We start from the raw sequence: 57,671 nt of genomic DNA on the forward strand, positions 1-57,671 counted from the left end.
TTGAATGAGGATATTTTGCAATTACAGCATTGTAAAATGCCTTTGCATGTGCCTTGTCTCCTGTTTTATCCATCGCAATCGCAGTATGTAACAACAGTTTTGGCATATACGAAGCTTTGTCATACAAAGAAGCACTTTTTTTAAAATATGAAATTGCCTGTGCATAATTTTTTCTTTTAAAGTTCATCTCGCCTATCATATAATGTGCATAGGCCGGCTTGTATTTTCTTTTGATGAGTTCTTTATAGTTTTGAATCGCTTTTGTATAGTATCTTTTGTCAAAATTTGCTTTTGCCTGGTTGTATAACTGTGCACTGCTTATTTTTCTCGGTTTCACACTTTTTTTTCTAGACTGCATCTCTTTTGCAATCAATGTTTTAAAATCATTGATATCTTTTACAAGAGTATTGAATGCCTCTTTGCTTACATACTGAGCATTCATTTTATCTACGACTTTTGAAAGCGCAAAGATCATGGTTTGCAGTTTTGCTATCTCATCTTGATTCTTCTGTACTTTTTCAGCCAGTCTGGTTTGAAACTCATGAATATTGTCAAGATTTACTCTGTTTTCTTCTTTGAATTTTTGTAATTCCAGCTTATTTTCATGAGAGCGTACACTCAGATTTTCTACAACACTTTGTATGCCGTCCACTCTTTCACGCAATGAATCAAGTTTACTGGCTTGTGATTTTGTATTTATGGCAACTTTTTTCAAAGTATCTTTTGTTTGCAAAATAACTTTTTCACTTTGAGTAAGTCCGTAGGGTGTCGGTGCAGTCAAGTCGCCTGCTCCGAACGCAGAAGGTTCAGAAGCAAACGATAAAGAAGAGACAAAAGTAAGAAGTAATAAAGTGCGTATATTACTTTTCATCACATAAAACTTATGGTAAAAGTTTAAAATTTACGCGACGGTTTTTAGCCCAGCATTCTCTTGTGTGTTCGGTACATACAGGGTTACTCTCTCCGTAACTGACCATAGAGATACGAGAAGCATCAACACCCTCAGCAACCAAAGCTTTTTTTACACTGTTTGCACGCTTGAGTCCAAGTGCGAAGTTGTACTCATCACTTCCCCACTCATCACAGTTACCTTCAAGTTTTATATTAAAAGACTTTGCAGTAGTTTTTCCAAGTTCTGCTGCAGTATCTACTTTTTCCTGCATATCAGGTCTGATGTTATACTTGTCAAAATCAAAATAGACTGTAGGAAATTTTGATTCAATTGCACCAGTACTGAACTGATTGCTGTTGAGGCTGTTTGTAGATGAACTGATTTCCGCATTTTCACCTGTTACAGTTTCAGTCATCACTTCTTCAACTTCTTGTGCTACCGGTGCCGTGACTTCTTCAGTCTTTGTGTCGACTGCCGGTTCTTTTGTACTACAACCACTGAAAACTAAAAGTGCTACTACAACACTTGAAAGAACTATACTTTTCATTATTTATTTCCTTGCTTTTAAAATTGATATATTATACCAAAAAAATGTAATAAGTGATGAACACTTACAACCTTACCAGTCCATAGATTGTATTTTTCCTGATTTTAGAGGAAAAAGATAGTTTTTATTGTGCATCAGCCGAATAATGCCAATGGCACTTTGCGATTTATAGTTTTTTATAAATATAATTGCATCACCGTCTTTGGAAAACCTTGGAAACTCATTCACTCCTGTCGCAGTGAGCCTGCGAATAAAATCAGTTTCTGTTGAGATAAGATGCAGATTAAATGTATTTGCACTAAAAGCATTTGAACTTTCACGGGCCTCATAGACTACATAATGTCCTTGCGCACTGCATGAAGAGTTTGCTTTTCCATAATAAACCAGCTGCTCTACAAGTCCGTTGTCCAATCTCTTGGAAAAGACATTGGGATAGCCTAAACGGGATGAAATAAAAATAATTTTATCATCTCCCATAAACTGTCCGTTTACATCTATTCCGCTGTATGAGGTAATTCTTTTATATTTTTTTGTCTCTGTATTGTAAAGATAAATATCCGGCTGACCGTCTCTTGCCATTGTCAGCAGCAGCTTTTTTCCGTCTTCGCTGACATCTGAACATACCATCATCCCGTCAGAAGATATGATGTTTTTCACTTTTGCAGTTTTAATATCAACATGCTTCAAAGTAGGTTCAAAAGAATCCAGTGATGTATAATAAAATGCAGTTTGTGCTTTGTTTGCCCATTTTGGAAAGATATTCAATCCGCCTGAGATGATTACATGCTGGTAGGAGAGTGTATAGTCCGCAATAATAATTTCACTTTTTTTAGGTGCAACTATACGGGAAAATATAACTTTTCTCTTCATCCATCCAACAGAAGGCTCACCCATAAACTCATTGATATCATAAGCCATGGCATGAGAGATAAACATATAAATATTTTTGTTGTTTACTCTGTATCGCTTTGAAAAGACTACTTCATTTTGGTGAAACAGAATCATTTCGATATTTAAAGCTTTGTTGTCATCCTCAAACAGTTTATAGCGCAAAACATAATTCATATCTTTATTGGCGACAAGTACATTTGTATCATCAAAATCGGCAAACCTGTGATGCCTGTCAACATTAAATAGAGAAATAACATTTAAATCTGCTACAAGAGACTTAAAAAAACGCAGCTTAAATGTGTCATTATAGCTGAGCGACGCATCTTCAACTGCCAAGGAAGGCAAAGAGTCTGCTTTTTTCACTACTTCTATAGTTGCATCACCTGCAAAAGCCAGGCTGATTAAAATGAACAAAGAAAAAAATATTTTCAAAATCTACTCCTTAGAAATTAATATAACAATCGTTCTGCTCGGTCTGTTTTTCGGGTTGACAGGAAAGACAACATTTTTCAATCGTTCTTTAATCCTGTCTGCTTCTTCATTGAGTGCTTCATTGTTAGAATAACTCAGTATTCTAAAATCAATAAGTTTGCCAAAAGGGTCAAGTTCGATTACTGTTTTTACACTGTTGCCCTCACTGTTTTGCGGCACATTAAAATGTTGATAAACAATATCCTGAATTTTAGCCAAATATTCATTAACTTCATTCGCAGCAGATGTTGCTTCATTTTTTGACGGATCATGGCTTGCCTGAAGTGTACTGATCTTTTGTGTTACAGACTCTCTCTCTTCTTCTTTTGTGGGCCTGATTTTTCTTGTAATCTGTTCTATCCGTCTTTTATTATCGGTTTTTTTAACTTTTTTTACACTGTTGTCTATTTTCTTTGTCCATACATCACTGAATAGATTATTGATATCTATGTTTTTTACAGCTTTTTTAGTTGCGGGAACTGTTTTGGAACTTTTCTTTTTCAGCGGGTGCTTTGTATTTGTAACATTGATTGAAACAGAGATATAATTTTCTTTTTTATAGCCATATGCTTTTGTTTTGGAAGCATTAAACATCATATAAAGAAATGAGAATAAAAAAAATGCAAAAAGAGAGAGTGACAAAAAGCCACTTATATAAAAATAACGGCTGTTGTTATCCATTTGTAGCTAAAGATACCTCAGTGAAACCGGCTTGTTTAACCGCAGCAAGCACTGACATAACTATACCATAGTCCAAACGTTTATCTGCACTGATTAATACAGTTGCTTTTTTATTTAACTTTCTTGCATACAATGAAAAATTATCCATAAAAGCATTTAAGAGATAGATATCTTTATTGACTTTTATATTTCTTTCTTTGTCTATTGTTATATGTACAGGAGGAATCTTCGAGAGTTGCTCGGTTGTTGAGCCCTGTGGCAGTTTTATATTCTCTTCATAAATGATATTTGGAGCAATAACCATCAAAACAACGAGCAGTACAAGCATTACGTCAACAAGGGGAGTAATGTTGAGCTCTGGTTTTTCTTCCCAATCATACAGCACTGTTTTACGCCTTACGTGCTAAAATCGCATCACTTTGCATTTGTATATAACTGATAAGTTCATAAGAGTTTCTTTTCAAAACCTGATGATATGTATACGCAAATATTGCCACAAATATACCCGATGCAGTAGCGACGAGTGCATCCGAAACGCCGCTGGCAATAATTGACATACCCCCGCTGTTTTGTCCGATATGTGAAAAAGTATCCAGTATAGAGACCACTGTACCAAAAAGTCCGATAAAAGGAGAAGTAGAAGCAAAAACAGAGAGTACGGAAAGTCCTTTTGTTGCTTCTTTTGTCGCAGCAAGCATTCCGAGTCCTAAAACTTCTTTTGAAACAACATTACTGGTTTTTATAAAATTATTTAAAAAAGAGTTTTCATTTACAGTAGTAGCTCCAAGTAAAAGTGATTCAAGAGAAGCACTTTCACGAGAAAGCCAGTTATTAAGAGAAAAATAGCGGTAAAAAAACACCCAGTTCAATACTATAAAGTATAAAGAGAGCAGTAGCAATACTCCGAGAGTCACAGGGTGGCTTTTTAGATAAAAATCTATTAAATTATTAATCATACGGTTACTATATTAACTTTTGTGCGGCAGATTCAATTTTTGCTGATACTGATGCAATAGCAGTGCTTGAATCTGCAATTTCATTAATAAGTTTTTTCGCTGCATCAAGTGCCTGCGCAATCTCAGATTCAGTTTCACCGCGAATTGCAGCAGCACCTTCAACCAAAATAACAACTTTTTCTTCATCAACTTGAACAACGCCCCAATTAACAACAATAGACTCGACTGATTTATCTTCTTTTTCGATATCTACCACGCCAGCTTCTAACAATGTAGTTAGAGATGCATGACCTGCCAGAACACCAAACTCTCCCTCTTTTCCAGGAAGAACAACACTGACAGCTTTACCATTATAGATTTCACCGTCAGGCGTTAGGATTTCAAGTTTAAATGTATCCATTACAGTCCTTTGTCTTAAGCGATATGCTTATTTATTTTTCTCATTCTTAGCAATAGCTTCATCCATATTTCCGACCATATAGAATGCACTTTCAGACATGTGGTCATAGTCACCGTTTAAGATGCCTTTGAAACCTGCAATTGTGTCTTCAAGTTTAACATATTTTCCTGGAGCACCAGTGAAAACTTCTGCAACAAAGAACGGCTGAGAAAGAAACTTCTCAATTTTACGGGCACGTTCAACAACATTTTTGTCATCTTCACTAAGTTCATCCATACCAAGAATTGCAATAATATCCTGCAAATCTTTATATTTTTGAAGTGTTTGCTGTACACCGCGAGCTACATTGTAGTGCTCTTCACCCAAAATTTGTGGATCAAGCAGTCTTGAAGTTGAATCCAATGGATCAACCGCAGGATAGATACCTTTTTCCGCAATTTTACGGTTAAGAACCGTTGTTGCATCCAAGTGGGCAAAAACTGAAGCCGGAGCCGGGTCAGTCAAGTCATCTGCAGGTACATATACTGCCTGAACAGAAGTAATTGAACCGTTTTTCGTTGATGTAATACGATCCTGCAGTGCACCCATTTCACGAGCCAATGTCGGTTGGTATCCAACAGCTGACGGAATACGTCCAAGAAGTGCTGACATTTCAGAACCTGACTGTGCAAAACGGAAGATATTATCGATAAACATCAATACATCAAGTTTCTTTTCGTCACGGAAATACTCAGCCATTGTAAGACCTGTAAGCGCAATACGGTTACGTGCTCCTGGAGGCTCAGACATTTGACCGTAGCACAGTGCAACTTTGTCAAGTACGTTCGATTCTTTCATTTCATAATAAAGGTCATTTCCTTCACGAGTTCTTTCACCAACACCCGCAAATACAGAAAGACCGTCATGTCCGTGTGCAACATTGTGGATAAGCTCCATGATGATAACTGTTTTACCAACACCTGCCCCTCCGAAGAGTCCGACTTTACCACCTTTTGCATACGGAGCGAGCAAGTCAACAACTTTGATACCTGTTTCAAACATCTCTGTAGTTGTTGACTGATCAACCAATGGTGGAGGATCACGGTGAATCGACCATGTTGGAGCGTCAGTAACCTGCTCGCCGCCATCAATTGTTTCACCAATTACATTAAAGATACGACCGAGTACTTTTTCACCAACCGGAACACTGATCGGTGCACCTGTAGCTTTTGCGTCCATACCACGAACCAAACCTTCACTCATATCCATTGCAATCGTTCTAACACGACCGTCACCTAAGTGTGCTGCAACTTCTAATACCAAACGATGTTCACTACCTTCTAAATTAACATTCACTTCAATTGCTTCGTTAATTACTGGAAGATAACCATCAAAATCAACATCAACAACAGGACCCATTACCTGGCTAATTTTTCCAATCATATTTTTCTCCATTATTTCATAGACTCCACACCACTGATAATTTCTATCAGCTCTGTAGTAATAGCGGCTTGACGCGCTTTATTGTATTGTACATTTAAACTTTTTACCATCTCTTTTGCATTGTTCGTTGCTGTATCCATAGCCTGCATACGCGCAGAGTGTTCTGCAGCAACTGAATCAATCAAAGAGTAGTACATATTGTAATTTACATATTTTTCAATTAAAGACTCAAGCATTTTATCTTCATCTTCTGCTTCAATTTCCATCATTGATTTTGATTCTACTTCTTTACAATCAAAATCATTTGCATCAATAGGCAAAACATTGTTTACATGTAACTCTTGCGTTATCATGTTTTTATAGCCGTTATAAATAATATGAACAGCATCCGTTTTGCCCTCTTTGTAATCTTCGATAGAAGTTTTTATAAATTCATCAGATCTCGTTTTATTCGGCTTAGAACTTAAGTTTGTGACAGTATCAAACATTTCAACTTCATTATACTTATAGTATTCTATCCCTTTTTTACCGATTCCGCGTAAACGCACTTTTACTTTTTTCTCTTTGTACTCTTTTAGAAGTTTATTTACAGCTTTAATTGTTTGAATATTAAAACCGCCACATAAACCTTTATCTGCAGTTACAAAAATAATGTCAACCATTTTTGGATTTTCAATTGCTGTAAAAAAGCGATTTTCCAACCCTCCAACTCTGTTACATTCTATGCGTCCAGCTATTTCGGCAATGACCTGATTCATTTTTTGAGCATAAAGACGAGAACGTTTTGCAAGTTCTTCTGCACGGCGAAGCTTGGCAGTCGATACAAGCTTCATCGCACGAGTCGTCTTTTGAGTGTTTGAAACACTCTTAATCTGTCTTTGAATATCTTTCAAGTTTGCCATAAGTTATTCCTTAGTTAGCTACAAAGCTGGCTTTGAACTCTTCTAGTGCTTTCATCAATAGTGTTTTTGTTTCATCATCTACTTTTTTAGTACTTCTGATATTTTCAAAGATCTGAGGATATGATGCTTCTATAAACGGATAAAGTTCTGCTTCAAAACGAACAACATTTGATACATCCATATCATCCAAGAAACCTTCATTTCCGGCAAATATAATAACAACCTGTTTTTCAGCAGGAAGTGGTGAGAAAGGCCCCTGTTTTAGGATTTCAACCATTCTTTGTCCACGCTCTAACTGCTTACGTGAAACTTCATCAAGATCAGATGCGAACTGGGCAAATGCCTGCAATTCTCTAAAAGATGCAAGATCGAGTCTTAATGTACCTGCCACCTGTTTTGTAGCTTTAATTTGCGCAGCACCACCAACACGAGATACTGAAAGACCGACATTGATCGCAGGACGAACACCTGAATTAAACAAGTCAGTTTCCAAGAAAATCTGACCATCAGTAATAGAGATAACATTTGTCGGAATATATGCCGCAACATCTCCGGCCTGTGTTTCAATAATAGGAAGAGCAGTTAAAGAACCGGCTCCGTTTTCATCAGACATTTTTGCAGCACGTTCAAGTAAACGAGAATGCACATAAAAAACATCACCAGGATAAGCTTCACGACCCGGAGGACGACGAAGAATCAGTGACATTTCACGATATGCAACCGCATGTTTTGACAAATCATCATAAACAATCAAACCATGTCTTGCATTGTCACGGAAATACTCACCCATAGTAACACCAGTATATGGTGCTAAAAACTGAAGTGCAGCAGCTTCAGCGGCAGTTGCTGAAACAATAATTGTATATTCCATTGCTCCGTGATCTTCTAAACGACGAACGATTTGTGCAACAGTTGACTCTTTTTGACCGATGGCAACATATATACATACAACACCGTTGCCTTTTTGGTTGATGATTGCATCTAGCGCAACTGTAGTTTTACCTGTTTGTCTGTCACCGATGATAAGTTCACGTTGCCCGCGACCAATCGGAACCAGTGCATCAATTGCTTTGATACCCGTTGCAAGTGGTTCATGTACAGATTTTCTGTCCATAATTCCAGGTGCTTTTTCTTCTACAAAACGAACTTCTGTAGTATCAATCGGACCTTTACCGTCAATCGGTTCACCAAGTGCATTCACAACACGACCAAGAAGGGCATCCCCTACAGGAACTTTTAAAAGTGTTCCCAAACGCTTCACGCTCATTCCTTCACGAAGCTCAGGACCAGAACCGAGAATAACAACACCAACGCTGCTCTCTTCCAGGTTTAGAACCAAACCTTTTGTTCCCTCTTCAAATTCTACCATTTCTCCTGCCATAACATTGCTCAGTCCGTAAACCTTCGCAACACCATCGGCATAAGAAACAATTTTACCTGTTTCATTGATATCAACACTTAGTTCAAAGTTGTCGATACGCTCTTTAATTATTGAGCTGATTTCATCAGCTTGAATTTTTGCTACCACTATTGTTCTCCTCTCATTGAAAGTTAAATTGCTTTTATTATATGTTCTATAATTTGTCTGTCTATTCTGTCTTTGGAAAAATTAATTTCTATACCAAGACCTTCTACTTCTACTTTTATGCCGTTAAAGTCATTTTTAACAAATGTCAGGCTGATAGTTACATCATACTTTTTACCTAAACCGGCACTCAATTCTTCTATTACTTTTGAATCGATATCTGTATCACTGTAAATAACACCTTCATAGGTTTTAGCAGCTTTTGCCAAATCACTTTTCAATTCCTGTGCAATTACCGGAATAATATTGATACGTTTGTTCTCTACCAACAGTTTGATAAAGTTATTGATTTTATCAGAGTTGGCACTTTTTACCGCCTCTAACAAAATATTTGATTTTTCTTGAGCTTTTATGCTTGGGTTAGCAATAATACTGACAAACTTGTCATTTTTAAATGACTCTGCCAAGGCAGAAAATACTGTTGTCATATTTTGCATAGATGCTAAGTCAGAACCCATACCTAAAGCTTTTATATATCGTTTTGCAATCAGTTCTTCCATTTAGGCAACCTTTTTCAAAATGATATTAGCCATAGTTTCTCTGTCAAAACTATCACTGCTTTGTTTCAATGTCTCTTTTATGACATCTTCAACAACACTGCGAATCATTTTCTTTTCTTCAAATTCTTTTTTGAGAGCAAATTTTTTCACCATAGCTTCAATATCACTTTCTGCCTGTGCAATAATTGTGTCATTCAAAATTTTGTTCTCTTTTTTAGAAACAATCGCCAACTCTTCAGCAAACTTTTCAGCCTCAGAAATTTTTGCCAATGCCTCTTTTTTAAGAGCGATTGATTCATTCAGCTTTTCCTGAACCTTTTTCAGTTCGTCAGCTATTGCCTGACTTCTTGATGCAAAGAAATTCTTTACAGGTTCCCCAACTAGATACCAAACAAGCCCGGCAAACAGCAAAAAGTTCACAGTTCTTTGAACTATGTCTGTTCCTGCATGCTCGTGCCCAGATGCCAATGCATAAGTTGATATCATTAGCATTAATACTAAAATTCTACTCACATTACACCTTTATATCTGACTAAATTTAGCTTTTACAGCTTCTTTAAATACCGGAACTTGTGACATTAAGTCAGAAGTCAACTCATCTTTAGATTTTGCAAGTGATTGCTCAAACTCTAAATACTCTGCCGCGAGTTCAGCACGTTTTGATTCTAACTTACTGTCAGCTAATTCCTTAGCATCCGCGATAACTTTTTCTCTTAGGGCCGCAGCTTCCAGCTTGGCATTCATAATTATTGACTCTGCTTTTGCTTTGAGCTCATTGATTTCATTGTCATTTGATCCTACTTTTTCAAGATCTTTTTTAATGTCATCATCACGCTTTTGCATAAAAGAAAGTAATGGGTTATAAAGCCAACTGTTCAGAACGGCTATAAGGGAAACAAATACAACAAATGTAGCCAAAAGTAGTATTGGATTTATATCTAACATAGCACCTCCTAAAAGTTGCGTGATTATACTATTATAAAATTGAAACGATAGTTAAATGGAGGTATAAATTTGTTATTTGAGTGATTAGTTTCTAAAATGTGTCAAAAATTCATCAATTTCATCTTGTGATACAAAACTGACGGTTATTTTATTTTTAGAAGCTTTTACATGTAATCCGAGTGCACTGAATTTTTCTTTTAGCTGTGCAAAATCATAATTTGCATCACTCTTTTTTACAGAATCAGTTGGTGCAGGCTCTACATTTTTCATGCTTTTTATCATAGCTTCAACTTCGCGTACACTCAGTTTCTGCCCTATAATCGAATTGAGTATCAGTTGCTGGTCTTTTTCATTTAAGCCAACCATTACTTTTGCATGCCCTGCCGAAATCTTTTTTTCAACCAGTGCTTTTTGTGTTTTTGGAGCAAGCTGCAGCAGACGCAGGGTATTTGTAATATGGGTTCTGCTTTTGTGAATAATATTGGCAAGTTCGTCATGTGTTACATCATGCAGCTTTATAAGTTCTGTATAGGCCTCTGCCAGTTCTACAGCATTTAACTCTTCTCTTTGAATATTTTCAATCAAAGCGAACTGGCGCATTTTTTGTTCATCAGAGTTGAGAACTACTGCCCGTATCTCTTTGAGTTTTGCAAGCTTTGAAGCACGAAGTCGTCGCTCTCCCGCAATTAGGATATAGCCGTCAATATCTTCTGTTACAACGATGGGCTGAATCAGTCCGTCATTTTTTATAGATTCGGCAAGTTCCAAAAGTGCAGTTTCGTCAAATGATTTTCTTGGTTGAAAAGGATTCGGCCGGATATCTTTGAGCGGAATCTCCAATACAGCATCATATTGGCTTCCTTCATTTTCATATGCCTCGTCTATTTCTCCAAGAAGAGCGTCCAGCCCTCTGCCTAATTTTTGTGACTTCATTATCGTATAATCGCCTGTGCTAAATTTTGGTATGCAATGGAACCGCTTGATTTTACATCATACAAAATTGCAGGTTTTCCGAATGACGGAGATTCTGCAAGTCTTACATTACGCGGTACCACTATATATTTATCTGCTGCATCTTTAAACAGTTTGCCTTTAAAATGCTGACGCAAATCGGCAAATACCTGTTTGGACAAATTGTTTTGTGATGAAAACATCGTTGGCAGAAAGCCTCTTACAGCAAGTTTCGGATTAATTGATTTTCTTACCAATTTGACAGTATTGAGAAGCTGTGCTAACCCTTCAAGTGCAAAAAATTCACACTGTATAGGAATAATGACCGAGTTTGCCGCTGAAAGCGCATTGATAGTCATCGGACCAAGCGCTGGCGGAGAATCTATAATAATATAATCATACTCTTTTTGTACATTTGCAATTGCTTTTTTCAAAACAAGTTCACGCCCTTTTGCTTTGTCTGCATCATAATACTCTTTTTCTATTCCCACAAGGCCTATGTTTGAAGGTGCCAAATGCAGTGTAGGCAAGTCTGATTTCAAAATAATCTCTTTGAGCTTTTTTGTGCCTATAAGTACATGATAAATATTAAACTCATAATCATTTCTGTGAAAGCCCAATGATGTCGTGGCATTTGCCTGCGGATCTGAGTCAATCAAAAGCACTTTTTTTTCTGCTACAGCAAGTGACGCTGCCAAGTTTACAGCGGTAGTCGTTTTGCCTACTCCGCCCTTTTGATTTGCAATTACTATTACTTCACTCATCGCCTGCTGTATATCCTCTCACCATTTATATTCAAACTGCCATCACTCTCGAGTACACAAGACTCAAGTGATATTTTCTTACCATCACTATGGGTAAAAAACTCCTTGTTGTTTTCAAATTCTAACTTATATTTGCTAAAAACTTGCTTCCATAAAACCTTTTTTTCTACTTTTTTTAAATATGCTGTAATTAATGTTTTTCTGTTGAGCATAATATCCAATGATACAAAGCCCTGTGGTGCCGTTACAAGGTTTATTCCCACACCGCAGATAAGTGTATCGTCCACCCTGTTTGTAATCATTCCGCCTGTTTTTTTTGTACCGATATAAAAATCATTCGGCCACTTTAAAAAAACTTTTGAACCAAATTCAGATAAAGTTTCTTTGAGTAGATAAGAAAAATACAGTGATACAGATTCTAATTTTAAATCATGAGGCAATTGTTCTGTATTGAGGGCAAAGGACAAAAAAAGATTTCCTTTTTGGGAACTCCATTCGTTATTTCGACTGCCGATTCCTTTTGTCTGAATATCTGCAACCACAGCTACAGGAGCAGTTAGCTTCTTGTTTTTCAACTCTTCTTTTAAAAAAAGCTGCGTTGATGGCAGTGTATTATAGTAATGTATCTTCAAGTCCGAGTCTTTTCCCGTTAATATAAGAGATAACATCCATCTCTTTTTTTGACTGTGGCTGTACCTTATAAATGCGAAGAGCCCCCTGCTTACATGTAACAACAATACTTTTTTTGTCTATTGCAGTTATTTTGCCGGCATCAGCATGTTCTTCATCTTTTTTTTCAAGTTCTATCTCTTTTAATTTCAGTCCGCTTGCAAGATAAATTCCCGGCCACGGGGTAAAGGCACGGTATTTGTTATAAATCTCCTGTGCATTGTCAAAAACAACAGCACCGTCTGCTTTTGTTATTTTTTTACAATGTGAAGCCTGTGCATCATCCTGTTTTTTGGGCGTATATGTATGAAAATTACGCAGCACATCTATCGTCAGATCAGCAGCAGTCTGGGTAAGCTTTTCAAACAACTCTTCAACCATCATCTTCTCATCGACAGAGACTTTCTCAATTTTTAAAATGTCACCCGTATCAAGCCCCTCTTCCATAAGCATGGCAGTTACACCGGTTACATTGTCGCCGTTTAGCAAGGTTTGCTGTATCGGGCTTGCTCCGCGATATTGCGGTAAAATCGAAGCGTGAAGATTGATACAGGGTGCATGATCTAAAATTTCTCGTGGCAAAATCTGTCCGTATGCAGCCACCACTATAAAATCACAGGGAATTTCCAGAATCTCTTTTACAGTTTCCTCATCCTGAAGTTTTTTTGGCTGGTAGAGTGGAATGTTATACTCTTGCGCAGTAAGCTTCACAGGGGGAGGCGTCAGTACTTTTTTACGCCCGACCGGTTTGTCAGGCTGTGTATAGACGGCAACAACATTTATATCTTCTGTTGCTATCACTTTTTGAAGAATTTTCTGGGCATACTCAGGTGTCCCCATAAATATTATATTTTTCATTGCTAACCTTTACATGTAAAGAGAGTACCGCCCTTGTGGGAGCCTTCAAGCATAAAACTTTTCACATCACTTAAATCAAAACCACTGGCAAGAAATGTATCTATGTTTGCCTGCAGGAGATATTCTGCAGCTTTGAGTTTCGTAACGATACCGCCTGTTGCAAAAACATTGTTTGGAGTAACTTCTTTGTGCAGCTCTTCTTCACTGATTTTGTTTACTGTTTTGAATGCTTTTGCCTCGGGGTTTTTTCTTGGATCGCTGTCATAGTAGGCATCAATATCTGAAAGAATAACAAGCATATCGGCTTGCATGTCTTTTGCTATGTATGCTGAGAGTTGGTCATTGTCACCAAGCTCAAGTTCATCTGTTGCCGTTGCATCATTTTCATTGACAATAGGAAGCACACTGTTTTTCAAAAGCGTTTCAACAGTTGCGCGCACACGCTTAATATCGGAGGGAGTATTCAGATTTGCAGCAGTCACTAACACCTGTGCTGTCAGTATTTCGTATTTTGCAAACTTGTTCGCATATTTATTCATTAAAATAGGCTGACCTATTGCGGCTAAAGCCTGTTTGTTCGCGATGTTGTTTCTATCGAGTTTTAGCTCGGTATATCCGCCCGCAACTGCACCTGAAGAGACCAAAATCACTTCATGCTCTTGTTTTAACTCGCTTAGAAATTCTACGAGAGAACGCATACGATCAAGTGCTATATTGCCATCCTGGGTCAAGACGGCACTGCCTACTTTGACTACAACACGCATGAAATTACTGCCTTGTCTGCTGTACTAAATTAAAGAGTGCGTACTTTAAGGGTTCAATATTTTTGTTGATTGCGGAAGAAATAGGAACGATAAAATAAGGCTTTTCAATATCATACCCTAATGTTTCATCTGCACTTTCTTGAATGAAGTACGGCAAATCTTTGTCAAAGTCAAATTCACTGCCCTTGCTTGGTTTAAGATCAAGCATTTTAATAAACTCTGCAACTTTTTCATTTACCTCTTCTTGAGGTACAATATCTGTTCGGGTAAGTGCTATTGCATAACGAGAAGCTCCCAATTTTTCAGAAAAAGAGACTACTTCATTCTTTAATGTTTCTATCTGCTCTTTGAGGTCCCGGTATGAAGCTAAATCAATCATAAACAGCAATATTTTCGTTCGCTCAATATGACGTAAAAATTCTATACCCAAGCCTTTGCCTTCATGCGCTCCACCTATTATTCCAGGAATATCCGCCATAACAAATGATTCATAATCCCCGATATTTACCTGACCGAGTTTCGGTGTTAATGTTGTAAATTCATAATTTGCAATTTCCGGTCTTGCGTTTGACACAGTAGAAATAAGCGTAGATTTTCCGACATTTGGAAAACCGACCAGTCCGATATCTGCAATAAGTTTCAAATCAAGCTTGATATTTCTTGTTTCACCTTTTTCTCCGGGCTGTGCGTATGTCGGTCTTTGGTTTGTCGGTGACTTAAAGTGTGTATTGCCGAGTCCGCCTTTTCCGCCTTGCAGAAATTTCACTTCCTGTCCGTCTTCAAGCATATCAAAAAGAACTTCTCCGCTTTCCTGGTCAATAATCTGTGTTCCAGGTGGTACAATGATTACTTTTTTTGCACCTGATTTCCCGGTACAGTTCGAACCTTCGCCAGGTTTGCCGTTTTCAGCCTTTATATGCATTTTTCTTTGGAAGTGTGAAAGTGTATGTGTATTGTTGTCACATTTGAACCATACATCACCGCCTTTTCCACCGTCTCCACCGTTTGGACCACCATTGAGTACAAACTTTTCACGACGGAAAGCCACACATCCCTGTCCGCCTTTTCCAGAACTAACTGTTAATTCTACACTATCTGTAAACATTTGTGAAATCCTTTTTTATGACTCTGTGCCATGTTAAATACTTAAGAAAATACTATGAATTATAAAGTAATTTATTAAATATTTTGAAATTTTCTTTGTGGAATATGTTTCCATCGGATATGATGGAAACAAGAGGTTTTATACTGTAGAAATTACGCAGCAGGTATAATGGAAACTTGTTGGCGTTTTTTGTCTTTTCTCTCAAACGCAACAACACCGTCAACCAAAGCAAATATAGTATGATCTTTTCCCATACCTACATTTTTACCCGGATGAACTTTTGTTCCTCTTTGACGAATAATGATGTTACCGGCTATAACAGCCTCTCCACCAAATTTTTTTACACCAAGTCTTCTACCAGCCGAATCACGATTATTCTGTGTACTACCCTGACCTTTCTTATGTGCCATTACTTATCTCCTTAAATTTAGTTCCTAAATTGAAGGAACCTTTTCATTGATTATAGTACGCAGAAGGAACAAAGTCCCTTCTGCTACGCTAACGCTGAGTTTTCCTCAGCGGAAAGCTCACGCAACTAATTGCTCTATGTTGTGTTGATTACGCTGCTATTTTCGTGATTTTAACACGAGTATAGTCTCTTCTGAAACCACGTTTAACTTTAGAATCTTTACGACGACGCTTTTTGAAAATTACAACTTTCTTGTCACGTCCTTCTGCAATAACTTCAGCAGTTACAACTGCACCCTCTACAAAAGGAGTTCCGATCTTAAGCTCTCCGGCATTTACAGCCAGAACCTCTTTAATCTCTACCGTAGCACCAGTGTCAAGAGATAATTTATCTAAGGATAAAACATCACCTTCTTGAACTTTATACTGCTTACCACCATTTTTAATAATTGCGTACATCTATGGTCCTTACATATATTTAGCTTGTATTTCTACAAAAGTCCGGAATTATACCCATTCAAGCTTTAAGTCTTGATTAAACAAAAAGGAATATAACTTAAAAATAGGTAAATCCCACGAAAAATAAAACAAATCTTAATCAGCATAGTTTGATTCAATCAATTGAACACTAAAATCATCACGATAAAGAGCATTTCTTTTAATATCTGCCATTGTAGTTTTACCGGTTAGGAGTACCTTTTTATCTTTGTTCTCATTTAAAAACAACTGATAAAGATTAACAGTAAAACTTCTAAGAATAGCTATAGAGAAAGGCTCTTTATATGCTATATGGTCATCTTCTTCAGTAAGCATATCTAAGTGATAGTGATATGTTTCCACTCTCCAATGTTGCAGTATCTTTTGAAGAAACTCTTTTGCAGTTGTTTTAAAGTTAGCCATTAAATATTGAGTTGAAATTGTAACTTCACCAGTCTGTGCATTTGTTAATGTTTTCGTCACTTTAATGAGTGATTGAATATTTTGAAAGTTCTCATGATACATAACTAAATCAGCACTTTTATTTTGAAAAACTTCTACTTTTCGAGAGACTCTTTTGTTGTTTTCAGTTAAATAGCTATCTTCATCATCAACTCTATCTGTAGGCTGATTAAACTCTTCTATGGTCTTTATAGCTTTCTCTTTGAGGTGTTTCTGGTTATCTTTGAGTTTTGCTATATATCTGTTACCTTGCTCATCAATAGTGTTGAGAATCTCTGATTGAGTAAGCAGTGCATCAAAGGAAAATATCTGTCCTTCATTGCTAAAAATATTATCGTTTAAAACCTCTTTGAGTGCAGTAATTTCGCTACTCTTATTTTTATCTAAAAACTTGTGAGCAAACACTATTTTTATATCTTTATCCAAGATATTTAGTATTGCTTTATGTCTTTCCTGTGTGTATTGACCATTCACGTCGCTACCTCTCAGCCACTTCCCGTCAATAGCAATATTTTCTTGTGCAATGAATGGAAAAAAGAACTCTCTAAATACTTTTTCCAAAGCATTATTATCTGTGTTTATCAATAAACGATGATATGTTGATTTGGAAGGAATCGTTATCTCTTCTTTATCAAAAATCTCTTTGAGTATTGCATTGTCTTTGTTATATATCATCCATGAAAATATATCCTTAAAAGTTGTATTTCCTTTGATAAGTGCAAAAAGTGTCATGAAAAGAACTTCGTGCAATGGATATTCTATCTTCCCTGTATCTACTCTATAGTCTGGGATACTTTTTAGCGATTGAAGTAAGGCTTTTGTGCGTATTAATTTGATGGTAAACTCCTTGTTTTAGGAGTCTAAGCAATATTTCTTCCAGTTTTTTTGAATCTATTGATTAAGATTTGTTTTATTTTTCGTGGGATTTACCTAACTTAAAAAGAGTAGTCTGTCACTAATGCCACGGCATCTATTTCAACCAAAGCATTCTTAGGCAGTGTTTTTACCGCTACTGTTGCACGCGCTGGCTTATGTTCACCGAATGCTTTTTCATAGATTGCATTGACTGTGGCAAAATCATTCATATCTGCCAGAAAAATTGTTGTTTTTACAACATCATTTAAAGAACTTCCCGCTTCTTCTAAAACCGCCTGAAGATTTTTTAAAACTGCAACAGCCTGTACCCCTACATCTTCTTTTAACAGTTCATCTCCACCCTCAGGTGTTAATGCAATCTGTCCTGATGTATATACCATTCCGTTTGTTACTATAGCTTGTGAGTAAGGGCCAATAGCCGAAGGTGCTTTATTTGTCTGTACTTGTTTCATAGTTTTCATCCTTTAATATTTCATAATGTTCCTGGGCATTGTCCATAAATGCATTGAACATCTCTTCGTCTCTGTATCCTAAAGATGCATACAGTATTTTTCCTGTTTCATCCAAAAAATAGTGTCTTGGAACAGGAGATGTTTTCAAAAATTTTGGTATTGCATGTCTGTCTCTTGAGAGTAAAACAGTAACAAATTCTTTATTAACTCTCTCTTTAATCTTTGTATTTTGCAAAGTTGTCTTTTCAAATTTTTTGCACCACCCGCATGTGTCAGAAACGATTAGCACATAGATGAGTTTATGCTCTTTTTTTGCCTCTGACAATGCTTTAAAATAGTCATGACTCCACTGAAGCGGTGCGCAAAAAAGACTCACACTGAAAAAAAGCAGTATAAAAAGAGATTTCACTGCCTGTTCCACTCGCTGATAAGAGTTTTAAAAACGCTATAGAGATCTTGCACCTCTTTTTTTGTTGTTCTCTCGTTTATCGAGTGAATGGTATCATTTTTCACACCAAACTCCACTACATCTATACCAAGTGGTGCAATGAATCTTGCATCGCTTGTTCCGCCTGCTGTAGAGTGTTTTGGCACTTTACATGTAACCATTTCTATAGCTGTGTCGATTTTTTTGACAAGTTTCGTATCCGTATCTGTTTTAAAAGGATAGGAACCCTGTGTCAGACGCAGTTCATAGTCCAGGCCCTGCAAATGTCTGGCAACAAATTCTTCTACCTCTTTTTGTGTGGTTTTTGTATTGTTGCGAACATTAAACATCATTTTCAGCTCATTGGGTGTAACATTTGTCACCTGCATACCAGAACGGATATCGGTAATGACAAACTTTGAAGGCGCAAAAAACTCATCTCCCTCATCCAAATCAACACCTGCCATATCACCCAAAACGTTTGCTATTTGGTGTATAGGGTTTACCGCTTTTTCAGGATAAGCCGCATGCCCCTGTTTTCCTTTAAGGGTCAGATATCCGTTAATGGAACCGCGTCGCCCTACTTTTATGGCATCGCCAAACTCATTTTCACATGTCGGTTCTGCTACCACACAGGCATCGGGAAGCAGTTTATGCTCTTGCAAATACTCCAACACTTTGACAGTGCCGTTTGTTGCTTCTCCCTCTTCATCCGAAGTTAAAAGCAAAGAGAGCGTGCCTTTAAAGTTTTTCGTATCTTTTACGGCCTGAATAAAAGCGGCGAGTCCGCTTTTCATATCCTGTGCACCCCGTCCGTATATATAGTCCTCTTTTTCTACAGCTTCGTACGGATTTGTATTCCACCCTTTTCCTGCCGGAACAACATCAACATGCCCGGCAAAACAAAGATGTTCACCCTCGGAAAATTTTTTATAGATAAAAAGATTTTTGACATCTTCTATATCAATTCTTATCGCTTCAAAACCTTCAAGGTAATCCTCAACAAAATTCAAAATACCGCCATCATCCGGTGTTTCACTTTTTGAGTTGATTAAATATTTAAACAGTTGAATCACATCCATCATTTAGTTCTTTGGATTTTCATAAAACACATAGGGTGTTGAAAAATTACTGATTTCAAAGTAGACTTTTTTCTCCCCTTTATCAACAACAAGATTTCTGTTGGTATCTATATAACCATACCCGTAACGATAATTTCTCGGTGTATTTCCGTCCGTACTTGTAGCTGTTGTCAGTTTATCAATTTTTATAAATCTTTGAACAAGCTGTCCACCCATATAAATATCAAGTACACCGTTTGTTCCTGTCCAGTTTTGGATAGAGCGTCCTATTTTATTTTGTGCTTCTTGCGTACATCCGTTCAAAAAGAACATTGTTACTGCAAAAAGCAGAATAATAATTTTATTTTTTTTCATAATTTTCTCCGAATTTCAGTTTTTTTAATGCCAACTCTTCATCTTCTTGGCGCATTAATGATTCACCGACCAAAAATGCGTCTACTCCTGCTTTGCTTAAATCTTCAAGCTGTCCATGCTCATATATGCCACTCTCGGCCACAATAATTTTTCCGTTTGGTATCAAAGGAATCAATTCATAGCAAAGGTTCATATTCATCTCAAAAGTCTGCAGATTTCTGTGATTTATCCCGATAATGTCCGCTCCGGCGTAAATGGCTTTTACCAAATCTTTTTTGTCATGCACCTCAACCAAAATTTCCAATCCCAAGTGCCTTGCATAACCCAGTAAATCTTTGAGCTCTTTCTTGCTTAAAGCTGCCGCAATAAGCAAAATAAAATCAGCTCCGAAAACCAGGGCTTCAAGTACCTGATATTTTGAAATAATAAAATCTTTTCTTAAAAGAGGAACAGAAACATATCTGCGAATACCGGCAAGATAATCAAGAGAACCTTGAAAAAAGTGCGGTTCAGTTAAAACAGAAATAGCACTTGCCCCTCCGCGTTCATACGCCTGAGCAATGGCAAGCGGATCAAAATCTTCACGAATAACACCCTTTGAAGGTGAAGCTTTTTTCACCTCGGCAATAATTCTGTAGGGGTCTTCCTCTGTAGCTTTTAAAAACGGAATCACATCACGCGGCTGTCTAGCATTAAAAGCCAGTGAGCGTCCCAACCAGTCCAGCGAAAACTCTTTCTCTCTTTGTACCAGATCTTCTTTTGTTTTTTTAATAATGTCATCTAAAATCATCTTTTCTTCTTCCCTTTATTGTGTTCTAAGCTCTTTTTGTAGCATGCATCTATCTTCTTTACATGTAAGAGTACTTCAGGATTGTCTCCGCCTTCCATATTAACTACCCTGTCCATCACTTTTTTCGCTTCAACGCACTTTCCCAGCTTATAATAGCCCCATGCCAGAGAATCCAGATAAAATGCAGAATCCGGATTTGTTTTTAAAACTTTTTTGATGTAGTCCATGCCTTTTTTGACATCCAGGTCATGATCAATCAGAATATAGCCCAAATAATTCAGATAGAGTGGCTCATCTGTCTCTTTGGCAACTTTTGTCAACTTTTTTACTATAGATGCCAAAAGCTTTTTTGTCATTTTCTTGCTGTGTGCCTCATATTCATAAATAGCACTTTGTCCCAAATATTTTATATCTCCGCTTTTTTCATACAGTTTCTGTGCCAGAGCACTTGCTTTTTCATAATTTTTCCCTGTCATATAAAGTTCTAAAAGTACCGTATCATCCGCATGTGTCTCTTCCAAAAAGTCAATAAGTTTGACATAGTCTCTTTTGTAGGCATATATACGGATTATTTTTTGTGCGACTGATTTGTCTTTTTTTAAACTATAAAGTCTTTTGTATACAGAAAGCAGGCCTTCGATGTTGTTTTCATTACTGTAAATTCCGATTAAACGGTTACATATAAGCTGTGAGCATCCGTGCATGCGTGTATGTGTCTCAAGATAGGCAATCGCATCTTTTTTCCTATGCAGATTAACATACAGAATAATTGCCATTTTATCAAGTATTTTTTCATTATACTCTTTCATATACGCACTGTTAAGATACTTTAACGCGACATCAAACTCCTGGTTTTTGATATACACATCACTGGCTAAAAGGTAATCCTCTGCTTTTTGTGTTTTTTTTGCAAGGGCAATTGAGAGTTTTTTTGCATAATCGAGTTTTCCCATTTCCATCAAAGCAATGATTTTTAAACGGATGAGCGCCGGATCAGAGAAAGTACCCTGTGTTATTTCATCAACTTTTTCAATCACTTTTTCATTCTCTTTTGCCACAAGATAGTTATGCAAAGAGCGATACAGATACTCTTTTTTGGATGCTTTGTCATAAAGTTCTTCAAAGCGTCTTGCCGCTACATCATAATGTTTTGTAAGTTCAGCATTTAACGCAAGCATGATATACAGATCTTCACCCTCAAAAGCTTTTTCATTTGGACTTATCGGTCTGGGATGCGTTGCGCATGAAACAAAGAACAGCGACACTGTTACTAAAAGGAGAATTCTAATCATCTATTATTCCTGGACACTCAAGTTTTAGCTCATCAACTCTGGTTTTGTAATAATCCCAAAAAGGAAATGTTTTACACTGATTTGGACGGGCATTGTATATTTTACACCCATTTGTTTTTCTGTCATAAAAAACACATTCATAGGAGTCATTGATTTTGTTTTCTCTGATAGAGTATTTATACCCTTTCTTAAAGAGATATTTTAACGCAAATTCATTAACATCCATTGCTAAAACTTCTGCAATTGCAAATATTTCATTTTTAGTGACATATATGTAGCCACTCTCACCCGTACAGCATCTGCCTTCACATGTAGCACATGCACTGGTATCAAAAGCATAGGGATAATTTTCTTTTTTTATTATATTTGACATTTTATACTCTGTGTATTGGCTTTTTTATAAATGTTTTGTACTTTTTGTGAAGGATTGTCTCCCTCAAAACTTATCAACGGAGGCCAGACTTTCATCATTGCCTTTGAACCGTTTCTTGCATGTATCATTACCAGTGATGCACTCCTGTCAATTTTGGGGTGGACAAACTGCACATCCACTATCTTCATTTTGACTCTCTCAAGTTCAACGCAGACATTTCCAAACTGCGAGGCATCATAACAAAATATAAAATGTGAATGTGGTCGCAACAAACGCGATACTTTTTTAAAAAACTTCTCTAAAGGGAGGTGCACATTATAGCGTGCATTAAATAATATCTCATTTTGGCTTTTTTGTACACCAGCAGGATAAAACGGCGGATTTGAAATAATATAGTCATATTTCTGTACTTCTTGCATATCCAAAAAATCACACTCATGCAGTCTATACGCTATTTTGTTGACTCGGGCATTTGTTTTGGAAAAATGCCTGAAAACTTCCTGCTTTTCTACTGCTTCAAGTTCTACTTTTTCATTGTCTCTTGCAACAAGCAGCCCTACGACTCCGCAACCTGCACCTACATCCAGAACTTTCCCTTTGGGATGAAAAGAGTTGATAAAATCATACAAAAAAAGAGAATCGCTGTTATAGCAGTAACCAGAATTCGGTTGGTAAAGAAGCATGAATTAAAGTCCCTTGGGTTATAATATTGCAATTATATCATAAGGGCAGATTAATATGATTATTATTCCGGCAAGATTGGCATCCACACGGTTTCCGCAAAAGGTTTTAGCAGACATAGGAGGCGTGCCTATGGTTGTAAGAACGGCACAAAGAGTATCACATTTGGATGATGTAGTTGTCGCCTGCGATGATGAACGCATCATTACTACATGTAAAGAGCATGGAATCAAAGCCATGCTGACATCCACAACACACAAAAGCGGTACAGACAGAATTCACGAATGTGCCACTATTTTAAATTTGCCGGATGAGGAACTTGTTATCAATGTCCAGGCAGATGAACCTTTTATAGAGCCTGATGTTGTTGAAGCACTTATAAAAAAACTCAAAGAACTGCAAAAAGAAAAAAAAGAGTTTATTATGGGAAGCTGTTATAACGCTATAAATGCACAAGCGGCAGAGGATTCCAATCTCGTTAAAGTTGTGCTCGATGCAAACAGCAATGCCGTCTATTTTTCCCGTGCTAAAATACCATACAATCAAAGCGGAGAAGCTGTCTATTTCGGACATATCGGTATTTACGGCTTTTCTAAAAAAAGCTTGAAAGAGTTTTGTTCACTCCCTGATGCTCCCATTGAAGACATTGAAAAACTAGAGCAGCTTCGTGCAATATACCATGGAAAAAATATAGCTATGGTCAAAGTGGCAAGTACAGGTTTTGGAATTGATACAGAGGATGATTTAAAAAGAGCGATTGAGATTTTTTTATAAAAGCGGATTACATGTAAAGAGAAAGTCCCAAAAAAAAAGGGACTTTAAAGAAAAAGTTTAAAACTTAGATATTGTCACGAATACCTAAATCTTCGATGAGTTTCATATAGGCGTCTTTGTCTTTTCTTTTGAAATATTTCATCAAACGACGACGCTGACCAACTAATTTCAGTAATCCCAAACGAGATGCATGATCTTTTTTGAAAACTTTTAAGTGTTCTGTTAACTCTTTAATTCTTTCAGTTAAAAGTGCAATTTGAACTTCACTTGAACCAGTGTCATTTTCACTGCGACCGTATTTCGCAACTATTTCTTGTTTTTTAGCCGAATCTAAAGCCATAATAGCCTCCTGATAGGTATAATAATCTAACTCAAATGCACAATGCAGAAGAATTGAAGCGTGATTATAGCAAAACTTTTCTTTAAATTTTATTTTTGTTTATTTCGGCAATAATTTTGGATATAATATCATTTTAAAAGTTTAAATAATGAAAGTAAATACATGCTTATAACCCGTGCCAGCGAATATGCCATCTTATCACTTATACTACTTTGCAAAGCAGAAGCGCCAATGGACAGTGATACTCTTTCCAAAGAGCTCTCTATCTCCAAAAGTTTTTTGGCAAAAATTCTTCAGTCCATGGCAAAAGCACAGATTTTAAACTCATACAAAGGTGTCAATGGTGGTTTTGCTCTGAACAAAGATCCCAAAGATATCAATATGCTTAGTGTCGCGTCCTGTGTAGAAGGCAAAGCACCTACTGTTTTTGAGTGTGCTCCCTCTTTGGGAGACTGTCCTTCCGAAAAAGCCAGTACATGTACAATATGGCCTTTTTTACACAGACTCCAGGGGAAAATAGATTTGTTTTTGGCAAACTTGACTTTGGCAGACTTACTCGACGACTAAATTTGGTGAGACACTGACACTTGGCAAGAAAATTGACAACAAAACAAAAAATCGGAACTTCCCTTAACTTTTTACTAGGCAAACGTGATCTTGGTGTTGTCTTTTTTGTAATGGCTATTTTGGCGATTATTATCGTGCCTCTGCCTTCTTCCGTTTTAGATGTTTTGTTGACGATTTCTATAGCTTTATCTGTTTTAATTTTGCTTATTTCATTATATGTGCCAAAACCGACAGATTTGACAACTTTCCAACACTCATACTTATTCTTACCCTTTTTAGACTTTCACTAAATATTGCTACAACAAGAATGATTTTAAGTCATGGGTATGAAGGACCCGAACAGGTCAGTGATGTTATTACAAGTTTTGGTGATTTTGTTGTCGGAGGAAATTATGTCATTGGGATTATCGTTTTTTCCATTTTGGTTCTTATAAACTTTATGGTCATCACAAAAGGTTCCACAAGGGTTGCAGAAGTTGCAGCACGTTTTGTACTTGACTCTATGCCCGGAAAGCAGATGGCTGTTGATGCAGATTTAAATGCAGGACTTATAGACGATGCCGAAGCCAAACAACGCCGTGCGGAAATTCTTCAGGATGCCAATTTTTACGGGGCAATGGATGGTTCTTCAAAATTTGTCAAAGGGGATGCCGTTGCAGGTATAATTATTACTCTTATAAATATCATCGGCGGTTTTCTCATCGGTGTTTTCCAGTACGATATGAGCGTTACAGACAGCGCTTCTACCTTTACACTTCTTACAATCGGTGACGGTCTTGTCAGCCAGATTCCGGCACTCATTACCTCAACGGCAACCGGTATTATCATTACCCGTTCCTCAAGTGACGGTGACAATTTTGCCGAAGGCACTATCTCACAGATGATAGGCAATGCAAAGATTATGATGATAGTCGGCTTCATCATGCTCTTATTTGCTCTTGTTCCTGGCCTGCCAACTGCCTCTATGGGGTTTGTCGGGATAATCTTCGCCCTGCTTGGGTGGTCTATCTACAAATATGAAAAAGGAGAACTTTCCATTTTGGATGTTGAAAATCTCCTTGGTGTCAAGACAAAAGAAGAGGTAGAAAAAGAGAAAGAGAGAATCAAACCGAAAAAAACGAACGAAGAGATTGCCAAAGAAGAGGAAAATGCGCTTGATGACATACTCAAAGTAGAAATGCTTGAACTGACTTTGGGATATCAACTTATAAAACTGGCCGACAGTTCTCAGGGTGGTGATTTGCTTGAACGTATTCGTTCTATGCGAAGAAAAATAGCAAATGACTATGGATTTTTAATGCCGCAGGTCAGAATACGTGACAACTTACATCTCAAACCTAACCAATATCAGGTACTGCTTAAAGGTATTGCCATTGGTGAGGGGGAAATCATGCCTGATAAATTTCTTGCGATGGACAGCGGTATGGCTACAGGAGAGATTCAGGGAGAACCGACAAAAGAACCTGCTTTTGGACTCGATGCTCTGTGGATAGCACCAGAACAAAAAGAAGATGCAATTATTAACGGATATACCGTTGTTGATCCTGCTACAGTAATCTCCACACATATGAGTGAACTCATCAAGCGTAATGCAGAAGAGCTTTTAACCCGTCAAGAAGTGCAGTCACTTATTGATAAAATAAAAGATGATTATCCTGTAATCATTGATGATGTTTTAAAAGTGGCTTCCATCGGTCTTATTCAAAGAGTTCTCAAAGCACTGTTGCATGAAAAAATTCCGCTTAAAGATATGCTTACTATTTTGGAGACAATTGCAGATATTGCCGAATATACAAAAAATGTTGACCTTATAACAGAACAGGTCAGAGCCAGACTTTCTCGCGTCATTACCCAAATGTATGCAGGGGATGATGGGGTGATACGCCTTTTGACATTTGATACACAGACAGAGCAGTTGTTACTGCAAAAATCACAAGAACAAGACGGTGTGAGAAATCTCATGCTCAATGTAGGAGAAATAAATGCTCTGATTCAGGCAACAAGCACAAAGGCTGCAGACTTACTGCAAAAAGGGATTTCCCCTGTTATTATTATCGTCGATCCACAAATCCGTCGCAGTGTTGCAGAAATATTTGAGAGATTTTCTCTTGATGTTGTAACACTCTCTCATGCAGAAATTGACTCGAGTGCTACATTTGAAGTGATGGGCTCTATTTCAATTCAAACACAAGAAACAAATAACTAAAAGGGTACAAATGAAAAACAGAACTATTCATCATCTTTCACACATTGATTTGGATGGCTACAGCTGCCAGCTGGTCATGCAGTACACACCGTACAAAAGATTTAACTACAACTCCAATTACGGGGCAGAAGTGAAACAAAAGCTCGATCTTATGCTGGAAAACATCAGAAAAGCAAAAGAAAAAGCTTACATACTCATCACGGACCTGAATCTTACAGCGGATGAATCCCGTTGGCTCAGCCATGAGGTAAAAAAAATGAATGACGGTGCCTTTGATGTCAAGTTACAACTTCTTGATCACCACGGAAGCGGGGAAGAGAGTGCAAAAAAGCATGAATGGTACTATCTTGATACCAGTCGCTGCGCTACAAAAATCACCTATGACTACGCAAAAGAACACTTTGAACTCAACGAACCTGCATGGATGGAGAAGTATGTTGATGTGGTCAATGCGGTAGATTTATGGAAACAGGAAGAACATGATAATTTTGAATACGGGAAAGTCTGTATGCGTCTTGTAACAGAAACAAAAGAACTCAACCGAATAATGTTTCCTGATGAAGACTCAAACTACAAACTCACACTGTTGCATAAAGCGGCAAAATTCATTCATGAACCTGATGCCCCTATCTTACTTGATGAAAAAATCCACTCTTTAAAAAAGAATTTTTTCAGACGCGACAAAGATGATACACTCGATAATCTTGCCACACGATATGTTGTTGAGCTTATGGGCAAAGCCAGAAGTGAAAAAACAATCTATTACAAGGGATACAGAGGCTACCTGAGTTATGGTATAGGAAACACCTCCATAGTCGGCAACGGATTTTTAACAGCCTACCCTGAATATGATTTTATTGTGGATGTCAGCTACAGAGGAACAATGAGCCTGCGCGCAAGCGACAAGGTAAGTGTTGCACAGATATCCAAAGAGTGGGCAAACGGCGGAGGACACCCAAATGCTGCCGGAGGAAGAATCATGGGCTTTAAAGAGCAGTTTCGTTATGACAAAGTCAAACAGCAGATTGAAAAAGTCATCAACGACAAAGAAGCGGTTGCCGGTGATTTGGAATATAAAAAAGAGGACTAAGCCTCAAGGCTGCTTTATCTTTTTTGAGAATTTATAAAATAGTATTCTATCAATACTAAAGCAGACATAAAGCTGTCACTTAAGAAGTTTAAACTATCTTATAAAAAATAGACGGAGAACCTAAATGGAAAAATTTGAACTAAGAGAAATAAATGAAACAATAGATAAAAAGACTTTATACCCATATATTGATGCTACAGAGTTTAATGATAAAATAAAAAAAGCTATAAAAAGAATGCTTGGGGTTGTTATCCCAAGTGGTGATAATGATATAAATCTTGATTTTGATGATGTGAAAATCATTATGCGTCATGGAGGAATGGGATTTAGTGGTGTTGGAGAACATGATGGTGAAAATTCAGCAGTCGAAGCCCTGAAAAAAGCAATAGTAGATTCATCATTGGATTATAATTTCATGAATCAAGTGTCAGGTATATTGATACATTTTGAACTTCATCCAGATTTACCTATTATAAATATTGCAGAAGCAATGGATATCATACATAAAAATACTAACAATGAAGCTGATATCGCCTGGGGAACAACAACCGATAGGTCAATTAGTAAAAATTATGTAAAAGTCACTATTTTGTTTACCGGATTTGAAAAAAACAAGCTTAAGCATATGGCTGTTAATAATATTTATTAAAGTTCATAATGAATCAATCATTTTCATCCTATATTCCAGAAATTTAATTTTAAATAACAAGTTGACAGCCTTAGCATCGGATGTGTACAAAGAAGCTACAAAGATTAATTTTATTGCAAAGAAGAAGATGGTCCTTGTATCTGTTGGATTGAGGGTATAAAAAGTAACTTTGACAATAGTACTAAAATTTGGAATATTGATGATGCTAAGTACCTATCCAAAAATAAAACCAATTAATTAACCCGAATGTCATAGTTCACTATCAATATATAAAAACAATAAGGAATACAAAGATGGGAAAAGACAAAAAACATTTTTTAGATATAAGTATACAGCAAAGACTCTACGTATGAAAGAAAAAAATTTATTAGAACAAATCAAAGTAATTCAGAAAAAATACTATGAGATAAATAAAATTACAGGTGAGAATTTCAATATTTTTGAAGCTGGACATATAGGGCATATAGAGACTTTCCATACAAGACTGATTGCTGAATTATTATGCAAAAAGGGTTCACATAATCAAGGAGATACTTTTTTAAAACTTTTTTTTAATAAGCTCAAATTAAAAACAAATTATGAAAATACAAAAGTCTATTCTGAATACCAAACTGACAATGGGAGAAGAATTGATATTGTTATTGAAAATGAAAAATTAATTATTGGAATTGAAGCAAAAATTTATGCAAAAGATCAAGATAAACAGATTCAGGATTATTACACTTATTTAACAAATAAAAATAAAAAAGTTTATCTAATCTATTTAACACTTGATGGTCATTTACCAGATGAACAAAGTAAAGGAGAAGTAAGTCACGATCAAATAATAATTATGTCCTTTAAAACTGAAATATATGATTGGATTATACTTTGCATCAAAGAGGTATATGATAAGATTAATTTAAGAGAATCGTTATTGATTTACAAAAATTTGTTGGAAAAATTAACAAATCAGAATCTAAAAAAGGAAATTGAAATGGTCAAAATTTTAAATAGTAAAGAAAATATTGAATCAGCTTTTAACTTATTTGATGTATATGAAAGAGCTTGGGCAGAGAAGGAATATAATTTCTGGTGTGATTTGTATGCAAAGGTTGAGAAAAACATTGGTTCTCAATGGGAAGATGGTGATGATATATTTTTGAAAGAAAAAGATAAAAGTGTCTGGTATAAGAGTGATGGTGAACCTTATGATACAGAAGAGAGTATTAAACAAATTAAAAGCCTGCGATATGGATCAACAAATAAATTATTCGGTATTGCTTTTAAACAAAATTGTGATGGTCGAAATATTTATCTGATTGTTGCTTATGCGAATTCTTCTGAAGTTGGTTGGCTGTATATAGAAATTAAATCTAATGATAATAAAAATTTCAATCATACTCAAATACGAGAATTGCTAATAGACAATAATGATGTTCTCCTAGATTTTAAAGACTTTGACGATACTTCTGTGTATAAAATAATTGAAGAAATAAAATTTCCTTCATACAAAAATAGAATGGGAAACTTTGAGTTATTTGGCGAAAGTAAGTATAAAACAATTATCAATAAATTATCAAAAGAATTAATTTGTAAACTTAATGAAATTGATAAAATATTAAGAAGAAATAATGAGAGCGTAAAAAATTCTGTGTCAGCTACCATTTGTAACACCTAACTACAACTCTAAATACTCATCCAGCCTCCCCTCGAAAAAGATAGCTAATTGCGAAATAGTTTGACTCCAGTTATGCACTGGCTGAGTCCATTTTTCCTGTGCATTTTGAATGCCCATATAAAGTAGCTTCAGTAAAGAATCTTGACTCGGAAAAGCTCCTTTCGTTTTTGTAAGTTTACGAAACTGTCTATGTACAGATTCAATAATATTCGTTGTGTACATAATTTTTCTGATTGGATATGGGTACTTGAAATAGTGAGACAAGTTCTCCCATTTATTATGGGAGTGTTCAAAAGGGAGTGTTCAAAATTCTTTATCAACCTTTTATATTCTTATTATATCAGGCTAATAAAGAATTTTGAACACTCCCCTCCCTTATCTTTTTTGAGAATTTATAAAATAGCGCTCCACTCCATTGGCAAGTCCCTGTGCCATTGTTTTTTGGTAACTTCTGCTTACAAGCCGTCTGGCTTCTGTCGGATGCGTTATAAATCCGACTTCAACCAGGACAGAAGGCATTTGGGCCCCTACCAGTACCCAAAACGGCCCTTCTCTGACCCCTGCATCTTTCACATTCTTGTATCTGCTTTTGAGTGTTGCTAACGCCCCTCTTTGCAGATCAATTGCCAGCTTATTTGATGCAACAATGTTGTGTGAATTTATGGTGTTTAAAAAGCTTTGCTTTCCGTAATAATCCATCTCATCCAAATCTGCCGAATTTTCCATTTCTGCTACTTTTTTTGCCCTGCTTGAGCGGGATTTTGAGAGAAAATAGCATTCCAGTCCAGAAACTCTTTTGGCATCTTTGCGTCCAACTGCATTGGCATGGATACTGATAAAAATATCTGCATTTTTTCTGTTTGCATATTTTGTTCTGTTTCTTAATTTTATAAAGCGGTCACTGTCACGCGTCATGTACACTGTAAAACCTCTTGCGCGAAGTATACGCTTTAGCTCTCTGGCTATACTCAAGACCACAATTTTTTCTCTGTATTTTCTGTATCCTATGGCTCCAGGGTCTTTTCCGCCGTGCCCTGCATCTATGACTATAACTTTATTTCTGTCGAGTCTTTTGGGTGATTTTTTCTTTGTTTTTGCTGATTTGTTGATGATTTTTATAGAAAGCACTTTGCCTTTTTTAAAAAAACGGATTTTTAAAGGCGTTTTGTTTTGAATAACCAGCCGCAATGTATTTGGATTGTACTGTGCCAGTTTAATTTTATCAACCCCCTCTTGCTTGAGAGTATTTGACTTCTTCAGCATGGAAGCATGTATATCAAAAACATATTTATAGATGCTCTTTTTTTTATCACTCAGCGTAAAATAGTTCACCTGTTTCTTTTGAAGATTTTTATCAAACTGTAACACCAGTCTTTTATTATAAAAGCGAACTGATTTTAATTTATGTGAAGATGTAACTTGAATGTTTTTTTTTGCTTTGTAATTTTTTTTGGAAATGTGTGAGAGGTGTTTATACTCCTGTTCATATCTTTTTACATCAATATGTAATCTATGTCCACTGGAGATTATCCCTTTTAGAGCGGAGTGTTTAAGTTTGTTGTCTCCGTGCAACAATGCTCTTAAGTAGAGGTTTTTATAATCATTATATGCACGAAACTGATTGCTTTTACTCGAAGATTTTAAAAAAGAATCTGCCCTTTTTAAAATCTCCTGATCATTGACAGCATATAAAGCAGTAATAAAAAAAAGTATGAGAGCAAAAACTTTTATCATACAGTATTATTCACCGTGCATAAGCTTGTCAATAAGTTCTTTTACTGTAATAATTTCATTTAATTTATAGCCATTGGTTCCAGAGAAAAAGAGTCCTGTTTCCAGGTTTCCCTCATAAGCATCACTTAATCTGTCTGCAATACAAAAACCGACAACTTTAGCCTCTTCTCCCCGGTTACATGGTGCAACACAGTTTGAAATACACTTAATTGCAGGACCTTCTCTTTTTTCTACCATGCGTGTGAGATTTGTCACAACTCCCTGTGCAGGATATCCCACAGGAGAACCCATAAGTTTTATATCACCCTCTTTTGCATCAAGAAGTACTTTTTTAAAGTTTGCATGCGCATCACACTCATAGGTACCGATAAAACGAGTTCCCATCTGCACACCGCTCGCACCGAGTTCCATCATCGCTTCTATGTCGTTTTTGTCCCAAACACCACCTGCAGCAATTACCGGCATGCCACCCCATTGCGCTGCTTCTTCTACAACAGGTTTTACAAGGTTTTCCAATTGATATTGTGGCATTGAACATTGCTCATAGGTAAAACCCTGATGCCCACCGCTTTTTGGACCTTCGAGAATAACGGCATCAGGAAGACGGTTATAGCGCTTTTGCCATCTTTTACAAATAATTTTCAAAGCTTTTGCAGACGATACAATAGGCACTAACGCTACATCAGGATACCCTTCAGTGAACTCCGGCATATTTGTCGGCAGTCCTGCCCCTGTGATTACAATATTAATACCGGCTTCACAGGCATCACGAACAACACGTCCGTAGTCATTGATAGCATACAAAACATTTGCGGCCAAAGGCTTGTCGCCACAGATTTTTCTGGCATTTTTTATTATCTCTGTAAAGCCATCTTTTGAGTAAAAGTTTGCTTCGCTCAAAGGCCTGTCTGCTACCAGTTTTTTTGCAAACTCTTTATCTTTGTAGTATCCTGTTCCAACAGAACTGATAACTCCAAGTCCGCCTTCTTTTGAAACAGTACCAGCTAACTGATCCCAACTGATTCCAACACCCATACCACCTTGTACTATTGGCTTTTCTATCTCATATTTACCAATTTTTAAAGACTTGAAATTCATTTTACTTTACCTTTAACTTTGCAAATTTTCTTTTTCCAACCTGTAACAGGTATTCTCCTGATGACAATTCCAGCTTTTCATCAGATACTTTTTTCTGGTCTATTTTAACACCACCCTGCTTGATGTCTCTTCTGGCCTGGGATGTTGAGGGTTCCATTTTGCAATCAACCAAAGCTTTTGCAATCCAAATCGGTCCCTCACAGCTAAACTCTGAAATATCATTTGGAATTTGGCTTTTTGAATGGATTCTGTCAAACTCTTCTTTTGCATTTTGTGCTGCTTCTTTATCATGAAAACGCGCTGTGATTTCCAATGCCAAGTCTTCTTTTACTTTTTTCGGATGTAATTTTCCTTCTTTTACTGCCCTCTCTAGCGCTGCAATCTCATCAAGACTTTTGTCGCTCAAAAGCTCAAAATACCTCCACATTAACTCATCGGATATACTTAAAACTTTACCAAACATATCATTTGGTTCATCTGAAACACCAATATAATTTCCCAGAGACTTACTCATTTTCTGGACACCGTCAAGACCTTCGAGAATAGGCATCATTAAAATGGCCTGTTGTTTCTTAATATTGTATACTTTTTGCAGTTGTCGTCCCATCAAAAGATTAAACTTTTGATCGGTTCCGCCTATTTCTATGTCAGATTTCAGGTAAACACTGTCATAACCCTGCAGCAGCGGATACATAAATTCACTCGTTGCAATTGCGACATTTGTTTTAAATCTTTTTGAAAAATCATCACGCTCAAGCATACGCGCCACTGTTAAATTTGAGGCAAGCGCTATTAAATCAGCTGCACTCATTTTTCCCAGCCAGTCATCATTATATACTATGTCTGTTTTACTCTCATCTAAAATTTTAAAAGCCTGTGTCGTATAACTCTCAATATTTTTGATTATATCTTCTTTTGACAATACTTTTCGTGTGGCATTTTTCCCTGTCGGATCACCAATTGTTGCCGTAAAACTTCCTATAAGAAACTGCACTCTTGCACCGTATTTTTGAAATGTTGCAAGTTTTTGCAAAAGAACAGTATGTCCAAGGTGCAAATCCGGTGCCGTCGGGTCAAAACCGGCTTTTACCGTATATGTCTTTCCCTCTTGAAAATAAGCTTTTAAAAGTTTTTCTATTCTTTCGTTGTCAATAATCTCTGCACAACCTCTGTTTATCTCTCTTAAAGCTTCATCTATCATTTTTTCTCTCTATATTTATTTAATTTTTATAAGCATCATCGGTTCTCACCAAATTGACAACTTTTATTTTAGACTCTATTTTAGCACGAAGTGAATTAATATCAGCTTCTTTTGCCTCAAAAACAAGCTCACAGTACTTAATATAATCAGCGCTCTCTTTGCCCAGTTCAATTGCATTGATATCCACATCCAGTTTAACCAGAAAACTCAAAAACTCAGCCAAAGCACCTTTTTCATTGTGCAAAGAGGCAATCAGTTTGTATCGGTAAATTTTTTCCTGCTTCCAGCGGACAAATACCATCGGCTCATGGGCATCGAGCATTTTTGTAGCATTGTTACACAGTTTATGATGGACATGCACCTTTGTTTTATCCAAAAATCCCATAATTTCATCCCCGTGTTTGGGATGACAGCAATAATCAAATACTATATCGGTAATGTTTGTTGTAGAAAATATCTCAATGCCTGCAACTTCATACCCTTTGAGTTTGAATCTGTGTCGGGAAATAAACTTTTTAAATCTGTTGTTTTTACTGATATCTACTATATATTTATGAATAACATTCTTAAAATGTTCTATGTCGTTAGGAATAGAGGTCACACTGTCACACTGATGTTTCAAAAACCATTCCTGCACTCTCGCGAAATTCAGCTTCATTGCAGTTGCAACAATACTCACGGCCACTTTTGCATTAAGATCGCGTATTCTTGCATTGCAGTTTAATTTCATATTTGTTTTGGCTTTTGATGTTTTAACCGCATCAATCCAGGAACATCTTGTAATAATTTCATCTCCGGTAATTATTTTTACAATATCACCATTATTGAGTTCGCTCATTAAAGAGGCTTTTGTTTTATTGATTAAAGCGCTCACAGCTTTATTTCCGACTTCTGAGTGTACAGCGTAAGCAAAATCAAGTGCCACTGCTCCGCGGGGAAGAGTAAAAGCATCACCCGACGGAGAGAAAACCGAAATATCTTCAGAATACAAATCATTTTTAATGAGTGCATAAAAATCTTCTACAGATTCATTTTGGTACTGCAGGCTGTCTAACCAGTCCAGCTTGATGTTGTTGCCGCCGCTTTTATATTTCCAGTGTGCGGCAACTCCAAGTTCAGCAGTTTTATGCATATCGTAGGTTCGAATCTGTACTTCAAAAATTGCGGCATCATGAAAAACAGTTGTATGAATGGTCTGGTATCCATTGTCCTTTGCAACAGCAATATAATCTTTAAAACGTGAAGCAAGCGGACGAAAATTAAGATGAATAAGCCCCAGAATCGTATAACACTTTACAGGGTCTTTGGTAAGAATCCGCACAGCCAAAAGATCCAGCACCTCATCAATACTCACACCTTTTCTCTGCATCTTCAGATAAATAGAATATTTATGTTTTATTCTTGACAAAATCTCAAAATCATCTTCACAAAAGCCATTTTTCACAAGAATCTTCATAATTGATTCTTTGATTGCATCAAGTTTCATCTCAATAGCATGATAGTTTGTCTGAAGATAATTTTCTATTTCCTGCTTTTCCTTGGGGAACAAATAGCCGAAACTCAAGTCTTCAAGTATATTTTTCAAAAATGAAATCCCCAACCTGTGTGCAATAGGGGCATACACAACCAATGTCTCTTCGGCAATTCGTTTTTGCTTGTGAGGGGGCAAGGCATCAAGGGTGAGCATATTGTGCAGTCTGTCACACAGTTTGACAACAAGAACCCGTACATCATGAATACTGGCAATAAGCATTTTTCTAAAAGAGAGTGCCGATACGACAAGCTTTTCATCAGAATTGGAGGGAATGAGTTCATGGTCTCTAATCGTATCTATTTTTGTAAGTCCCTCCACCAAATGGGCAACATCCTTGCCAAACAAATCTTCTATCTGTTCAATAGTCACAGGGGTGTCTTCAACAACATCATGCAATAAAGCGGCAATAGCCATCGACTCATCATTTGTTATAGAAACAACAATGGAGGCTACTAAAACAGGATGGATTATGTAAGCTTCCCCACTTTTTCTATACTGCCCTTCATGTGCTTTTATAGAAAAGTCCAATGCTTTTTCAAGTGGTTCACTTTGAGGTATTTGAGAAAAAAGATAAGCAATTGCAGATTCAACATCATTGATGTGTTTAACCTGTTCTATATCCATTTGACTCAAAGACAAAAACTTATTTCTCTTTGTCGCTAAAGCCTTTGACTCTGATAAGTCCTTCAGCTATTTCCATAAGTGCCAAATCAGTTGACTTGATACTGCTTGTATTGACATTTAATTTGCTTGGAGCACCGTTTTCCAGTTCATCACATCTTTTTGCAACTGCAATTGCCAGTTGATATCTATCCATACTTGGATTTTCATCTAAAACTTTCGCTGTTAATTCTTCAACTTTCATTCTCTGTTTTTCCTTTAGTTTATTTTACTATTGAGCAGTTACTCATATTTCCGTTTAAAATATCCAGTAAGTTACCTTGCTTGGACATATCGCAGACAATAATAGGCAGACTGTTGTCTTTTGCCAGTGCGATTGAGGTGTCATCCATAACCTTTATATGATCCTGCAATGCCTGGTCATATGTCAGTTCGGGCAATTTCACCGCATCAGGATACTTGGCAGGGTCTTTGTCATACACTCCATCAACTTTAGTCGCTTTAATAATGACTTCCGCACCGATTTCTACAGCTCGGAGTGTTGCCGCCGTATCTGTAGTAAAAAACGGATTTCCCGTCCCTGCTGCAAAAATAACAACACGTCCTTTTTCAAGATGGCGTGTCGCTTTACGATTAATATACGGTTCAGCAATCTGTTCCATTTTTATAGCGGTTTGCATACGTACCTGCATTCCGGCATGCTCACAGGCCTCTTGCATTGCTACACCGTTTATAACAGTTGCCAGCATGCCCATATAATCTCCGGATGTACGCTTGATAATTCCGTCCTGGGCGGCAGTCACACCACGAATGATATTTCCACCTCCAATGACTATACCGACTTCTATACCTGCATCAACAAGAGTTTTAATCTCCTGGGCAATATACTTTAAAATCTTTGTATCGATTCCATGACCTGCTTCTCCAGCAAGAGCTTCACCCGAAAATTTAACTAAAACACGTTTGTTTGCCATGCATATACCTTTTTATAAAATCTGTGAATTATACTTAAAAATGGCTTTTGTTTTGCTTTGAACTATTTTAATCTCTGTCAATTGCTAGGTAAATCCCACAAAAAATAAAACAAATCTTAATCAATATAGTTTGATTCAATCAATTGAACACTAAAATCATCACGATAAAGAGCATTTCTTTTAATATCTGCCATTGTAGTTTTACCGGTTAGGAGTACCTTTTTATCTTTGTTCTCATTTAAAAACAACTGATAAAGATTAACAGTAAAACTTCTAAGAATAGCTATAGAGAAAGGCTCTTTATATGCTATATGGTCATCTTCTTCAGTAAGCATATCTAAGTGATAGTGATATGTTTCCACTCTCCAATGTTGCAGTATCTTTTGAAGAAACTCTTTTGCAGTTGTTTTAAAGTTAGCCATTAAATATTGAGTTGAAATTGTAACTTCACCAGTCTGTGCATTTGTTAATGTTTTCGTCACTTTAATGAGTGATTGAATATTTTGAAAGTTCTCATGATACATAACTAAATCAGCACTTTTATTTTGAAAAACTTCTACTTTTCGAGAGACTCTTTTGTTGTTTTCAGTTAAATAGCTATCTTCATCATCAACTCTATCTGTAGGCTGATTAAACTCTTCTATGGTCTTTATAGCTTTCTCTTTGAGGTGTTTCTGGTTATCTTTGAGTTTTGCTATATATCTGTTACCTTGCTCATCAATAGTGTTGAGAATCTCTGATTGAGTAAGCAGTGCATCAAAGGAAAATATCTGTCCTTCATTGCTAAAAATATTATCGTTTAAAACCTCTTTGAGTGCAGTAATTTCGCTACTCTTATTTTTATCTAAAAACTTGTGAGCAAACACTATTTTTATATCTTTATCCAAGATATTTAGTATTGCTTTATGTCTTTCCTGTGTGTATTGACCATTCACGTCGCTACCTCTCAGCCACTTCCCGTCAATAGCAATATTTTCTTGTGCAATGAATGGAAAAAAGAACTCTCTAAATACTTTTTCCAAAGCATTATTATCTGTGTTTATCAATAAACGATGATATGTTGATTTGGAAGGAATCGTTATCTCTTCTTTATCAAAAATCTCTTTGAGTATTGCATTGTCTTTGTTATATATCATCCATGAAAATATATCCTTAAAAGTTGTATTTCCTTTGATAAGTGCAAAAAGTGTCATGAAAAGAACTTCGTGCAATGGATATTCTATCTTCCCTGTATCTACTCTATAGTCTGGGATACTTTTTAGCGATTCAAGTAAGGCTTTTGTGCGTGTTAATTTGATGGTAAACTCCTTGTTTTAGGAGTCTAAGCAATATTTCTTCCAGTTCTTTTGAATCTATTGATTAAGATTTATTTTATTTTTCGTGGGATTTACCTATGTCAATTGCAGCCTTTCTCGCTTTTTCCATTAAGGCATCCGGGCTTGCAGCCTGATCCGGATACACAGATGTACCTATGGAAATCTTAAAATCTACAGTATATTTTGTATTGAGCTCGGGAGCCTATGCAAATGACTCCTCTACTCTTTGACACACTCTCTTGTAATTTTCTTCTTGTAAATATTCATTAAATACAATCATAAAAGAGTCATCACTGATATGTCCGATTATATCCTCACTCCGTGTACTTTGCAGCAGTCTGTTACTTGCTTCAAGCATAAATTCCTCTGCCAGCACTTTTGAATGCAGCTGAACTTCATAAAAATTTTTTATTTTTATTACCATAACCAAAAAAGATTTATTATGTCGCAAAGCTCTTTGTATCTGTTCAGAAATTACTATTTTAACATTTTCTTTATTCGGGAGAGAGGTGACAGGATGATAGTAGGCATTTTTTATGAGTCTGTTTTCATCTTCCAAGCGTTTTTTTATCTTTTTCCTGTATTTGATATTAAAAAACAGACTTGCAAGCAAAAGTATACTTCCTGCAAAAAGAGTGTATTGATACAGTTCACATTCCTGCATAATTATGACCGCCATTTTTGAAGTTTTGGGGAGGCAATGCCATTAAGTTAAGAAAAAAACTGTTTAACTTAATGGGATTTGAAAGGACCCGTAAATAATTATAACATAACTTCTATTGTTGCAAATGCACCTCTTTTTCTTTATAGCCAACCCCTTCATAAACGACCTTATGATGTGCAATCGCTCCGCTTGAGTGTTCCTCTTCAAGTGTCAGACCCTCAGGCACCTCCTGTGAGTGAAGCTGTATTGCCGTTTGTTTGAAATTCGGTTCTCCTGATTTTGGACAAAAACTTTCATTTGTCAAAGTATTGACAAGCTGTTCGTTGAAATGAAACGGGACAAATACCGTGCCTTCGCGTACACTTGATGTGACCCGTACAATAACATCATCAACGCGTCCTCTCGGAGATGAAAGACTCATTCTGTCACCGCTTTTTACTTTGAGTTTAGCCGCATCTTTTGGAGAAATATCTACCCAGGCTTCAGGAGCCAAATTGTCAAGAATGGCAATATCTCTTGTTTTTGTTCTCGTATGCCACTGTTCAACTGTTCTTCCTGTGTTTAAAATAACAGGAAACTCAGGGCTCACAGGCTCTGCCATCGGATGCCACTCCACACATACAAGTTTCGCTTTTTTATCTGCTGTTCTAAACGGAATATCTTTGGTATAAAGTCTTTTGCTCCCCTTTGGAAACTGTTCATTACACGGCCATTGAATCCCGCCCAACTCTTCTATAAGCTCATAACTCATACCGCTGTAGTCACACAACTGCCCTTTACTGACTTTTTTCCACTCCTCAAAAGCATCGCGGGGTTGGCTCCAGTTTGGAAAAAGCATCTCATTCACACCCTCAAAATATTTTGAAAATTCAAGAATGATATCAAAATCGCTTTTTGCCTCACCTATCGGTTCTACTGCTTTGTTCGCCTTGTTACAGCGACGTTCGGAATTCGTATAGACACCCTCTTTCTCACCCCAGGTCGCAGCAGCGAAAACAACATCTGCTATTTGTGCCGTATCGCCTAAAAAAGCATCCTGCACAACCAGCAAATCAAGTTTTGTCAGTGTTTTTCGCAGTTTGTCCTGATTGACAAAACTCACCAGCGGATTGGTCGCCGTTATCCAAAGCGCTTTTATCTCGCCTCTGTCAATGGCATCAATAATTTCGGCATATTTATAGCCGCGTTCACGCGGAATAATCTCCTCCGGGACATTGACAATTTTCGCATACTCTATTAAAGCTTCTTCATCCCCAAAGTTTCTGTATCCCGGAAGAGATGAAGTGAACCCAGTTTCGCGTGTTCCCATCGCATTACACTGTCCCGTAATGCTAAAAGGTCCTGTGCCCTCTCGTCCGATATGCCCTGTCAAAAGATGCAGATTGATAATTGCACTGACAGTATCTGTTCCCATAAAAGACTGGTTCACGCCCATCGTCCAACCGGTGATAACACTTTTGCTTGAAACAAATTCCCGTGCGAGTTCATAAAGCGTTTTGACATCAATGCCTGTAATGTTTGCCACCTCTTGGGGCGGATAATCCTGCAGATGTTTTCTGAGTTCTTTATAGCCGTTTGTATTTGCTTTGATATACCCCTCGTCTTCCCAGCCCTGCTCCATCACTATGTAAGCCAGACCGTTGTAAAGCGCCAGATCCGTACGAGGTTTTATAGGCACATAAACATCTGCCATCTGGGATGTTTTAGAAGCTCTCGGGTCTATAACGATGACTTTTTTCTTAGGATTTTTGTTTACATGTAAAGTCAGTATCGGATGATTGTCCGCAATGTTGGCTCCGACCAAAAAGATAGTATCGGCAAGGGCAAAATCTTCATACGAGCTTGTCGGACCGTCACTGCCAAGAGACTGTTTGTAGCCCATAACGGCAGATGCCATACACAAGGTTGTGTTGCCGTCATAATTATTTGTGCGAAGACCAAGCTGGACAAATTTACCCAAAGTGTAAAATTCTTCTGTCAAAAACTGCCCTGTTCCAATGACTGCAACAGCTTTGTGTCCATGCTCTTTTTGAATTCTCTTAAATTCACTGCTGACTTTCGTGAAGGCTTCATCCCAGGTTACAGGTTTCAGCTCACCGTTTTGTTTTATCAAAGGTGTCTGGATTCTATGGGGAGAGTTCAGCATTTGATGTTCACTCAAACCTTTTGGACAGAGTGTTCCCTGATTGACAAAATGTTTTGGATTTCCTTTGGTATAAACAGCTTTGCCGTCTTTGACACCGATGTAGAGTCCACAGCCGACACCACAGTATCCACAGGTCGAAAAGACCCATTTGTCGGGTTTTTTTGCATCAGCTATCATGCCGAATGTTTCATCATGCGAAAGTTTGTATTTCTCTTCTTTTATATCAAACCTTAAAAAATCTTTTAATCTACTTATCATCGTTGTTTCCCTACAAAAAATCCACCTGCCATTCCAAGAGGAACAACCGTGGTATAAAATAAAAATCTATCACTTATTTCACTGACAAAGGCAATAATGATTGCCAAAAAGAGCATTACAGAAGCCGTTACATGTAACGATGCGCTTACAAAGACCAAAGTAAACAGCGGCAACACTACACCACCGAGTATCAACGTGGCAAAACGAATCATTTTGACCTTATGAAAATTTTCATTTAAAAGTCTTTTTGTCCGTTGCAGTTGGTATTCATTCTCTTTTGCATCAAGACTCCTAATATCTTCATAAGAGAAAAAAAGCTGTGCCAAAGCACCAAGCATACCCAAGGTCGTCAAAGGAATAATCGCTTCATGCACGCTTGATACGGAGCTGATAAATGCAACTAAAAAGATTCCGATATATGCCACACCGAAGAACTTGAAATTTGTTGTAATCCTGTTCCAGGAAGGACGAGCACGAATACGGTAAATCATACTTTGTGCATAAATTCCATAGATTCCCACAGCTAAAGTCAGTGCTTCAAGCAACAAACGCAATACACTGGAAATATCGAAAAAGTATGTTGCCACCACAGCACTCATAAGCCCTGTAAAAACGCCCAAAGCCAAAGCCTCACGAGAGAGCCACGAGGTTTTTATATTTTTCATAGCTGTCATCGCCAAAAACGGGCGTCCGAGATGCAAGGCCGAGAGGGGCAGACCGATTGCCGCAGGAAGCATCACAAGCAGTGCCATAATCCAGTTAGTACTCTCAAATCCGAACAGACTCATAAAATCACCTAAAAAGAGTGCCAAAAAACCACCGAGGGAAATTTGCGTCAACACTGTCATAAAAACAAGAGGCAGTTCCTTATGTGCAGGTTTTAAGATGTGTTCATCCATCTCTTTCATATCATCTGGAAGATTCTCTGGAAGTGTGTAACGCGTTGTAGAATTTGTTATGCGTGCATCTGGTAAAAACGGCATATTTGCCTGCTCATCAATGTCACGCTCCAGCCACTCTTTGACATTGACAACTTCAATTTCAATTGCCCCTGCAGGACAGGCTTGTACACAAGCAGGAGATTCACCTACATCAAGCCGTTCGTGGCACATATGACATTTTGTAACAATATTTCTCTCTTCATGAAACACAGGCACACCGTATGGACAGTTCCATGTACAGTATTGGCACCCTATACATGTATCGTCATCATGCACGACTATCCCTGTTTCAGCTATCTTTATATAAGACTCTGTCGGACAGCCTATGAGACATTCAGGATCTATACAGTGGTTACAGCTCATAGAGTTGAGCATTTGGGTAAAAGCCGGAAAATCTCCGCCTTCCATCTCTCCGACACGACGCCATTTTATATCCGCAGGATTGTTGTTTTGTTCATTACAAGCGACTTCACAACATCGACACCCAACACAGGCAACAGCGTCAAAATGAAAACGGTACTGTTCCCCCTCTTTTAACGGCGGTATATCTATAGAGTAATTCCCACATTGCATCCCTGTATCGGCTTTATACTCTATAAAATTTTCTAAAGGTGTCTGCATGTAAGGTATCTCCATATATAAAGTGATGAAATTATACTCTACGCAAATGGACATTTTCCTAATTCTTTGTTTAATTTTTAATCATTCATATCCTCTTTGTCCATAACTGCCCCGACAATGAGCAATCCTATGACAAACAGGCTCACGGCTCCAATAAAAAAATAGTGCATTACAGTTTTCCTTTTTCTTTTGCCAGTGCCAAAAACTGTTGTAGTTCATCCGCAGATCCAAAGGCAGAGTTTTGAAAAAAAAGCGTATCATGCAGGCTTTGCACCAAAATCCCGTTTTCAAGTTTTACTATCCTTGTAATTTCTTCCCAGGGAATGTGCTTTTTATCTTTATGCAAGCCTTTTGTGTCAATAATAAAATGCACTTCTGTATCTTGAGACATATTTTTCTTGTAAAAATTTAACAGCATTCTTTTTCGCAAAAACCATCTTCCAAAATACCAGTAAAAGATCAAAAAGGTGGAAAGATACAAAATACCGTAGCTCTCATGTTTCAAAGCACCGACAATACCAAACTGTACCAAAGCGACAAAAAACCAGCCTATATATCTTTTGGCAGAATGACGCATATCATAATCATAAAAAAGCTTGCTTGTCTGCAGTGCCAGTTCTTTGTTCCAGATATAATCAACACTGATTGTTTTAGACATGTTCTTCACACTCATGAATCAATAAGTCCTCTTTTTTGATACACTCTTTTTCTTCCAGTGCTTCGAGGAGTTGTAATGTCTGCAGATAAAGCACTTCGTAGCGCTGCTTGTTTTTTGCATACAGTCTGCTCTGCTTTTTTCCATACCAGTAGGCAAAAGCAACAGAAGATGCAAAGAGTGAATATATCCACCATTGCCACTCTTTGAGATTTAGCAACACTATAAAATACTGTACAGAAAAAAGAACAAAAAACTCAATGGAAAAAATGATGACAAGCGTAGCACTCTGTTCAAAATCAAGCGTATATTTTTCCAAGGCACGCAATTTTTCCAGATTTTCATTAAAAGTCTGTGCTTCCTGTCTGCATTCATCTTTGAGATTTTGCACATTGATATCTTTGAGATGGATATTGCTCAAATTATATTCGACATTTGTCTGCATATAGTCTTGCAGAATTTCCGGATTTTTCTCTAATATTTGAAGAATTTTTGCTTCATCTACTCTGTTTTTTCCGGCAATTCTTTGCACATCCTGCAAAACCAAATCGTACAGTCCTATAGTCTTGATTTCACGCGCTACTCGATTCAAATTTATCAACTGTTTTTTCCTACTATTTAGTATTTAAATATTCCAGCCATTTCAGCCCAGGTTAAAATCCGGGTTCCTCAAAAGTATGAGACTTTTACTGCACAAATGCCGGGTCATCTGCCGGTTCCAGCTCTTCTTCTATCCCATAAGAAGCCGTTGCATCTTTTGCAGGCAAAAATATGCCAATCAGTCCTTTGATTCCTACACTCATAATAATATTGTATAAGAATACTGCCCAGGCAACAAGCAGCATCGTTCCAAAAAGAGCGGCAAATATCATGTCTGGGTTAAACTGCCCGTCCACATAAAGATGACGACGGAGCATCCCGTCAAGTCCTGCCATTCCCATAAATGCGCCCATACCGATACCGCCTATAAGATGCAGCCAAAAATGTGTATTTGCCAACTTGTGTGAATAAAGTTTCGTGTTGTTTGTCACCAATGGCCATAAAACATACAGAGCCGAATAGAGTGTCATATACAATCCGACAATCAAAGCAATATGCACATGCGCACCGATAATCCACTGCGTATTGTGCAGTACTCTGTTCATCCCCATATCTGCCTGGATAATTGCAGCAGGAACGGCCAAACCAAAACCTACAAGTCCTCCAAGCAGATATTTTAACTCCATAGTCATTTTCAGAGGTCGGGCCTTCCAAAGCGTCACAAGGGTAATAAAGAGTGCCAAGCCTTGCGTAAGCAGTTCAAAAGCAGTCACCATCTCACCCGAGATAAGTTTCATCATTTCAGGTTGTCCCTGATCACCAAGGAGGTGATGCGACCAGACCATCCAGGAAACCAAAAGCTCAAGCATTAACGCCGCACGGGCAACATTTTCCATAAAAAGCTTTTGTCCTGTAATTAAAGTAGCAAGCAAATACCATGAACCGGCCACATAAATCAGTACAAGTCCGTCCGCAACCAAATCAAGCCCCCACCAAAAAAAGTTCTTGTATAAAAGGGCATCAATCGCCGTGACATCAAGAGCATGTCCGCTTGCATCAAAAAGAAGATAAACCAAAATCAAAATACCTGCACCCAAAATCACCAGTGCATCTAAGAAGGTATCTACCGTACCACGGAAGATTGCCACAACAGGCAGCGCCAAAGCCGGCTCTTTTGTATAGGGCTGTTTGCCTCGCAGCTTGTTGATCAGATTTAAAAATCCGTCTATACCAAAACCGGAGATAAGCAGCTCTTTTGTTGTTTTGTTTTTATGAATCCCCACACGCGCAAAAATTGTCGCATAAATATTGTAAATAAACCCCAAAGTACCGACCATGATCAAAGCGACACCAAGGATAAACATAATACCACCAATAACATTAAACTGGTGTGTATCCGCAGGAAGCGGCCAGTATAATGTATATAACGGCGCATACTGCCATACAAATGCGGCTATCCATGCCAAAGCAGTCCCTAAAGTAATCAATATCCAGGTCCAGTTGGCAAGTTTTACGCTGTAGAGCGGTTTTTTTGTCAGATATGGCACCAAAAAGGTAAAGGCACCAAAGACCAGCTGATAGGTTGAACCAAATATACCGACAATCGGGTGTACCGTCATAATGGAAAAGAAATGTTCCGGATGAAAAAACTGCTCAGGCAGAGGATTGAGCGGCACATGTCCGACCTCAACCATTCGCATAATCATACCCTCCAAGGCAACCAGTCCGTAAAATAAAAATGCCATGACAACCGGTCTGAGTGTTACCTTTTGCAAAGCATTTAAGCCTTTATGGTCAAAATTTGTTCCGTTTATTAATGTATTTATATAACTCATTGAATGCCTCCATTATCTTTACACCCTACGACTTTAACGAAATCTTTTACCAGCATTAAATCTTTCCCGTCTTCGCTGTACTGTCTGGGTCCGGAATATTCCGTGGATGTTAAATCAAAAACACCGTTATGATTAAATGTCCATAAAATATCATTGGAATCCAAAATACCGTTGACATCCGTACCGGGATTGACCTGCATCTGCATCACCATGGAACCGTCTTGACGAAAGAGTCCAAATCCATACACCAGGTCTCTGCTGTGCACATCAAATTCAACCGTTTGCCCACACTGTATCACTATCTGTTTTGGCAGTCCTATCCACTTATGATCTTTAATCTCAAACTCATACTTCACATCCGGTGTTATATTGTGCCTGTCGATATCCTGTGACACCCAAGGTATTGTATTGTATGTAAAAATATGGTGTCCCACACCGCCTGCAACCAAAAATGCCATATACCAGTAAAACGGAATACGAAACACCGATTTGGCATCTTTTTTTGTCAGGTTATACCCAAACCATGCAACAACAGAAATAATCATTGCAGCATATATAGAGTAAGCAACCCAGTGAAAAGACAACAATTCAGCCGAATTTGTAAATGTCATGATAATGCTCTCCTTAAATTTTCACAAATTGTATAAAAAACGAGAATTGAGAAAATTGATATATATCAAGAAAATTACTCTTTAATATGAAAATTGTATAATTTCTAATCTTTTGAAAATTCCAAATTGATTATTTTTTAACCAATAATATTTTTAAATTAGAAATATTTTTCACTATAATTACACTATTAAATTGCATTGGAGAATATATAATATGGCAAGTTTTAAAGCCCTCAAAGGTCAAGGCGACGCAAAAACACTTTTTGCAGCTTTTCTTTATTTTGATTTTAGCTTTATGGTCTGGACCATGCTAGGCCCATTGGCAACAGAAATCAGTGAATCATTGGCAATGCACGGATTTATCATGAGTGCCTCACAAAAAGCCACACTGCTTTCTATTCCGATTTTGGCAGGAGCACTGCTTCGTATTGTACTTGGATTTGGCGTTGATAAATTCGGTGCGAAAAAAACAGCGCTGATGAGCCAGGCAGTTGTTATATCTGTGCTGTTTTACGCCTACTTCAGAGGAGAGACCATTACCTATAATGAACTCCTGATTGTAGCTGTCGGTCTCGGATTTGCAGGTGCTTCTTTTGCGGTTGCATTGCCACAGGCAGGACAGTGGTATCCGCCAAAACTGCAGGGAGTCGTTTTGGGAATTGCAGGTGCCGGCAATATTGGTGTTGTCATTGACTTTATGTTTGCTCCAAAGATAGCAGAACTTTGGGGATGGCAGGCAGTCTTTTTGGTTGGTGGAGCATTATCAACCCTAATTTTTGCAACATACATCTTTTTGGCAAAAGATGCCCCTAAAGAGGTTTACACGCCCCGTCCTAAAAAACTCAAAGATTATGCCAAACTCTTACGTGACAGAGACACATGGTGGTTTAACCTTTTCTATGCAGTAAGCTTTGGAGGATTTGTCGGATTTGCGGGATATATGAAAGTTTATCTTATGAATACTTATCAAGCCGATATGAGCAGTTTTGGACTCAGTGTATTTAATGAACCCAATGTTAAAGTCATTGCCGGTTATTTTGGAGCGCTGACAATTTTTGCCGGTGCAGTCTTAAGACCTGTCGGTGGTGCTGTTGCAGATAAAATGGGTGGTGTCAAATCACTTTATATCTTTTTTGGTATTGTCGCCGCATTGGCAATTGTAAATGCAACTGTCACTCTGCCGTTTTGGCTGGCAATTGCAGTACTCTTTGCAATAATGGCAAACCTTGGCATGGCAAACGGGGCAGTTTTTCAACTTGTACCTCAGCGATTTGGCAAAGATATTGGAATCATGACAGGAATTATCGGTGCAGCCGGCGGACTCGGGGGTACAGCACTTATTAAAACGCTTGGATGGTCAAAAGGTGCCTTTGACGGTTATTCGGCAGGTTTTATGATATTTGCCGGTGTTGTACTTGTAGCTATCATGGGGATAAGTTTGGTAAAAACACGATGGAGAACAACCTGGGGCGTTGCAGCCGGCGGAAGAATATAAATAAGATAATGGAGAATATTTTGCAATTACAAGTATTAGAAAAAGCATATGAAGCGAGAAGTAAAAAAGTCAATAAAATCGAAACAGTCAAAAGCCTTAAAAATCCTATGGAGGCTTTTGAAAAAATAGCAGAGTATGCACGAGAAGGGTATGATGCAATTCCTGATGAAGACAAGAAATATTTTCTGAAATGTTTTGGAATCTTTGACAAAGACGGTCTCACGCCAAAGCAGTTTATGATGAGAGTCAGAGTTGCAGGGGGACACCTCAACGCAATTCAGGCAAAAAAAATCGGAGAAATTGCAAAAAATTTCGGTCAAGACTATATTGATATCACAACCAGAGCACAAATTGAACTTCGTTTTTTAAATATCGAAGATATGCCTGCAATTTTAAACGGGCTTGAAGAAGTCGGACTCACTTCCTATCAGACAGGTGTGGACAACTTTAGAAATATCGTTACAGACCCATTTGATAAAGAGGGTTTTGACAATGTGCTTCCTTCGTATGATTTACTCAAAAAAATCGAAAAAACATTCTTAAAAAATCCGGATTGGATTTCAACACTGCCGAGAAAATTCAATACTGGAATTTCAGGATCTCTCGCAAACAGATGTAATGTTTTTGGACATGACTGTTCTCTCGTGCTTGCACAAAAAGACGGAGTATACGGTTACAATATGTTTCTTGGCGGCAGAGTCGGTATGATTGCAAAAAATGCAGACATATTTTTGGCAAACGAAGAAGAGGTTTTACAGGCCTACGGTGCACTTATAGCAATCTTTCAAAAGTACGGTTTCCGTGACAACAGAAACAAAAACAGACTGCACTTTCTCATTGAGGCTGTCGGTATGGCTGAAATTTCTGCAGCGATTCGTGATGTTGCAGGCGTAAATTTTGCCACCGCCGGTGATACAATGACACAGATAGATCCAGTAGATTCAGAACACGGAAAAATCCAACTTCGAGACGGTTCATTTGGAGTACAGATTATTGTGCCTTCGGGAATATTTACAGGAAGTGATCTTATAAAAGTATCCGAGTTAAGCCAAAATCACGGCAATAACGAAATCAGATTCAGTGTTGAACAAAATATCTACATTTTAGGTGTCAAAAACACGGCTACCCTTTTAGAAGATCCCTTTTTTACAAAATATAAAAATATAAACACGCCTTACTTTAACAACCTTGTCGCCTGTGCAGGAACCAAACACTGTGCATTTGGCGTTATTGAGAACAAAGAGGATGCTATAGAAATGGCTGCATATTTAAGCAAAGCCGTTCCTCTTGAATCAGGGAGAGTACGCATGTACTGGTCAGCCTGCGTCAAAGGCTGCGGAACACATGAAATAGGAGACATCGGTTTTGAAGGCTGCAAGGCAAAAGTAAACGGACAAACTGAAGATGGTGTCCACATAACCATAGGCGGGAAAATCGTGAGTGAAGGGAAAAACGGGTATACCGTTATCAAATCTGCTCCACTGAAATTTTCTAAATATTTTGTTGAGACACTCGTGTCGGAATATAAAAAACTGCGTTTAAAAAGCGAATCATTTGAAGCATTTCATGACAGAATTTTAGCACAGTATTCTCATGCATATATCGGTTTTTATATGCAGCTCCAGGCTTATTTACGATTAAAAAACATTGATATTGATTTAAACATCAATAAAATTCCGAAAACAGGACATATTGAAGAGTTTGAACTTTTTGAACTTGGCCGTAAACTCTATTTTGCCCTTTCCAAACAAGAACCGTATACGGCATACAACAGATTTACAAATGAAAATCCAAGAGAAAAACTGATACCTCTCAATAAGATAGTTTTCGATATCGATAAAAATATCAATGAACTCGTCTTTAAGATGCTTGATGTTGAAGCAAAAAGAGCCGTTGTCTTTTCGGAATTGCTTCCATTGATCAGTTTGGCTGACAATGATTAAAAATTAATCATTTTAAACCTATTAAATATACAGATTTGAGCTATACTTATTAAATAAAATTAAAAGGAATTCATATGAGTTATGTAAAACCAGAGGTAGTTGTAGATGGAATGGTAACAGCCGGAGTATACAAATCAGGATTGGGTGTAAAAGATTTATTGATACGCGGTTCCCTTGCGGGTGCCCTTCTTGGAGTTGCTACAACCCTGGCCATTGTTGCTTCCACACAGACACATCTGCCTATTGTCGGAGCACTTATTTTCCCTGTCGGTTTTGTTATGATTGTTTTGCTGGGACTGGAGCTTGTCACCGGAAGTTTTGCACTGCTGACAACCTCTTTGTTTGACAGAAAAATTGGGTTTGCAAAACTCTCTGTAAACTGGTTCTGGGTCTTTACCGGAAATCTGCTGGGCAGCCTGCTTTTTGCAGCTCTTTACACTCTGGTTGCTACAAAATTCGGACATGTGGAATCATCTCCTGTCATAGACATGATCAAGCATATTGCAGAAGCAAAAACAATCGGATATGAAAAAATAGGTGCAGACGGTATTTATACCGTCTTTTTAAAAGCTGTTTTTTGTAACTGGATGGTATCTCTGGGTGTCGTTATGGCATTGACAGCTACAACAACAATAGGGAAAATTGCAGCTATGTGGCTCCCAATTCTTACTTTCTTTGGACAGGGCTTTGAACACGCCGTTGTAAATATGTTTGTTATTCCTGCGGGTATAATGCTTGGTGCAAATGTAAGTGTGTCACAGTGGTGGTTGTGGAATGAAATTCCGGTAACTTTGGGAAATATTGTTGGCGGAGCGATTTGTACAGGTATGGCTTTATATTACACACATAGAAAAAACCAGGCATAAAAACTCTTTAAAATAAATGCCGTTTTGCTATAATCTACTTTACATGTAAAGGGGCAATATGGCAAAAAGTAATATTAAAACTTCCGGGTTCTCACTTGCAAAGACCAAAGAACTGACAGGAGATGATTTTTATGATATGGCAACTATCGGCAACCTGAGTGTTGCTATAGTCTGTGATGGTGTCGGGAGTGCCGAAGAAGGTGCCGAGGCAGCAAAAAGAGTGACTTCCTATCTTATAAACAACTTTAAGATTCGGCCAAAGTCATGGTCCATCGAAAAATCTATAAAAACGTTTATCAATTCCATAAATACAATTCTTTATAAAGAATCACAACTCAATTATGAACGCAGTGAACTTATCACAACCCTGGCTCTCGTTGTTATAGAAGGAAACCGTTTATACGGTGTAAATGTCGGAGACAGCAGAGTCTATCTCCTCAGAGACGCTTCGCTGACACAGCTTTCATCTGACCATGCCATGCAAGAAGAAGGATACGAAAATGTTCTGACCCAGGCTATTGGTATCAGTGAGGATGTGGAACCCTACTATTTTGAAAATATTATTCAGAAAAATGACAAAATTCTTCTTTGCAGCGACGGTTTGTACAATGTACTTTCCCAAAGTGAAATAAAAGACAATATTTCAAAAGGAGCTATTGCTCTTGTCAAGCAAGCAAGTAAACGTACAAAAGACCATCTTCCCGATGATACAACAGCAGTTGTATTGGAAATACTCAATGCTGATGAAATAGAGATACTCAAACAGCAAAAACTGGATATTCCACGATTACTCAAAGCAGGGCAAACCATAGACGGCTATACACTTGAAAAATCTCTCATACAAAATGAAAGAACCTGGCTTGTAAGTAAAAAAACAAAGCAATATGTTATGAAGTTTGCACCAATTGAATCAAAAGAAGATAATCAGATCTTAGATCTGTTTGTCAAAGAGGCATGGAATGCCAAACGTCTCAAAGCAAAGTTTTTCCCAAAGGCTGTCATTCCAAAAAACAGAAGCGCCCGATACTATGTTATGCAACTCTTTGATGGAGAAGATTTAAATAATTACCTGGCATCACACTTACATGTAACGATAGATGATGCTGTAGAACTTGCGCAGACGCTTTTAAACATGTCTCAGTTTTTGCTTAAATATGATCTTGTACACGGTGATATCAAGCCAAACAATATCATGATTGCCAAAATTGACGATGATAATACAGAATACAAGGTTATTGATTTTGGCAGTATTACAGAGATATTTTCAGAAGAGTCCCGCGCTGGTACACCGAGTTTTTTAGCACCTGAACGATTTCAAGGCGAGTCTATAAGTGAAACAAGCGAAATATTTGCCATTGGTGTGACACTCTATTTAAGTCTTACGGGAAAGTACCCTTACGGCGAGATAGAACCCTTTCAAAACCCGACATTCAAAGAAGCCAAAAAACCGAGTTATTACAATTCAAATATACCTGATTGGCTTGACAGTGTTATCATGCGTGCTATTGCACTTCAAAAAGACCAAAGGTATGAGCATTACTCTGAAATGAAATATGAACTTACACATCCGCAGAAGGTAAAACCCTACTTTATTAAAAATGCACCACTCATTGAAAAATCACCCTTACTCTTTTATAAGAGGGCTTTTACTATAATGACAGTTATAAACTTTATACTTATCTATTTGGTATTAAAATAAAAGGAAATGTATGAGTTGGTTTCACTTTTTCCGGCCAAAGTCTTATTGTTCAAAAAGCTTTGGAAGAGGTATTCATGCAGATGTTGCAGAAAATGAAGAAGAACTCTTTAACAAAGCCTATGAAGCCTTTGAAAAAAAAGAAATTTTAAATGCCTATACATTCTTTTTCAACTCTTTAATGAATTACAAAAACGGCCTCCCCAATCAAAATATTATACTCACCCGGGAAAAAGAGTCTTTGAAATTTATCATATATCAAGGCAGTGCAAAGATCAACGGCTTCACAACAAACAAAAAACTCTACGCCGAAGTGACTATGGTCAAAGCAAAAAATGCAAATGTTGCTCTCAAACGCTACGCACTTGAAAGAAATTACCAGTTTACCTATGTAAATTACTGCAGTGACGGCGACTATATTAAATTAAAACTCAATCTTGACAATATTACTATGACCCCCAAGAAAGCTTTTTATCCTTTAAGAGAATTGGCACTCAATGCAGACTATGACAAAGAACACATGCTCAGTGAATTCGAACAAAAAGAGTTAGAGGACATCGGTCATATTCAAAAACTTGACGCTGCCGAGTTACATGTAAAGTATAAGTATCTACATATTTGGATAGAAGAGCTTCATGCAAAAATACAGACATTGCCTGCAGAGGACAGTATAGGTATGCAGGCATTTCTCTATCTAAACTTTTTATTTAAAATTGACTATCTTTTGGTACCAAAATCTAAAATTTATCAAAAAATGACAAAAAAACTTCAAAATTATTTTGCAGAGGAAGATGCACTGCCTGAAGTAAAAAATGCGGAGCTTGCAAAATATATTTTAAGTCTTGAAAAGCTTGATTTTGATGAATTCAGTCAAAACTTTTATGAAGCCAAATACACATTCAGCCAAATTGAAAAAAGTTCTTATGATGAGTTTGTTGACTTCATAGAAGAATCACTTATAAAACTCAGATGGTACAAGAACAACCGTCATCCTCAAATCATACCGACCATTTACAGTTATATAGCCTTGTATGCTCTGTATAACTACGGATTAAATCCTGCGGCCAGAAAATTACTCCATATTTATATTTGTGTCATTTATGCTGAGTATATGAATGCGCTGGGATGTAAAGGATATTATGATACGCAAAAGAACCGGTTTTTAGAAAGTGAGATAATTGCTCAAATTGACGAAACAGTTGCCAGATACAAACATCAGTATAAACTGCTGAGCGCTTTTGGTGATGAACTTGATTTCAGTTCACTCAATGATTTTTCAAACAGTTACTTCAGTGCATTAAAAAATCTGGATTTTCATGAGGCATAACAAATGAATACGCAAACTCTTTTAGAAACCTACATTGAAAATATTATACAGATAATGACGCCCTATGGCAGTGGAACAGGTTTTATTATAGATAATCTTATAATTACAAATTCGCATGTATGCTCGGGGCTGAGAGAAGTTGTAATCAAAGCAGAGCACTTTGAGCGAAGTATTGCAAAAGTTATTTATGATGACCCCTATTATGATTTGGCATTTATAAAATATGAATTCAAGCAACCCAAAAATCCGCTCAAACTTGCCAAAAGCAATGTGGAAAACGGTGATACCACCATAGCTATCGGACACCCTTACGGTCTAAACTATACAGCGACAGAGGGAATAGTTTCCCGCGCAGCCAGACTTATGGGAGACCTTGAATATATTCAGATTGATGCTGCCATCAACCCCGGAAACAGCGGAGGTCCTCTGTTAAATGACAAAGGAGAAGTTACAGGAGTCAATACTTTCATTATTCAAAATGCAAATAATTTGGGTTTTGCACTCCCTGTGCACTATCTTCAAGATGCACTCACCGCTTTTAAACAACTCGGAGTAGAAAATGTCATCAAATGCCCTTCGTGCAAAAATCTTATTCAAGAAAAAGATATAAAAAATGACTACTGCCCAAAATGTGGAGTAGAACTTGAAATAGCCAGACTCAGACGAAAAGGCTATACACCTATAGGACCGACAAAACTCATAGAAGATATACTGGAGTCCCTGGGCATCAATGTAACCCTGGCAAGAAGAAGCCAGTCATCCTGGAGAATAGACAAGGGAACTGCAAGAATCAATATTAACTATTATGAAAACGGCATTATTATAGGAGATGCCAAACTTTGCGGTATTCCCAAAGAAAACATTGAAAAGATGTATGATTTTTTGCTCCAGGAGAACAACAAACTCTCCTATTTACAGTTTTCTATCAATGAAAACAGCGTGTATCTTTCCTATCTGGTTGTAGACTCTTCCTTAACAAAAGAAGAAGGAAAAACTGCAATAGAAAAGTTAATCAAAGATGCAAATAAGTATGATAATATTCTCATAAACAAATACGGTGCCCTGCGACAGAAAAAAGACACTGAGGACTAAAGGAAAACATATATGACAAAATTTTTACAATTTGATTGTGACCTAGATACTTTCATAGAAGAACTGAAAAAACATCTCAATAAAAATAACAAAAAGATAGAAACCTTACTTGCACAGAAAGAAAAAACCTATGCAAACTTTGTCAAACCACTAGAGATGATGGATGAGTATTTGGAACAGTTTTTTACACCACTCTCTCATCTCAATGCTGTAAACAACTCCGAGAAAACACAAAAGGTTTATACAGAAGCCCTTCCTCTTGTTACAGAGTACTCGACACAGCTTTCACAAAACATTGAAATATACAATGCCTATAAAGAAATAATGCAAAAGGAACAGACATCCCTCAACAGTGAACAAAAAAGAGTTTTAGCATTAAATATTTTACATTTTGAATTAAGCGGTGCCCATCTGGATAAAAAAACAAAACAGAGGCTTCAGGAAATAAACTTAAAAAAGAGTGAACTTTCCAATAACTTTTCTCAAAATCTGCTTGATGCAACAAATGCCTACGAATATATAATTACTGATGAATCCGATATAGAAGGTTTGCCAAAAAGTGAAATAGAAAATGCCAAATTTGAAGACAATGGCGTTATAAAATACAAATTGACACTGCAAATGCCATCGTACATAGCCTATATGACCTATGGAAAGAACAGAGCAATTCGGGAAGAACTCTACCGTGCCTATGTTTCACGCGCACCACAGAATGCAAAAATAATTGATGAACTGTTGGCACTGCGACAGGAGATGAGTCAGCTTTTAGGGTTCAAAAACTATGCAGAACTTTCTCTTGCTACAAAAATGGCCGAAGATACAAAAAGTGTTTTAGGATTTTTAGAAAATTTACTTGAAAATTCAATTCCCCAGGCAAAAAATGAACTGCAGGAACTGCAAAATATCGCGCCACACAAACTTGAGAGTCATGATACTTCTTACTATGCAGAAATATTAAAAAAAGAGCAATACGACATCGATGAAGAGGAGTATCGCCCTTATTTTGAACAAAAAAATGTTATTGCAGGGATGTTTACTTTTTTAGACAAACTTTTTAATGTTACATGTAAACAGGTAAAAGAGAAATTGTGGCATGAAAAAGCCTATGCCTATGATGTGTATGAAAACGACATCCTCAAAGCCCGTATTTATCTTGATTTAGAAGCAAGAGAATCAAAACGGGGCGGAGCATGGATGCATAACTGGCAAACACACTGCACAGATGAAGCAGGCAAAAAACCGCTGGCCTCAGCCTTTATAGTATGCAGTTTTCCTCCATCAAATGATACAAATCCTTCACTGCTTCGACATGATGATGTTGTCACTCTTTTTCATGAAACAGGGCATACTTTGCATCATATCCTGAGTGAAGTAAATGAAAATGAAGTAAGCGGTGTCAATGGAGTAGAATGGGATGCTGTTGAATTTCCTTCTCAGTTTTTGGAAAATTTTGCCTATGAGCCTCAGGTTCTCAAAATGTTTGCAAAACACTATGAAACAAATGAAACTATTTCAGATGAAATGATAGATAAGCTGGTAAAAAGTAAAAACTTTTTATCTGCAATGGGAATGCTGAGACAATTGGAATTTTCACTCTTTGATTTTAAACTGCATACTAAAGTGTATCAGGGAGATGAAGTACAAAATCTGCTTGACACCATACGGGAAAAAACTGCACTGATAAAACCACCAAAATACAATAAGTTCCAAAACGGATTTTCCCATATATTTTCAGGTGGATATGCTGCAGGATACTACAGCTACAAATGGGCCGAAGTTCTGAGCGCAGATACTTTTTACACCGTAGTAGATGAAAATATTTTTAATTCCCCTACAGCAAAAAAATATCAAAATATCATTTTACACCGTGGCGGTTCGCAAAGTATGCAAGAACTTTTTCATGAACTGATGGGTAGAGATGCCGATACAACGCAGCTGTTAAGACTCAACGGTATAGTAGAGTGAGAGTATTCTTTCTTTTAGCTCTGCTCATCTCATTAATGTATGGAGAAACAACTTTGAAAATTGCAACATATAATGTTGAAAATCTTTTTGATTTGCAACGAAACGGACATGAGTATAAAGAATATATTCCTTATGCAAAATCAAACTGGAATGATAAAAACTATAGGAAAAAACTTAAAAATATTGCAAAGGTCATCAAAGATATCAACCCAGATATCATTGGACTCCAAGAGATAGAATCTCTTCAGGCACTCAAAGATCTACGATATACTCTA

58 protein-coding genes and 2 pseudogenes (2 of these 60 running past the window's edge) are annotated in these 57,671 nt (G+C 37.3%); 14 read left to right on the forward strand and 46 right to left on the reverse strand.

Annotation, left to right across the window (positions count from 1 at the left end; translation table 11 throughout):
• The 30 genes from FJR45_RS08685 to FJR45_RS08830 all read right to left on the reverse strand — a co-directional run.
• Nucleotides 1-871: the 5' portion of a tetratricopeptide repeat protein gene (locus tag FJR45_RS08685; protein ID WP_193150184.1), read on the reverse strand. Its footprint begins 35 nt before the window's first position; 871 of the gene's 906 nt are visible here — the first part of the coding sequence; its start codon is at nucleotides 869-871; its stop codon lies off the left edge, out of view.
• Nucleotides 872-881: 10 nt separating this feature from the next.
• Nucleotides 882-1,439, reverse strand: coding sequence for a peptidoglycan-associated lipoprotein Pal (gene pal / locus FJR45_RS08690; RefSeq protein ID WP_193150185.1), 558 nt, complete (start codon nucleotides 1,437-1,439; stop codon nucleotides 882-884).
• A 72-nt stretch (nucleotides 1,440-1,511) separates the two neighbouring features.
• Nucleotides 1,512-2,762: a Tol-Pal system protein TolB gene (tolB, locus tag FJR45_RS08695; RefSeq protein WP_193150186.1), complete on the reverse strand. Its 1,251-nt coding sequence runs from the start codon at nucleotides 2,760-2,762 to the stop codon at nucleotides 1,512-1,514.
• Between the two features lie 3 nt (nucleotides 2,763-2,765).
• Nucleotides 2,766-3,482, reverse strand: a complete 717-nt coding sequence (locus FJR45_RS08700) for a TonB C-terminal domain-containing protein (protein ID WP_193150187.1) — start codon at nucleotides 3,480-3,482, stop codon at nucleotides 2,766-2,768.
• Nucleotides 3,475-3,867: an ExbD/TolR family protein gene (locus tag FJR45_RS08705; protein ID WP_255613193.1), complete on the reverse strand. Its 393-nt coding sequence runs from the start codon at nucleotides 3,865-3,867 to the stop codon at nucleotides 3,475-3,477. Before FJR45_RS08705 ends, FJR45_RS08700 begins: the two co-directional genes overlap by 8 nt.
• Nucleotides 3,868-3,871: 4 nt before the next feature.
• On the reverse strand, nucleotides 3,872-4,438 hold the full coding sequence (locus FJR45_RS08710; RefSeq protein ID WP_193150188.1) for a MotA/TolQ/ExbB proton channel family protein: 567 nt from the start codon (nucleotides 4,436-4,438) through the stop codon (nucleotides 3,872-3,874).
• 7 nt (nucleotides 4,439-4,445) lie between these two features.
• Entirely contained in the window at nucleotides 4,446-4,838 is a 393-nt protein-coding gene (gene atpC / locus FJR45_RS08715) for an ATP synthase F1 subunit epsilon (RefSeq protein WP_151899917.1), read from the reverse strand.
• Between the two features lie 27 nt (nucleotides 4,839-4,865).
• Nucleotides 4,866-6,260, reverse strand: coding sequence for a F0F1 ATP synthase subunit beta (atpD, locus tag FJR45_RS08720; RefSeq protein ID WP_151899916.1), 1,395 nt, complete (start codon nucleotides 6,258-6,260; stop codon nucleotides 4,866-4,868).
• 11 nt (nucleotides 6,261-6,271) lie between these two features.
• Complete coding sequence (gene atpG, locus FJR45_RS08725; RefSeq protein ID WP_193150189.1) at nucleotides 6,272-7,162, reverse strand: ATP synthase F1 subunit gamma; 891 nt, start codon at nucleotides 7,160-7,162, stop codon at nucleotides 6,272-6,274.
• Nucleotides 7,163-7,172: 10 nt separating this feature from the next.
• Complete coding sequence (atpA, locus tag FJR45_RS08730) at nucleotides 7,173-8,690, reverse strand: F0F1 ATP synthase subunit alpha (protein WP_151899914.1); 1,518 nt, start codon at nucleotides 8,688-8,690, stop codon at nucleotides 7,173-7,175.
• 23 nt (nucleotides 8,691-8,713) lie between these two features.
• Nucleotides 8,714-9,247, reverse strand: coding sequence for a F0F1 ATP synthase subunit delta (locus FJR45_RS08735; RefSeq protein ID WP_193150190.1), 534 nt, complete (start codon nucleotides 9,245-9,247; stop codon nucleotides 8,714-8,716).
• Entirely contained in the window at nucleotides 9,248-9,760 is a 513-nt protein-coding gene (locus tag FJR45_RS08740) for a F0F1 ATP synthase subunit B (protein ID WP_193150191.1), read from the reverse strand.
• A gap of 9 nt (nucleotides 9,761-9,769) precedes the next feature.
• A complete protein-coding gene (locus FJR45_RS08745) occupies nucleotides 9,770-10,192 on the reverse strand; it encodes a FoF1 ATP synthase subunit B' (RefSeq protein ID WP_151899911.1) in 423 nt (140 codons plus the stop codon).
• Nucleotides 10,193-10,276: 84 nt separating this feature from the next.
• Nucleotides 10,277-11,125 carry a ParB/RepB/Spo0J family partition protein gene (locus FJR45_RS08750; RefSeq protein WP_193150192.1) on the reverse strand — a complete coding sequence of 283 codons (849 nt, stop codon included), beginning with the start codon at nucleotides 11,123-11,125 and terminating at the stop codon, nucleotides 10,277-10,279.
• The gene (locus tag FJR45_RS08755; protein ID WP_151899909.1) at nucleotides 11,125-11,907 is read right to left on the reverse strand and encodes a ParA family protein; all 783 of its coding nucleotides are present in this window, start codon (nucleotides 11,905-11,907) and stop codon (nucleotides 11,125-11,127) included. Before FJR45_RS08755 ends, FJR45_RS08750 begins: the two co-directional genes overlap by 1 nt.
• Nucleotides 11,904-12,539: a biotin--[acetyl-CoA-carboxylase] ligase gene (locus tag FJR45_RS08760; RefSeq protein WP_264299320.1), complete on the reverse strand. Its 636-nt coding sequence runs from the start codon at nucleotides 12,537-12,539 to the stop codon at nucleotides 11,904-11,906. Before FJR45_RS08760 ends, FJR45_RS08755 begins: the two co-directional genes overlap by 4 nt.
• Complete coding sequence (gene fmt, locus FJR45_RS08765) at nucleotides 12,520-13,434, reverse strand: methionyl-tRNA formyltransferase (RefSeq protein ID WP_193150194.1); 915 nt, start codon at nucleotides 13,432-13,434, stop codon at nucleotides 12,520-12,522. Before fmt ends, FJR45_RS08760 begins: the two co-directional genes overlap by 20 nt.
• A 2-nt stretch (nucleotides 13,435-13,436) precedes the next feature.
• Nucleotides 13,437-14,198: a glutamate 5-kinase gene (proB, locus tag FJR45_RS08770; RefSeq protein WP_193150195.1), complete on the reverse strand. Its 762-nt coding sequence runs from the start codon at nucleotides 14,196-14,198 to the stop codon at nucleotides 13,437-13,439.
• A 4-nt stretch (nucleotides 14,199-14,202) separates the two neighbouring features.
• Nucleotides 14,203-15,303 carry a GTPase ObgE gene (obgE, locus tag FJR45_RS08775; protein ID WP_193150196.1) on the reverse strand — a complete coding sequence of 367 codons (1,101 nt, stop codon included), beginning with the start codon at nucleotides 15,301-15,303 and terminating at the stop codon, nucleotides 14,203-14,205.
• Between the two features lie 152 nt (nucleotides 15,304-15,455).
• Nucleotides 15,456-15,713: a 50S ribosomal protein L27 gene (rpmA, locus tag FJR45_RS08780; RefSeq protein WP_193150197.1), complete on the reverse strand. Its 258-nt coding sequence runs from the start codon at nucleotides 15,711-15,713 to the stop codon at nucleotides 15,456-15,458.
• 148 nt (nucleotides 15,714-15,861) lie between these two features.
• Nucleotides 15,862-16,170, reverse strand: coding sequence for a 50S ribosomal protein L21 (gene rplU / locus FJR45_RS08785; protein WP_151899903.1), 309 nt, complete (start codon nucleotides 16,168-16,170; stop codon nucleotides 15,862-15,864).
• A 135-nt stretch (nucleotides 16,171-16,305) separates the two neighbouring features.
• On the reverse strand, nucleotides 16,306-17,487 hold the full coding sequence (locus tag FJR45_RS08790) for an ISAs1 family transposase (protein ID WP_347402239.1): 1,182 nt from the start codon (nucleotides 17,485-17,487) through the stop codon (nucleotides 16,306-16,308).
• A gap of 98 nt (nucleotides 17,488-17,585) precedes the next feature.
• Nucleotides 17,586-17,978, reverse strand: a complete 393-nt coding sequence (locus FJR45_RS08795; RefSeq protein ID WP_193150199.1) for a RidA family protein — start codon at nucleotides 17,976-17,978, stop codon at nucleotides 17,586-17,588.
• Entirely contained in the window at nucleotides 17,956-18,387 is a 432-nt protein-coding gene (locus FJR45_RS08800; RefSeq protein ID WP_193150200.1) for a thioredoxin family protein, read from the reverse strand. Before FJR45_RS08800 ends, FJR45_RS08795 begins: the two co-directional genes overlap by 23 nt.
• Entirely contained in the window at nucleotides 18,384-19,487 is a 1,104-nt protein-coding gene (gene dapE, locus FJR45_RS08805; RefSeq protein WP_193151932.1) for a succinyl-diaminopimelate desuccinylase, read from the reverse strand. The genes FJR45_RS08800 and dapE overlap by 4 nt, the downstream gene beginning before the upstream one ends.
• A gap of 3 nt (nucleotides 19,488-19,490) precedes the next feature.
• The gene (locus FJR45_RS08810; protein WP_193150201.1) at nucleotides 19,491-19,841 is read right to left on the reverse strand and encodes a hypothetical protein; all 351 of its coding nucleotides are present in this window, start codon (nucleotides 19,839-19,841) and stop codon (nucleotides 19,491-19,493) included.
• Nucleotides 19,828-20,631 (reverse strand): indole-3-glycerol phosphate synthase TrpC, encoded by an 804-nt coding sequence (trpC, locus tag FJR45_RS08815; RefSeq protein WP_193150202.1) that lies wholly within the window; start codon nucleotides 20,629-20,631, stop codon nucleotides 19,828-19,830. The genes FJR45_RS08810 and trpC overlap by 14 nt, the downstream gene beginning before the upstream one ends.
• On the reverse strand, nucleotides 20,628-21,923 hold the full coding sequence (locus FJR45_RS08820) for a tetratricopeptide repeat protein (protein ID WP_193150203.1): 1,296 nt from the start codon (nucleotides 21,921-21,923) through the stop codon (nucleotides 20,628-20,630). Before FJR45_RS08820 ends, trpC begins: the two co-directional genes overlap by 4 nt.
• Nucleotides 21,916-22,296, reverse strand: a complete 381-nt coding sequence (locus FJR45_RS08825) for a YkgJ family cysteine cluster protein (protein ID WP_193150204.1) — start codon at nucleotides 22,294-22,296, stop codon at nucleotides 21,916-21,918. The genes FJR45_RS08820 and FJR45_RS08825 overlap by 8 nt, the downstream gene beginning before the upstream one ends.
• Nucleotides 22,284-22,979 carry a tRNA1(Val) (adenine(37)-N6)-methyltransferase gene (locus FJR45_RS08830; protein ID WP_193150205.1) on the reverse strand — a complete coding sequence of 232 codons (696 nt, stop codon included), beginning with the start codon at nucleotides 22,977-22,979 and terminating at the stop codon, nucleotides 22,284-22,286. The genes FJR45_RS08825 and FJR45_RS08830 overlap by 13 nt, the downstream gene beginning before the upstream one ends.
• 55 nt (nucleotides 22,980-23,034) lie before the next feature.
• Between FJR45_RS08830 and kdsB the strand changes: the two genes are divergently transcribed.
• Entirely contained in the window at nucleotides 23,035-23,751 is a 717-nt protein-coding gene (gene kdsB, locus FJR45_RS08835; protein ID WP_193150206.1) for a 3-deoxy-manno-octulosonate cytidylyltransferase, read from the forward strand.
• 64 nt (nucleotides 23,752-23,815) lie between these two features.
• On the opposite strand, the gene rpsO is transcribed toward kdsB, so the two are convergent.
• Nucleotides 23,816-24,091, reverse strand: coding sequence for a 30S ribosomal protein S15 (gene rpsO, locus FJR45_RS08840; RefSeq protein ID WP_151899895.1), 276 nt, complete (start codon nucleotides 24,089-24,091; stop codon nucleotides 23,816-23,818).
• 162 nt (nucleotides 24,092-24,253) lie between these two features.
• Here rpsO and FJR45_RS08845 point away from each other — a divergent pair, with 162 nt between their 5' ends.
• The 5 genes and pseudogenes from FJR45_RS08845 (at nucleotide 24,254) to FJR45_RS08865 (ending at nucleotide 30,263) form a co-directional block, all read left to right on the forward strand.
• Nucleotides 24,254-24,658 (forward strand): RrF2 family transcriptional regulator, encoded by a 405-nt coding sequence (locus FJR45_RS08845; RefSeq protein WP_193150207.1) that lies wholly within the window; start codon nucleotides 24,254-24,256, stop codon nucleotides 24,656-24,658.
• A 110-nt stretch (nucleotides 24,659-24,768) separates the two neighbouring features.
• A pseudogene (gene flhA / locus FJR45_RS08850) lies at nucleotides 24,769-26,864 on the forward strand (flagellar biosynthesis protein FlhA).
• A gap of 10 nt (nucleotides 26,865-26,874) precedes the next feature.
• Nucleotides 26,875-27,954, forward strand: coding sequence for a DHH family phosphoesterase (locus FJR45_RS08855; protein ID WP_193150208.1), 1,080 nt, complete (start codon nucleotides 26,875-26,877; stop codon nucleotides 27,952-27,954).
• A 124-nt stretch (nucleotides 27,955-28,078) separates the two neighbouring features.
• Nucleotides 28,079-28,603 (forward strand): FtsZ/tubulin family protein, encoded by a 525-nt coding sequence (locus tag FJR45_RS08860; RefSeq protein ID WP_193150209.1) that lies wholly within the window; start codon nucleotides 28,079-28,081, stop codon nucleotides 28,601-28,603.
• A gap of 349 nt (nucleotides 28,604-28,952) precedes the next feature.
• Nucleotides 28,953-30,263, forward strand: coding sequence for a PDDEXK-like family protein (locus tag FJR45_RS08865; protein WP_193150210.1), 1,311 nt, complete (start codon nucleotides 28,953-28,955; stop codon nucleotides 30,261-30,263).
• On the opposite strand, the pseudogene FJR45_RS08870 reads toward FJR45_RS08865, so the two are convergent.
• From FJR45_RS08870 to FJR45_RS08940, 15 genes and pseudogenes are all read right to left on the reverse strand, one after another.
• Nucleotides 30,264-30,542 (reverse strand): annotated as a pseudogene (locus FJR45_RS08870) (transposase); the annotation flags it as partial.
• 96 nt (nucleotides 30,543-30,638) lie between these two features.
• Nucleotides 30,639-31,997 carry an N-acetylmuramoyl-L-alanine amidase family protein gene (locus tag FJR45_RS08875; RefSeq protein WP_193150211.1) on the reverse strand — a complete coding sequence of 453 codons (1,359 nt, stop codon included), beginning with the start codon at nucleotides 31,995-31,997 and terminating at the stop codon, nucleotides 30,639-30,641.
• 6 nt (nucleotides 31,998-32,003) lie between these two features.
• Entirely contained in the window at nucleotides 32,004-33,095 is a 1,092-nt protein-coding gene (locus FJR45_RS08880; protein WP_193150212.1) for a nitronate monooxygenase, read from the reverse strand.
• A gap of 1 nt (nucleotide 33,096) precedes the next feature.
• On the reverse strand, nucleotides 33,097-34,296 hold the full coding sequence (gene tyrS / locus FJR45_RS08885; RefSeq protein ID WP_193150213.1) for a tyrosine--tRNA ligase: 1,200 nt from the start codon (nucleotides 34,294-34,296) through the stop codon (nucleotides 33,097-33,099).
• Nucleotides 34,297-34,315: 19 nt separating this feature from the next.
• Nucleotides 34,316-36,454, reverse strand: coding sequence for a RelA/SpoT family protein (locus FJR45_RS08890; protein WP_430739312.1), 2,139 nt, complete (start codon nucleotides 36,452-36,454; stop codon nucleotides 34,316-34,318).
• 19 nt (nucleotides 36,455-36,473) lie between these two features.
• Nucleotides 36,474-36,695 (reverse strand): DNA-directed RNA polymerase subunit omega, encoded by a 222-nt coding sequence (locus tag FJR45_RS08895; protein ID WP_151899888.1) that lies wholly within the window; start codon nucleotides 36,693-36,695, stop codon nucleotides 36,474-36,476.
• A gap of 19 nt (nucleotides 36,696-36,714) precedes the next feature.
• Nucleotides 36,715-37,425, reverse strand: coding sequence for a UMP kinase (gene pyrH, locus FJR45_RS08900; RefSeq protein WP_151899887.1), 711 nt, complete (start codon nucleotides 37,423-37,425; stop codon nucleotides 36,715-36,717).
• Between the two features lie 116 nt (nucleotides 37,426-37,541).
• Nucleotides 37,542-38,723, reverse strand: coding sequence for an ISAs1 family transposase (locus FJR45_RS08905; protein ID WP_226966519.1), 1,182 nt, complete (start codon nucleotides 38,721-38,723; stop codon nucleotides 37,542-37,544).
• A gap of 220 nt (nucleotides 38,724-38,943) precedes the next feature.
• Complete coding sequence (locus FJR45_RS08910; RefSeq protein WP_193150215.1) at nucleotides 38,944-39,420, reverse strand: GGDEF domain-containing protein; 477 nt, start codon at nucleotides 39,418-39,420, stop codon at nucleotides 38,944-38,946.
• A gap of 97 nt (nucleotides 39,421-39,517) precedes the next feature.
• Nucleotides 39,518-41,809: a molybdopterin oxidoreductase family protein gene (locus FJR45_RS08915; protein ID WP_193150216.1), complete on the reverse strand. Its 2,292-nt coding sequence runs from the start codon at nucleotides 41,807-41,809 to the stop codon at nucleotides 39,518-39,520.
• Nucleotides 41,806-43,371, reverse strand: a complete 1,566-nt coding sequence (locus FJR45_RS08920) for a DmsC/YnfH family molybdoenzyme membrane anchor subunit (RefSeq protein ID WP_193150217.1) — start codon at nucleotides 43,369-43,371, stop codon at nucleotides 41,806-41,808. Before FJR45_RS08920 ends, FJR45_RS08915 begins: the two co-directional genes overlap by 4 nt.
• A gap of 169 nt (nucleotides 43,372-43,540) precedes the next feature.
• Nucleotides 43,541-44,044: a hypothetical protein gene (locus FJR45_RS08925; protein WP_193150218.1), complete on the reverse strand. Its 504-nt coding sequence runs from the start codon at nucleotides 44,042-44,044 to the stop codon at nucleotides 43,541-43,543.
• Entirely contained in the window at nucleotides 44,022-44,627 is a 606-nt protein-coding gene (locus FJR45_RS08930; protein WP_193150219.1) for a hypothetical protein, read from the reverse strand. The genes FJR45_RS08925 and FJR45_RS08930 overlap by 23 nt, the downstream gene beginning before the upstream one ends.
• Before the next feature lie 85 nt (nucleotides 44,628-44,712).
• Complete coding sequence (locus FJR45_RS08935; protein ID WP_193150220.1) at nucleotides 44,713-46,401, reverse strand: cbb3-type cytochrome c oxidase subunit I; 1,689 nt, start codon at nucleotides 46,399-46,401, stop codon at nucleotides 44,713-44,715.
• Complete coding sequence (locus tag FJR45_RS08940) at nucleotides 46,398-47,012, reverse strand: cupredoxin domain-containing protein (RefSeq protein ID WP_193150221.1); 615 nt, start codon at nucleotides 47,010-47,012, stop codon at nucleotides 46,398-46,400. The genes FJR45_RS08935 and FJR45_RS08940 overlap by 4 nt, the downstream gene beginning before the upstream one ends.
• A gap of 214 nt (nucleotides 47,013-47,226) precedes the next feature.
• On the opposite strand from FJR45_RS08940, the gene FJR45_RS08945 reads away from it, so the two are divergent.
• From FJR45_RS08945 to FJR45_RS08980, 8 genes are all read left to right on the forward strand, one after another.
• On the forward strand, nucleotides 47,227-48,507 hold the full coding sequence (locus FJR45_RS08945) for an MFS transporter (protein ID WP_193150222.1): 1,281 nt from the start codon (nucleotides 47,227-47,229) through the stop codon (nucleotides 48,505-48,507).
• A gap of 20 nt (nucleotides 48,508-48,527) precedes the next feature.
• Nucleotides 48,528-50,450, forward strand: a complete 1,923-nt coding sequence (locus tag FJR45_RS08950; protein WP_193150223.1) for a ferredoxin-like domain-containing protein — start codon at nucleotides 48,528-48,530, stop codon at nucleotides 50,448-50,450.
• A gap of 74 nt (nucleotides 50,451-50,524) precedes the next feature.
• Nucleotides 50,525-51,316, forward strand: coding sequence for a formate/nitrite transporter family protein (locus FJR45_RS08955; protein ID WP_193150224.1), 792 nt, complete (start codon nucleotides 50,525-50,527; stop codon nucleotides 51,314-51,316).
• 58 nt (nucleotides 51,317-51,374) lie between these two features.
• Entirely contained in the window at nucleotides 51,375-53,015 is a 1,641-nt protein-coding gene (locus FJR45_RS08960) for a bifunctional protein-serine/threonine kinase/phosphatase (RefSeq protein WP_193150225.1), read from the forward strand.
• Between the two features lie 10 nt (nucleotides 53,016-53,025).
• Nucleotides 53,026-54,339: a hypothetical protein gene (locus FJR45_RS08965; RefSeq protein WP_193150226.1), complete on the forward strand. Its 1,314-nt coding sequence runs from the start codon at nucleotides 53,026-53,028 to the stop codon at nucleotides 54,337-54,339.
• Nucleotides 54,340-54,342: 3 nt separating this feature from the next.
• Complete coding sequence (locus tag FJR45_RS08970) at nucleotides 54,343-55,431, forward strand: trypsin-like peptidase domain-containing protein (protein WP_193150227.1); 1,089 nt, start codon at nucleotides 54,343-54,345, stop codon at nucleotides 55,429-55,431.
• Nucleotides 55,432-55,443: 12 nt separating this feature from the next.
• Nucleotides 55,444-57,396: a M3 family metallopeptidase gene (locus FJR45_RS08975; protein ID WP_193150228.1), complete on the forward strand. Its 1,953-nt coding sequence runs from the start codon at nucleotides 55,444-55,446 to the stop codon at nucleotides 57,394-57,396.
• Nucleotides 57,393-57,671, forward strand: partial view of an endonuclease/exonuclease/phosphatase family protein gene (locus FJR45_RS08980; protein WP_193150229.1) — the 5' portion only. Its footprint extends 726 nt past the window's final position; 279 of the gene's 1,005 nt are visible here — the first part of the coding sequence; its start codon is at nucleotides 57,393-57,395; its stop codon lies off the right edge, out of view. Before FJR45_RS08975 ends, FJR45_RS08980 begins: the two co-directional genes overlap by 4 nt.

The organism is Sulfurimonas sediminis (assembly GCF_014905115.1).
GTDB lineage: Bacteria > Campylobacterota > Campylobacteria > Campylobacterales > Sulfurimonadaceae > Sulfurimonas > Sulfurimonas sediminis.

Bases quoted from the DNA above. Each gene is read 5' to 3' on its own strand.
- FJR45_RS08975 (WP_193150228.1), top strand. From the start codon at position 55,444: ATGACAAAATTTTTACAATTTGATTGTGACCTAGATACTTTCATAGAA.
- rplU (WP_151899903.1), bottom strand. From the start codon at position 16,170: ATGTACGCAATTATTAAAAATGGTGGTAAGCAGTATAAAGTTCAAGAA.
- FJR45_RS08960 (WP_193150225.1), top strand. From the start codon at position 51,375: ATGGCAAAAAGTAATATTAAAACTTCCGGGTTCTCACTTGCAAAGACC.
- kdsB (WP_193150206.1), top strand. From the start codon at position 23,035: ATGATTATTATTCCGGCAAGATTGGCATCCACACGGTTTCCGCAAAAG.
- atpC (WP_151899917.1), bottom strand. From the start codon at position 4,838: ATGGATACATTTAAACTTGAAATCCTAACGCCTGACGGTGAAATCTAT.
- trpC (WP_193150202.1), bottom strand. From the start codon at position 20,631: ATGATTTTAGATGACATTATTAAAAAAACAAAAGAAGATCTGGTACAA.
- atpG (WP_193150189.1), bottom strand. From the start codon at position 7,162: ATGGCAAACTTGAAAGATATTCAAAGACAGATTAAGAGTGTTTCAAAC.
- pal (WP_193150185.1), bottom strand. From the start codon at position 1,439: ATGAAAAGTATAGTTCTTTCAAGTGTTGTAGTAGCACTTTTAGTTTTC.
- FJR45_RS08745 (WP_151899911.1), bottom strand. From the start codon at position 10,192: ATGTTAGATATAAATCCAATACTACTTTTGGCTACATTTGTTGTATTT.
- FJR45_RS08920 (WP_193150217.1), bottom strand. From the start codon at position 43,371: ATGCAGACACCTTTAGAAAATTTTATAGAGTATAAAGCCGATACAGGG.
- FJR45_RS08795 (WP_193150199.1), bottom strand. From the start codon at position 17,978: ATGAAACAAGTACAGACAAATAAAGCACCTTCGGCTATTGGCCCTTAC.
- FJR45_RS08890 (WP_430739312.1), bottom strand. From the start codon at position 36,454: ATGGATATAGAACAGGTTAAACACATCAATGATGTTGAATCTGCAATT.
- FJR45_RS08710 (WP_193150188.1), bottom strand. From the start codon at position 4,438: ATGATTAATAATTTAATAGATTTTTATCTAAAAAGCCACCCTGTGACT.
- FJR45_RS08935 (WP_193150220.1), bottom strand. From the start codon at position 46,401: ATGAGTTATATAAATACATTAATAAACGGAACAAATTTTGACCATAAA.
- FJR45_RS08755 (WP_151899909.1), bottom strand. From the start codon at position 11,907: ATGAGTGAAGTAATAGTAATTGCAAATCAAAAGGGCGGAGTAGGCAAA.
- rpsO (WP_151899895.1), bottom strand. From the start codon at position 24,091: ATGGCTTTAGATTCGGCTAAAAAACAAGAAATAGTTGCGAAATACGGT.
- proB (WP_193150195.1), bottom strand. From the start codon at position 14,198: ATGCGTGTTGTAGTCAAAGTAGGCAGTGCCGTCTTGACCCAGGATGGC.
- FJR45_RS08860 (WP_193150209.1), top strand. From the start codon at position 28,079: ATGGAAAAATTTGAACTAAGAGAAATAAATGAAACAATAGATAAAAAG.
- FJR45_RS08865 (WP_193150210.1), top strand. From the start codon at position 28,953: ATGAAAGAAAAAAATTTATTAGAACAAATCAAAGTAATTCAGAAAAAA.
- FJR45_RS08910 (WP_193150215.1), bottom strand. From the start codon at position 39,420: ATGGCGGTCATAATTATGCAGGAATGTGAACTGTATCAATACACTCTT.
- FJR45_RS08965 (WP_193150226.1), top strand. From the start codon at position 53,026: ATGAGTTGGTTTCACTTTTTCCGGCCAAAGTCTTATTGTTCAAAAAGC.
- FJR45_RS08875 (WP_193150211.1), bottom strand. From the start codon at position 31,997: ATGATAAAAGTTTTTGCTCTCATACTTTTTTTTATTACTGCTTTATAT.
- FJR45_RS08895 (WP_151899888.1), bottom strand. From the start codon at position 36,695: ATGAAAGTTGAAGAATTAACAGCGAAAGTTTTAGATGAAAATCCAAGT.
- rpmA (WP_193150197.1), bottom strand. From the start codon at position 15,713: ATGGCACATAAGAAAGGTCAGGGTAGTACACAGAATAATCGTGATTCG.
- FJR45_RS08945 (WP_193150222.1), top strand. From the start codon at position 47,227: ATGGCAAGTTTTAAAGCCCTCAAAGGTCAAGGCGACGCAAAAACACTT.
- FJR45_RS08820 (WP_193150203.1), bottom strand. From the start codon at position 21,923: ATGATTAGAATTCTCCTTTTAGTAACAGTGTCGCTGTTCTTTGTTTCA.
- obgE (WP_193150196.1), bottom strand. From the start codon at position 15,303: ATGTTTACAGATAGTGTAGAATTAACAGTTAGTTCTGGAAAAGGCGGA.
- FJR45_RS08845 (WP_193150207.1), top strand. From the start codon at position 24,254: ATGCTTATAACCCGTGCCAGCGAATATGCCATCTTATCACTTATACTA.
- FJR45_RS08925 (WP_193150218.1), bottom strand. From the start codon at position 44,044: ATGAGTGTGAAGAACATGTCTAAAACAATCAGTGTTGATTATATCTGG.
- dapE (WP_193151932.1), bottom strand. From the start codon at position 19,487: ATGGATGTGATTCAACTGTTTAAATATTTAATCAACTCAAAAAGTGAA.
- pyrH (WP_151899887.1), bottom strand. From the start codon at position 37,425: ATGGCAAACAAACGTGTTTTAGTTAAATTTTCGGGTGAAGCTCTTGCT.
- FJR45_RS08825 (WP_193150204.1), bottom strand. From the start codon at position 22,296: ATGTCAAATATAATAAAAAAAGAAAATTATCCCTATGCTTTTGATACC.
- FJR45_RS08830 (WP_193150205.1), bottom strand. From the start codon at position 22,979: ATGCTTCTTTACCAACCGAATTCTGGTTACTGCTATAACAGCGATTCT.
- tyrS (WP_193150213.1), bottom strand. From the start codon at position 34,296: ATGATAGATGAAGCTTTAAGAGAGATAAACAGAGGTTGTGCAGAGATT.
- atpD (WP_151899916.1), bottom strand. From the start codon at position 6,260: ATGATTGGAAAAATTAGCCAGGTAATGGGTCCTGTTGTTGATGTTGAT.
- FJR45_RS08700 (WP_193150187.1), bottom strand. From the start codon at position 3,482: ATGGATAACAACAGCCGTTATTTTTATATAAGTGGCTTTTTGTCACTC.
- FJR45_RS08940 (WP_193150221.1), bottom strand. From the start codon at position 47,012: ATGACATTTACAAATTCGGCTGAATTGTTGTCTTTTCACTGGGTTGCT.
- FJR45_RS08855 (WP_193150208.1), top strand. From the start codon at position 26,875: ATGAAAAACAGAACTATTCATCATCTTTCACACATTGATTTGGATGGC.
- FJR45_RS08735 (WP_193150190.1), bottom strand. From the start codon at position 9,247: ATGGAAGAACTGATTGCAAAACGATATATAAAAGCTTTAGGTATGGGT.
- FJR45_RS08750 (WP_193150192.1), bottom strand. From the start codon at position 11,125: ATGAAGTCACAAAAATTAGGCAGAGGGCTGGACGCTCTTCTTGGAGAA.
- FJR45_RS08955 (WP_193150224.1), top strand. From the start codon at position 50,525: ATGAGTTATGTAAAACCAGAGGTAGTTGTAGATGGAATGGTAACAGCC.
- FJR45_RS08880 (WP_193150212.1), bottom strand. From the start codon at position 33,095: ATGAATTTCAAGTCTTTAAAAATTGGTAAATATGAGATAGAAAAGCCA.
- fmt (WP_193150194.1), bottom strand. From the start codon at position 13,434: ATGAAAAATATAATATTTATGGGGACACCTGAGTATGCCCAGAAAATT.
- FJR45_RS08970 (WP_193150227.1), top strand. From the start codon at position 54,343: ATGAATACGCAAACTCTTTTAGAAACCTACATTGAAAATATTATACAG.
- FJR45_RS08915 (WP_193150216.1), bottom strand. From the start codon at position 41,809: ATGATAAGTAGATTAAAAGATTTTTTAAGGTTTGATATAAAAGAAGAG.
- FJR45_RS08810 (WP_193150201.1), bottom strand. From the start codon at position 19,841: ATGAAAAAAAATAAAATTATTATTCTGCTTTTTGCAGTAACAATGTTC.